Source organism: Dysgonomonas termitidis (assembly GCF_054657735.1).
In genome coordinates, this window is the sequence record NZ_BAAHYD010000002.1 from 1,903,159 (window position 1) to 1,960,829 (window position 57,671).

General features: G+C 40.8%; 51 protein-coding genes (2 of these 51 only partly in view). 29 read left to right on the plus strand and 22 right to left on the minus strand.

The genetic code is table 11. The features are described 5' to 3' along the window. Positions 1–723 carry the 3' portion of an esterase gene (locus tag ACYQ3L_RS12090; protein WP_379999095.1) on the plus strand. 429 nt of this gene lie to the left of the window's left edge, so the window shows 723 of its 1,152 coding nt (coding positions 430–1,152); its start codon lies off the left edge, out of view; it ends in the stop codon at positions 721–723. Positions 724–815: 92 nt separating this feature from the next. Here ACYQ3L_RS12090 and ACYQ3L_RS12095 read toward each other — a convergent pair whose 3' ends face one another. Continuing rightward, positions 816–1,118: a hypothetical protein gene (locus tag ACYQ3L_RS12095; protein WP_379999093.1), complete on the minus strand. Its 303-nt coding sequence runs from the start codon at positions 1,116–1,118 to the stop codon at positions 816–818. Positions 1,119–1,278: 160 nt separating this feature from the next. Beyond that, positions 1,279–1,554 (minus strand): immunity 17 family protein, encoded by a 276-nt coding sequence (locus tag ACYQ3L_RS12100; protein ID WP_379999091.1) that lies wholly within the window; start codon positions 1,552–1,554, stop codon positions 1,279–1,281. Between the two features lie 383 nt (positions 1,555–1,937). Here ACYQ3L_RS12100 and ACYQ3L_RS12105 point away from each other — a divergent pair, with 383 nt between their 5' ends. Beyond that, positions 1,938–2,675 carry a LexA family transcriptional regulator gene (locus ACYQ3L_RS12105; protein WP_379999089.1) on the plus strand — a complete coding sequence of 246 codons (738 nt, stop codon included), beginning with the start codon at positions 1,938–1,940 and terminating at the stop codon, positions 2,673–2,675. Between the two features lie 10 nt (positions 2,676–2,685). Here ACYQ3L_RS12105 and ACYQ3L_RS12110 read toward each other — a convergent pair whose 3' ends face one another. Then, positions 2,686–3,264, minus strand: coding sequence for an acyl carrier protein phosphodiesterase (locus tag ACYQ3L_RS12110; RefSeq protein WP_379999087.1), 579 nt, complete (start codon positions 3,262–3,264; stop codon positions 2,686–2,688). A 90-nt stretch (positions 3,265–3,354) separates the two neighbouring features. Continuing rightward, complete coding sequence (locus ACYQ3L_RS12115; RefSeq protein WP_379999085.1) at positions 3,355–4,620, minus strand: carboxypeptidase-like regulatory domain-containing protein; 1,266 nt, start codon at positions 4,618–4,620, stop codon at positions 3,355–3,357. Positions 4,621–5,073: 453 nt separating this feature from the next. Between ACYQ3L_RS12115 and ACYQ3L_RS12120 the strand changes: the two genes are divergently transcribed. The 5 genes from ACYQ3L_RS12120 to recA all read left to right on the plus strand — a co-directional run bounded on the left by ACYQ3L_RS12120 (position 5,074) and on the right by recA (position 9,174). Beyond that, on the plus strand, positions 5,074–5,931 hold the full coding sequence (locus ACYQ3L_RS12120) for a helix-turn-helix domain-containing protein (RefSeq protein WP_379999083.1): 858 nt from the start codon (positions 5,074–5,076) through the stop codon (positions 5,929–5,931). A 554-nt stretch (positions 5,932–6,485) separates the two neighbouring features. Then, a complete protein-coding gene (locus ACYQ3L_RS12125) occupies positions 6,486–7,061 on the plus strand; it encodes an LOG family protein (RefSeq protein WP_379999081.1) in 576 nt (191 codons plus the stop codon). 54 nt (positions 7,062–7,115) lie between these two features. Continuing rightward, positions 7,116–7,649, plus strand: coding sequence for a hypothetical protein (locus ACYQ3L_RS12130; protein ID WP_379999080.1), 534 nt, complete (start codon positions 7,116–7,118; stop codon positions 7,647–7,649). Between the two features lie 15 nt (positions 7,650–7,664). Continuing rightward, complete coding sequence (gene bcp, locus ACYQ3L_RS12135) at positions 7,665–8,126, plus strand: thioredoxin-dependent thiol peroxidase (protein WP_379999078.1); 462 nt, start codon at positions 7,665–7,667, stop codon at positions 8,124–8,126. 25 nt (positions 8,127–8,151) lie between these two features. After that, complete coding sequence (gene recA / locus ACYQ3L_RS12140; RefSeq protein WP_379999076.1) at positions 8,152–9,174, plus strand: recombinase RecA; 1,023 nt, start codon at positions 8,152–8,154, stop codon at positions 9,172–9,174. Between the two features lie 59 nt (positions 9,175–9,233). Here recA and ACYQ3L_RS12145 read toward each other — a convergent pair whose 3' ends face one another. From ACYQ3L_RS12145 to ACYQ3L_RS12185, 9 genes are all read right to left on the minus strand, one after another. Then, complete coding sequence (locus ACYQ3L_RS12145; protein ID WP_379999074.1) at positions 9,234–9,710, minus strand: DUF4252 domain-containing protein; 477 nt, start codon at positions 9,708–9,710, stop codon at positions 9,234–9,236. After that, positions 9,707–10,273, minus strand: a complete 567-nt coding sequence (locus ACYQ3L_RS12150) for a hypothetical protein (RefSeq protein ID WP_379999072.1) — start codon at positions 10,271–10,273, stop codon at positions 9,707–9,709. Before ACYQ3L_RS12150 ends, ACYQ3L_RS12145 begins: the two co-directional genes overlap by 4 nt. Then, positions 10,273–10,767, minus strand: coding sequence for an RNA polymerase sigma factor (locus ACYQ3L_RS12155; protein WP_379999070.1), 495 nt, complete (start codon positions 10,765–10,767; stop codon positions 10,273–10,275). The genes ACYQ3L_RS12150 and ACYQ3L_RS12155 overlap by 1 nt, the downstream gene beginning before the upstream one ends. After that, on the minus strand, positions 10,768–11,274 hold the full coding sequence (locus tag ACYQ3L_RS12160; RefSeq protein WP_379999068.1) for a DUF4252 domain-containing protein: 507 nt from the start codon (positions 11,272–11,274) through the stop codon (positions 10,768–10,770). It abuts the gene before it with no gap. A gap of 28 nt (positions 11,275–11,302) precedes the next feature. Then, a complete protein-coding gene (locus tag ACYQ3L_RS12165) occupies positions 11,303–11,773 on the minus strand; it encodes a DUF4252 domain-containing protein (protein ID WP_379999066.1) in 471 nt (156 codons plus the stop codon). Positions 11,774–12,524: 751 nt separating this feature from the next. Next, positions 12,525–13,340 carry an META domain-containing protein gene (locus ACYQ3L_RS12170; protein WP_379999064.1) on the minus strand — a complete coding sequence of 272 codons (816 nt, stop codon included), beginning with the start codon at positions 13,338–13,340 and terminating at the stop codon, positions 12,525–12,527. A 22-nt stretch (positions 13,341–13,362) separates the two neighbouring features. Next, complete coding sequence (locus ACYQ3L_RS12175; RefSeq protein ID WP_379999062.1) at positions 13,363–14,151, minus strand: nitrilase family protein; 789 nt, start codon at positions 14,149–14,151, stop codon at positions 13,363–13,365. Between the two features lie 56 nt (positions 14,152–14,207). Then, on the minus strand, positions 14,208–14,750 hold the full coding sequence (locus ACYQ3L_RS12180) for a 1-acyl-sn-glycerol-3-phosphate acyltransferase (RefSeq protein ID WP_379999060.1): 543 nt from the start codon (positions 14,748–14,750) through the stop codon (positions 14,208–14,210). Then, positions 14,750–15,031, minus strand: coding sequence for a hypothetical protein (locus ACYQ3L_RS12185; protein ID WP_379999058.1), 282 nt, complete (start codon positions 15,029–15,031; stop codon positions 14,750–14,752). Before ACYQ3L_RS12185 ends, ACYQ3L_RS12180 begins: the two co-directional genes overlap by 1 nt. Before the next feature lie 248 nt (positions 15,032–15,279). On the opposite strand from ACYQ3L_RS12185, the gene ACYQ3L_RS12190 reads away from it, so the two are divergent. The 4 genes from ACYQ3L_RS12190 to ACYQ3L_RS12205 all read left to right on the plus strand — a co-directional run bounded on the left by ACYQ3L_RS12190 (position 15,280) and on the right by ACYQ3L_RS12205 (position 21,192). Further along, positions 15,280–16,932, plus strand: a complete 1,653-nt coding sequence (locus ACYQ3L_RS12190; protein WP_379999056.1) for a glycogen/starch synthase — start codon at positions 15,280–15,282, stop codon at positions 16,930–16,932. A gap of 177 nt (positions 16,933–17,109) precedes the next feature. Next, positions 17,110–19,695 (plus strand): alpha-glucan family phosphorylase, encoded by a 2,586-nt coding sequence (glgP, locus tag ACYQ3L_RS12195; protein WP_379999054.1) that lies wholly within the window; start codon positions 17,110–17,112, stop codon positions 19,693–19,695. Positions 19,696–19,806: 111 nt separating this feature from the next. After that, the gene (locus ACYQ3L_RS12200; RefSeq protein WP_379999052.1) at positions 19,807–20,535 is read left to right on the plus strand and encodes a 3-keto-disaccharide hydrolase; all 729 of its coding nucleotides are present in this window, start codon (positions 19,807–19,809) and stop codon (positions 20,533–20,535) included. A gap of 300 nt (positions 20,536–20,835) precedes the next feature. Beyond that, entirely contained in the window at positions 20,836–21,192 is a 357-nt protein-coding gene (locus tag ACYQ3L_RS12205; protein ID WP_379999050.1) for a hypothetical protein, read from the plus strand. A gap of 57 nt (positions 21,193–21,249) precedes the next feature. Here the strand turns inward: ACYQ3L_RS12205 and ACYQ3L_RS12210 are convergent, their stop codons facing one another. Continuing rightward, positions 21,250–22,200: an NAD-dependent epimerase/dehydratase family protein gene (locus tag ACYQ3L_RS12210; RefSeq protein ID WP_379999048.1), complete on the minus strand. Its 951-nt coding sequence runs from the start codon at positions 22,198–22,200 to the stop codon at positions 21,250–21,252. 169 nt (positions 22,201–22,369) lie between these two features. On the opposite strand from ACYQ3L_RS12210, the gene aldA reads away from it, so the two are divergent. The 4 genes from aldA to ACYQ3L_RS12230 all read left to right on the plus strand — a co-directional run bounded on the left by aldA (position 22,370) and on the right by ACYQ3L_RS12230 (position 26,592). Then, positions 22,370–23,806: an aldehyde dehydrogenase gene (aldA, locus tag ACYQ3L_RS12215; protein ID WP_379999046.1), complete on the plus strand. Its 1,437-nt coding sequence runs from the start codon at positions 22,370–22,372 to the stop codon at positions 23,804–23,806. 88 nt (positions 23,807–23,894) lie between these two features. Then, positions 23,895–24,635 (plus strand): (Fe-S)-binding protein, encoded by a 741-nt coding sequence (locus tag ACYQ3L_RS12220; protein WP_379999044.1) that lies wholly within the window; start codon positions 23,895–23,897, stop codon positions 24,633–24,635. Then, on the plus strand, positions 24,632–26,011 hold the full coding sequence (locus tag ACYQ3L_RS12225) for a lactate utilization protein B (protein WP_379999042.1): 1,380 nt from the start codon (positions 24,632–24,634) through the stop codon (positions 26,009–26,011). Before ACYQ3L_RS12220 ends, ACYQ3L_RS12225 begins: the two co-directional genes overlap by 4 nt. Before the next feature lie 2 nt (positions 26,012–26,013). After that, entirely contained in the window at positions 26,014–26,592 is a 579-nt protein-coding gene (locus tag ACYQ3L_RS12230; protein WP_379999040.1) for a LutC/YkgG family protein, read from the plus strand. A 148-nt stretch (positions 26,593–26,740) separates the two neighbouring features. Here ACYQ3L_RS12230 and ACYQ3L_RS12235 read toward each other — a convergent pair whose 3' ends face one another. Beyond that, positions 26,741–27,166: an organic hydroperoxide resistance protein gene (locus ACYQ3L_RS12235; RefSeq protein WP_379999038.1), complete on the minus strand. Its 426-nt coding sequence runs from the start codon at positions 27,164–27,166 to the stop codon at positions 26,741–26,743. An 857-nt stretch (positions 27,167–28,023) separates the two neighbouring features. Between ACYQ3L_RS12235 and ACYQ3L_RS12240 the strand changes: the two genes are divergently transcribed. Beyond that, on the plus strand, positions 28,024–28,938 hold the full coding sequence (locus ACYQ3L_RS12240) for a dimethylarginine dimethylaminohydrolase family protein (RefSeq protein WP_379999036.1): 915 nt from the start codon (positions 28,024–28,026) through the stop codon (positions 28,936–28,938). Between the two features lie 12 nt (positions 28,939–28,950). Continuing rightward, positions 28,951–29,430, plus strand: coding sequence for a hypothetical protein (locus tag ACYQ3L_RS12245; protein ID WP_379999034.1), 480 nt, complete (start codon positions 28,951–28,953; stop codon positions 29,428–29,430). An 89-nt stretch (positions 29,431–29,519) separates the two neighbouring features. On the opposite strand, the gene ACYQ3L_RS12250 is transcribed toward ACYQ3L_RS12245, so the two are convergent. Continuing rightward, positions 29,520–32,060, minus strand: a complete 2,541-nt coding sequence (locus tag ACYQ3L_RS12250) for an alpha/beta hydrolase family protein (RefSeq protein ID WP_379999033.1) — start codon at positions 32,058–32,060, stop codon at positions 29,520–29,522. A 191-nt stretch (positions 32,061–32,251) separates the two neighbouring features. Between ACYQ3L_RS12250 and ACYQ3L_RS12255 the strand changes: the two genes are divergently transcribed. After that, entirely contained in the window at positions 32,252–33,205 is a 954-nt protein-coding gene (locus ACYQ3L_RS12255) for a hypothetical protein (RefSeq protein WP_379999031.1), read from the plus strand. A 135-nt stretch (positions 33,206–33,340) separates the two neighbouring features. On the opposite strand, the gene ACYQ3L_RS12260 is transcribed toward ACYQ3L_RS12255, so the two are convergent. Then, positions 33,341–33,685, minus strand: coding sequence for a hypothetical protein (locus tag ACYQ3L_RS12260; RefSeq protein ID WP_379999029.1), 345 nt, complete (start codon positions 33,683–33,685; stop codon positions 33,341–33,343). A 143-nt stretch (positions 33,686–33,828) separates the two neighbouring features. After that, positions 33,829–34,863, minus strand: a complete 1,035-nt coding sequence (locus ACYQ3L_RS12265) for a glycerophosphodiester phosphodiesterase family protein (RefSeq protein ID WP_379999027.1) — start codon at positions 34,861–34,863, stop codon at positions 33,829–33,831. Between the two features lie 464 nt (positions 34,864–35,327). Between ACYQ3L_RS12265 and kbl the strand changes: the two genes are divergently transcribed. Continuing rightward, positions 35,328–36,524 (plus strand): glycine C-acetyltransferase, encoded by a 1,197-nt coding sequence (kbl, locus tag ACYQ3L_RS12270; protein ID WP_379999025.1) that lies wholly within the window; start codon positions 35,328–35,330, stop codon positions 36,522–36,524. A 3-nt stretch (positions 36,525–36,527) separates the two neighbouring features. Further along, positions 36,528–37,487 (plus strand): NAD-dependent epimerase/dehydratase family protein, encoded by a 960-nt coding sequence (locus ACYQ3L_RS12275; RefSeq protein WP_459952413.1) that lies wholly within the window; start codon positions 36,528–36,530, stop codon positions 37,485–37,487. A 58-nt stretch (positions 37,488–37,545) separates the two neighbouring features. On the opposite strand, the gene ACYQ3L_RS12280 is transcribed toward ACYQ3L_RS12275, so the two are convergent. The 3 genes from ACYQ3L_RS12280 to ACYQ3L_RS12290 are packed head-to-tail and all read right to left on the minus strand — an operon-like array spanning position 37,546 to position 41,179. Then, positions 37,546–38,421, minus strand: a complete 876-nt coding sequence (locus ACYQ3L_RS12280; RefSeq protein ID WP_379996988.1) for a TolB family protein — start codon at positions 38,419–38,421, stop codon at positions 37,546–37,548. Positions 38,422–38,454: 33 nt separating this feature from the next. Beyond that, on the minus strand, positions 38,455–38,700 hold the full coding sequence (locus ACYQ3L_RS12285) for a hypothetical protein (protein WP_379996990.1): 246 nt from the start codon (positions 38,698–38,700) through the stop codon (positions 38,455–38,457). Between the two features lie 16 nt (positions 38,701–38,716). Continuing rightward, positions 38,717–41,179: an endonuclease MutS2 gene (locus ACYQ3L_RS12290; RefSeq protein ID WP_379996992.1), complete on the minus strand. Its 2,463-nt coding sequence runs from the start codon at positions 41,177–41,179 to the stop codon at positions 38,717–38,719. 1,147 nt (positions 41,180–42,326) lie between these two features. On the opposite strand from ACYQ3L_RS12290, the gene feoB reads away from it, so the two are divergent. From feoB to serB, 9 genes are all read left to right on the plus strand, one after another. Next, positions 42,327–44,816, plus strand: a complete 2,490-nt coding sequence (gene feoB / locus ACYQ3L_RS12295; RefSeq protein WP_379996994.1) for a ferrous iron transport protein B — start codon at positions 42,327–42,329, stop codon at positions 44,814–44,816. Between the two features lie 489 nt (positions 44,817–45,305). Then, on the plus strand, positions 45,306–48,488 hold the full coding sequence (locus ACYQ3L_RS12300; RefSeq protein WP_379996996.1) for a SusC/RagA family TonB-linked outer membrane protein: 3,183 nt from the start codon (positions 45,306–45,308) through the stop codon (positions 48,486–48,488). Positions 48,489–48,510: 22 nt separating this feature from the next. Beyond that, complete coding sequence (locus ACYQ3L_RS12305) at positions 48,511–50,016, plus strand: SusD/RagB family nutrient-binding outer membrane lipoprotein (RefSeq protein WP_379996998.1); 1,506 nt, start codon at positions 48,511–48,513, stop codon at positions 50,014–50,016. Positions 50,017–50,034: 18 nt separating this feature from the next. After that, complete coding sequence (locus ACYQ3L_RS12310; RefSeq protein ID WP_379997000.1) at positions 50,035–50,748, plus strand: BT_2262 family domain-containing protein; 714 nt, start codon at positions 50,035–50,037, stop codon at positions 50,746–50,748. Between the two features lie 13 nt (positions 50,749–50,761). After that, positions 50,762–51,484 carry a lipid-binding protein gene (locus ACYQ3L_RS12315; RefSeq protein WP_379997002.1) on the plus strand — a complete coding sequence of 241 codons (723 nt, stop codon included), beginning with the start codon at positions 50,762–50,764 and terminating at the stop codon, positions 51,482–51,484. Positions 51,485–52,314: 830 nt separating this feature from the next. Next, the gene (pyrE, locus tag ACYQ3L_RS12320; protein ID WP_379997004.1) at positions 52,315–52,944 is read left to right on the plus strand and encodes an orotate phosphoribosyltransferase; all 630 of its coding nucleotides are present in this window, start codon (positions 52,315–52,317) and stop codon (positions 52,942–52,944) included. Between the two features lie 15 nt (positions 52,945–52,959). Then, positions 52,960–53,400, plus strand: a complete 441-nt coding sequence (locus ACYQ3L_RS12325) for an SRPBCC family protein (protein WP_379997006.1) — start codon at positions 52,960–52,962, stop codon at positions 53,398–53,400. A gap of 3 nt (positions 53,401–53,403) precedes the next feature. Beyond that, on the plus strand, positions 53,404–54,744 hold the full coding sequence (gene argH / locus ACYQ3L_RS12330; protein ID WP_379997008.1) for an argininosuccinate lyase: 1,341 nt from the start codon (positions 53,404–53,406) through the stop codon (positions 54,742–54,744). A 33-nt stretch (positions 54,745–54,777) separates the two neighbouring features. Further along, positions 54,778–55,998, plus strand: a complete 1,221-nt coding sequence (serB, locus tag ACYQ3L_RS12335; protein ID WP_379997010.1) for a phosphoserine phosphatase SerB — start codon at positions 54,778–54,780, stop codon at positions 55,996–55,998. Positions 55,999–56,513: 515 nt separating this feature from the next. Here the strand turns inward: serB and ACYQ3L_RS12340 are convergent. Continuing rightward, positions 56,514–57,671, minus strand: the 3' portion of a protein-coding gene (locus ACYQ3L_RS12340) for an ABC-F family ATP-binding cassette domain-containing protein (RefSeq protein WP_379997012.1). Its footprint extends 456 nt past the window's final position; 1,158 of the gene's 1,614 nt are visible here — the last part of the coding sequence; the start codon falls outside the window, past its right edge; its stop codon occupies positions 56,514–56,516.

Here is a 57,671-nt window from a genome sequence, read left to right on the forward strand (position 1 = left end):
CCCGGAAATGATATGCAGCGCAGAATTACAATCTATACGCCTGCCGGATACGAAACCGGCAAAGAAAAATACCCGGTGCTGTATCTGCTTCATGGCATGGGTGGCGATGAAGAAGCATGGATGGCTCTCGGGCGGACTTCCCAGATACTCGATAATCTGATTGCACAGGGTAAAGCAAAGCCGGTGATAGTGGTAATGACAAATGGTAATGTAGCTCAGGAAGCGGCTCCCGGTGAATCGAGCCTGGGTTTTTACAAACCGTCTTTCATGCTTCCGCACACGATGGATGGAAAGATGGAAGAGACCTTCAAAGATGTGATAAGTTTTGTGGAAGACAGTTACCGGGTTATAAAAGATAAATCGGGCAGGGCAATAGCCGGCCTGTCGATGGGAGGTTTTCATTCTTTGCATATTTCCCGCTATTATCCCGATACTTTCGATTATATCGGCCTTTTTTCTCCGGCGATCATGCCGCGTCAGGATGTTGAGTCGCCTGTATATAAAGATATTGACGCTACATTGGAGGCCCAGAATAAGAACGGGGTAAAGTTATACTGGATTGCTATAGGAAAAACCGATTTCCTGTACAAGGATGTAACCGGCTACCGGGCAAAACTGGATAGTCTCAATTTCAAATATGTCTATCATGAAAGTGAAGGCGGGCATACATGGAGCAACTGGCGAGATTATATGATAGAATTTGTTCCGCAATTGTTTAAATAGGTAACCGGGAGTAAGGATTAACAGGTCGGTGACCTAAAAAATAAGGCTTGGGAATCCCAGGCCCTATTTTTATATCTAAACCGAACACTACATTAAGCCTTAGCCTTGGCTTTAGCTTCAATGCCGGATAGTTCGTTCGCTAATTTCCCTGCTACATCGGCAGTTACCTCATTGATTTTTTTTGCCCCTTTTCTTACTTCTTGTCTGGCGCGTACTCCGGCGCGCAAGGCTTTGCTCTTACCTACGACAAGGGTATGGTCTAATTCAGCTTTAGCTTTACCTGTAGCGTTATTTACTTTGGTGCGCAATTCTTCGCGGGTTTCTTCATCCGATAGCTTAAGTGCTGCATACACTCCCAGTGCACCGACAGCAAGTCCCAATATAAAACCTTTCATAATGTTATCTATTTTGTGGATTAGTAAATTTCTTATTAACAAATATAGGATATTTATTAAAATAACAATCAAATGGAGGCTATTGTTTATCCTTAAATAACTAAATTGTTAAAATATGGTTTAAGGAATAAGACTTTGCCAATAAGGTTTTATTAGGGGATTAATACAGGATCATAATAGCCAGGCCTATGCCGAGTACTATGAGGAAAACGGCGCTTATTGCTGTCAGAAAGCGGGCAGTCTTCCGTCCGAACATATTGACCAATCCATCGATTTTTTTCAGATTGTATGTAGTGGTATTTACATCTCCAAAAATCCAGTTCCAGTCGAAAATGCATGCCAGGAGAAGGAATATGCCTATTGCTATACAAAACAGGGGGAGTATAACCGGGTGTTGATCGTAATAGTCTTGTATTGTGTCTTTAAGGTTATCCATCAGAAGAATTATCTATTATTTTTTTTATTAAAAATACTTCCGAATAAAGGAAAGATAAGTATTACAGGAATGAATTTTACAGGAAAATCAAAAACGAAGTAAGCAATAGCAAATCCTATCATTAATATAATAGTGATAAGAAGTACCCATTGTGTAAATCCCCAATTATGACTTTTTCCCTTTTTATCGTCCATTTGTATTCCGGTTGTATCTTTTATACAAAACTAGCGAATATTTTCCTCAAGTATATATTTTCCTCGATGAAATGCTTATTTTTAATTCAAAAATATATTTATGATTCAATATTTTACTATATTTGTTGCTGTGATTTATTTTTATACCGGATAATATAGTTGCTAAGTTAAAATTTAATAGCGGATAGTATGGAATTTAAAGACAGGTTGAAGCATTTATTGGAGAAAGAGGGCGTCACCGCTTACCGTATATGGAAAGATACAGCGATAACCAAGGGTACAATCGCCAATTATATAGAAGGCAAGACGAATCCTAATAAGTCAAATATTGCCATCTTGGCAGCATATTTTAAAGTGAATGAAGAGTGGCTTGCCAATGGGACAGGATATATGAACCGCCCTGAAAAAGTACGGGGCGAAGAGCCATACCTTACCACCAAGTCGGGACTGAAGTATTATGAAATGTCGAACGGGAAGTATCGTATGCGGGTACCTTTTATCCCTGTAAAAGCGTATGCCAAATATATCGACGATTGCCGCGACGTGGAGTATGTAAGCGATGAATTCGAAGAATTTGACTTTATTGTAGACAAGATAGGGCATGGCCGTTATTTTGCTTTTGAGATAAAGGGCGATAGTATGGACAATGATTCTAAGCGTAGTCTCAGTAATGGTGATATTGTGCTGGCCCGGGAGTTGGGCAAAGAACATTGGCGCAACAAACTGCATACCGAGGATTTTCCAAATTGGGTAATAGTGCTTAATAATACGATACTATGCAAGCAAATAATCAGCCAGGATCTGGAGAAAGGTACCATAATCTGCCATTCCCTGAATCCATCACCGGAATATGCTGATTTCGAGCTTAAACTCGATGATGTCTGCCAGTTGTGCAACATTGTGCAGCGGATGTCCAGCACTTTTTAAAAGGAATGATCTATAAGGATATCTCTTTCGTGTAAGCCTTTAAGTCCGGGAAAAACTCATTATAGCTTTCGGCTATTTCCTTATAATGATTTTCGAAATCGGTGAATATATGCGCATTGTCGGGCAGATAGGCCGCCCGTTGCTGCAGCCGGCCGAAGCTGCGCTCTATCATCCAGTTGTAGCGGTAGTTGAAAAACCAGTCCTCACTTTTCATATACATGAACATACTGCAAAATCTGGATGGCAGAATTTCTGCGTATTGTTCGATCTGTGAATAACATTTAGCCGCGAATCCTTTCCAGCCTTCTTCCGGCTCGTTCAACTTATCTAAAGCCAGAAAATGATCGTACGAGACATCCAGAAAAGGACCTGCATATTTATGAGCCGACGACCGGAATACCTCCATCGCCCGCAAGGTAACCGGATGGCTGTCGGTGTATGCGTCAATGTGCCTGTGTATATGTATTCCATGCTGTATCCGTTCGGGATATTGCTCTATTTGTTTGCCTTTTACCAGATCGGCAATCATATTCCCAATCAGTATATCAGGATCTCCGAACGACAAATATGCATGTGCCAGAAAATTCATGTTTTTGTACTTTACGAATGAGAGGCAAAGATAGCGTTTTTATCGGTATAACGGCTTATAAAAAGAACCCCTCTGTTTAAGAAGGGTTTTTTATTCATGTTTCTTTTTAAGTTTGTTTACAGCCGACTCCAGCGATTCGGTAGGCTCTATAATATTGAAATCTTCCCAGAAGTTTTTATCTGAGAAATCACTGACCTTATCCGACAAGGACTGGTTTTGCTTGAATGCCAGTTTGTTCGGGATGTTGGTTATATCTTCTTCTTTACGGTCGGTTACCACCATCTCGGAAACTACCTCGTAGTTGGTGGAGAAGAAAAAGAAACGTTTCTTCCAGTCACATTTAAAGCGGATATCATTCCGTATATAATTGAGGTAGCTGCGTCCTCCCCGCTCTCTGTATGTGACGATGAATGATACTTCTTCCGGCTTGAAGTGCAGCTTTGCCGGTTTTTTTATCAGGATAGCCTGCGTGGCTTTGTTGCGGTCATCCATATTCAGACTGAATTCAGCCCTCGAAAAAGTGAGAGTCTGCTTGTCTATATAATATTTTCCATGATACAATGCATATGGAAGGATTGGGATAGGTGTAAAACTGATGACATAATGAAGCCGCTCATTTATCATCACACTTTCTTCCATTGTGTAGGCGTAGTGGTCTAAAGTTTCGGCATCCAGCAAAATGTCATCCGTGTTTTTCACTACGTCTAAATAAACAGCAAGGGTAGGGCCTCCCAGAAGCTTAACTACAAGTGTATCGCCAGGCTTGGGGCTAATCAGCTTTCTGCCCTTGAAGATTTGTACCTTATCTCTTCGCGTGTCTGCTTTATAGGAAGACTTATAAATATCGATGACCGCTTCGGAGATATTAATGTAATTCCGCCCTTTTTTTACTGTTTCCCGGTAGAATCCGGTCAATAAGTTTGGATTTAGGCTATAGTTATCTTCGATTTTTTGAATGGCTGCTTTTACCAGTTCACGGGGATTAGTCGGATGTACAACTACTTCCGACAGCTTATTCTCGTTTGCCGTAAGCAGTATTGTTACATTATACATATTTCGTCCCTCGATAGGCAGAATATAGTTTATATAACCTATATGTGATATTTCTACCGCCTTAGCCCGTACGCCGTCTTTTATTTTGATTGTAAATTCCCCGTCGGCGTTGGTGATAGTTCCGATATTTGTACCCGGGACGGATACGCTTACATATTCCATATTTTTTTTAGTACGTCTATCTTTCACCACCCCGCTTATTGAGGTGTAATCCACACCGACCTGTGCCCATAATGGAACTGCAAAAAAGAGAAACAGGAGCAATATGGCTGAATGTGCAGTAGGTTTATAATTTGCTTTCATGTTCTTCAGCTATTTAGTTAAGTACCAGATTCCTGCTTATATAATATAAACATACGGGATTATTATAATGTTTAATGACTAACAAGAGTTGCACAATGCTTATCACGACTAAAAGATAATAATAAAATCTGAATAAATCGCTGTTTACCTTTGGGATTTTCACTGGACAGAAGGTGCCGTCACCAGAGCCTTTATCTGTTCAGAAATAGAGTTGACCGGGAAGTGTTTTTCGAAAAACAGGCTTGGCAATGCAGTTAATGGGTGCGTAAGTATCAATAAATAATGTTGTATTATGCTTTGGGCTATGATAATATTACTTTTTTTGTTTACATTTGCAATCAGCGTCGGTATATTTTCTAATATTCAAACATCATCATATATAAAAATAGATGCGAATCTTTTGGTACATTACGAAACAAGGCTATAACAAAACAATTTTAGAGGAACATCCACATGGAATTATTATATCCACAGGAACATCTCACCTGCTATAATTACGAAAAAGGAGAAAGGCCTACAATAGAGAAAGTCGGTATAAAAAAAGGACAGAAATGGGAATTGTTTTCCATTGACAATAAAGCTTTTTTTGTACTGAATGGCAGTTTGCGTTTTTCTTTTGGGGAATTTTCCGGAAGAAGTATAATTGCAGGCAAGATAATGTTGATTCCATCGGGGAGCCAGATGGTTTTCCGTGCTGAGGAAGATTGTGTTTTTATCATTATCCGTTTACATGATACGAAGCATCTGTGCGATTGCTTTTCTTTAGATGTTTTGCTCCGGGAGAAAACAGATGGTTTTGAACCTGATTTGTATTATCTGGACATAAATGAAAGGGTAGAATCTTTTCTTTCATTTTTGGATATTTGTATGACCGACGGCTTGAAATGTACATATTATTTCGAGTTGAAGGCCAAAGAGTTTTATTTTCTTCTACGGGCTTATTACGAAAAGGCAGATCTTTTAGGCTTTTTCTATCCCTTGCTTAGTAAAGATATTTCCTTCTCCGATCTGGTTATAAAAAATCATTACAAAGCCAAGACTGTTCAGGAACTGGCCGATTTGACCCATTACAGTCTTTCCGGCTTTCAGAAACGATTTAAGAAAGTATTTGGCGTATCGGCATATCATTGGATGAAAGACGTGCGCTCAAAATCCATATATCATCAGATAAACAGTACTGAGAAATCATTCAAAGAAATAAGTGATGAATATGGTTTCTCTTCACCTTCCCACTTTAACGACTTTTGCAAAGTCCATTTTGGTACAACACCGGGCAGGATTCGCCGAAAAAAAACTGCAAATAAAATATAGTATGGCAGAAAGGCACGAATTCTGAAAAAGCGGGTGTTTTTATGTAATGATAGAGGCTCGTAATTCCGTACATTTGTAATGTAAATATATGAGGAAAATATATTTATTTAAATGAAGACCTGAATAGGTTGTAGTTTAACTCTATTATTGTGTAGTTTTGTAAAGTTTGTGTTAAGGTTGGAAAGTCTGCGAAGGGAATTTGCGGACTTTTTACATTATTATTGTATCCGGGATCAGATTACACAGTCCGTGTATTATCTTTTAAACAAGTAGTAGGTTTAGGTTAAACAAATTACCATCTGCTGGTTTTATCGCTTCGCGCTTCTAAAAAGCAAAAAGCAATCAGAGTCAGCTTTTTGTGTCTTTGGAAACGGGTTTTTGGCTACGGAGACAAAAGTTTTCAACAGAGTCTTTTATTCCATCATAATCTATAAGATTATTATTATCTTTGTTTGAATAATGAGTTATAAATTACATATTATTCAGCGTATATCTTCATATGGGGGATTGCAGCCTGTAAGTTCTGGATATTCATTTAAAGTAGATTTTCAGATATGAAATATATATCGGTTTTTTGCGGTTCATCATCAGGAAACGAGAGCGTTTTTGTGGAACAGGCAATATTATTAGGGAAAATTATAGCCCGCAGAGGATATGGCGTTATCTATGGAGGTGCACATGTAGGATTGATGGGTGCTGTAGCCAATGGCGCACTGGAAGAAAATGGTGAGGTAATTGGCGTAATACCCGAATTCCTTAAACAAAAGGAATTGGAGCATAAAAATATAACCAAAATGCATATCGTAGAAACGATGCATGCACGTAAAGCTTTAATGAATGAACTTAGTGATGCAGTGATAGCCCTCCCAGGAGGCTACGGAACTATGGAGGAACTGTTTGAAATGCTTACATGGGCGCAGTTGGCCTTGCATAAGAAACCTGTAGCTTTGCTTAATACGGGAGGATATTACGACCCTTTGGTAGCCATGTCCGAAAAAATGATAGAAAAGGGGTTCCTGAAAGATGAATATAGGGATATCATGATTGTAGAAAGTAATGTAGATACCCTATTAGATAAGATGGAATTGTTCGTACCCCTCAAAAACGATAAATGGTTCGAAGTAAAGTAAGACGGTAGCGACCGTGACACAACCATAATTAACACAACTAACAAAACAAACTAAATGAGAACTATTTTTTTTATTGTACTCTCATTGCCCATTGTTGCAATGGGGTATGCACAAAAACAGGAAGGTAAGGTAAGTAAGTTTCGCTTAGAAAGAAACAAGAATATAAATACCAGAAGCGGTTATAATCACTTTATGCTCGATATAGTAAAAGATATAGATGTAGTTTATACACAGTATGAAGAACTGGTACAGAGGGTTTGGGATAATAAAGTCGATATGGATTTACATAAGACCTCCGGCGCCCCGCTCAAAGAGATGAATAACATCCGTACCGAAATAGTGAACATGCCGATATATCCGGGTGGACTCGAATACCGTAATTCTGTTCTCGATTACCTGGAGGCTGTAAAGCAAAAGATAGTGGTATTGGAAAAATTCGGTATTCTCGGGGCCGACGCCAATTCCGATATACAACTGTATTATGAGACAAGCCGTAAATTTCAGGAGGCGGATAATGTTACTATAGATAAACGAAATAAGGTGAGAAGGCAGAAGACGATTTATGAGCGAACTGCATATGTTGAATAGTTAATAATAAGAATTATGGCATTAAACATAGGGGATAAGATCCCGGATATATTAGGAATAAATCAAGACGGGGAAACCGTTAAATCCAGCGACTATGCGGGACAAAAACTCGTACTCTATTTTTATCCTAAAGACAGTACCCCCGGATGTACCGCAGAGGCATGTAGTTTCAGGGATAATTTTTCGAAGCTGCGTAAAGCCGGATATCAGATACTGGGAGTAAGTGTGGATGATGAGAAAGCCCATAAGAAGTTTATAGAGAAGCAACAATTACCATTCCCTCTAATAGCCGATACTGGCAAGAAACTGGTAGAGGCATTTGGAGTCTGGGGTGAGAAAACATTTATGGGGCGTAAATTCATGGGTACTTTCCGTACAACATTCCTTATCGATGAATCAGGGACTATCGAGCAAATAATAGGCCCTAAAGAGATAAAGACCAAAGAGCATGCGGAGCAAATATTAAAACAATTATAAACAAACCAAAAGAAAGAAACTGATAATGGCAGAAGAGAAAGAAAAGAAAGCTGCGCCGAATACAGAGAAACTTAAAGCTCTGCAGGCTGCAATGGATAAAATAGAGAAAAGCTACGGTAAAGGCTCGATAATGAAAATGGGAGATGATAAGGTGGATGAAATTTCTGTCATTCCTACAGGTTCTATCGCGTTGAATGCCGCTCTTGGAGTGGGAGGATATCCTCGTGGCAGGGTAATCGAAATATACGGCCCCGAATCGTCCGGAAAAACAACATTGGCCATACATGCTATTGCCGAAGCCCAAAAAGCCGGAGGTATCGCAGCGTTTATCGATGCAGAGCATGCTTTCGACCGCTTCTATGCAGAGAAATTGGGAGTGGATATAGAGAACCTTTATATTTCCCAGCCTGATAGCGGAGAGCAGGCATTGGAGATCGCGGAGCAGTTGATTCGTTCGTCGGCTATAGATATCGTAGTGATAGACTCTGTGGCTGCACTGACACCGAAGGCTGAGCTCGAAGGTGAAATGGGAGACTCTAAAATGGGGCTTCAGGCCCGTCTGATGTCTCAGGCTTTACGTAAGTTGACGGCAGCTATCAATAAAACCAGTACCACATGTGTCTTTATCAACCAGTTACGTGACAAAATCGGAGTTATGTTCGGTTCGCCGGAAACAACAACGGGAGGTAATGCCCTCAAGTACTATGCTTCTGTACGTCTCGATATCCGTCGTATCGGCCAGCTAAAAGACGGTGATGAAGTGAAAGGTAGCCAGACCCGTGTGAAGGTAGCCAAGAATAAAGTTGCCCCACCATTCCGTAAAGCTGAATTCGACATCATGTACGGAGAGGGAATTTCCCGTTCCGGTGAGATTATCGACCTCGGTGCCGAACTAGGGATCATCAAGAAGAGCGGCTCATGGTACAGTTACAATGATACAAAGTTGGGGCAAGGACGTGAAGCGGCAAAGGATATGGTGAAAGACAATCCGGAGCTTGCCGAAGAACTTGAAAACCTGATTTTTGCAGCATTGCAGGCAAAGAAATAAGAATACTTCATTAGATAAAGAGGCCTCGGAGAATTACCATCCGAGGCTTTTTTTATTGCTTATTTTTTGTTGCTGCTGTTCATCACTTTTTGTACGTCTTCTGCCGTGAAATTACCCATGATACGGATGACCGTACATTCTTCGGGGGCATTGATGAACATTATCAGGTCTTTGAAGTTATCCTTCTCCTTACGGGCGTAAAAGGTTATATTATCGCCTTTATCTTTAATGGCCATCAGAGTCTCGTATGTTTTGCCCTTCGTAAGTCCTTCAAATTCCATTCTGATGAGTTTTGCCGCGTCCTTACTTTGGCTGCTGTAGATCTCCAGTTGTTCCAGTTTTCCGGCCAGTGATTTTATATCGGCACCGCCGGCTCCGACATCCATCTTCGGCATCATGCTGAGTAATGCCTTGGAGATGTAGACGGTGGAGATGTCCTTGCTATCCGAAAGCCTGTCGAACATATTGTTTTGCGATTGCATAGTAGCAAAACCGGCCAGGAGCAATATAGCTGTAATGAACACTTTTATTTTCATGATTCTTTATCTTTTTTGCGATTAAGCGTTTTGTTTAATATTTCATTTGATTTGTCAAGGCTTGAAGTGACTATGGCCAGCTGGTTCACACCCTTATTAAAGTTAGAAGACAATAGTATAAGTGCGTCTTCTGCTTCTTTTAAGGCTTTCTTATCAGCTTCACTGAGGTTTTCTGCTGTTTGCTGCTTTGGGCTTACTGTTGGTTGGCCTGCATCAGGCTTATTGTTGAAGTAGAATGTAACGGAAATCAATACGGCTATACAGGCTGCTGCGCTTCCTACCCATCTCAGCAGATGCTTTCTGTTAGATCCGGCATTTATCTCTGCTTTCTGTTTTTCTTCCGAAGCAAGATTGTCAATAAGGTTTTCCAGTTTCGTCTCCAAAGCCGGAGGTACATCGATCGGTTCTGCCTGATACATGCTGAGGAAAACTTCTTTCTCATCCAGTAGTTCATCGGCGACATATTCACTGCTAAAATATTCCAGCAATCTCAGTTCTTCTGCGGCAGTTGTTTCTCCGTTGTAGAAAGCATCCAGCATTATTTTTATTTCGTCCGTTTTCATCACTGTTGTATTTTTATGAATTGTTCGCGTATCGTTTTTCTTGCCCTTGAGAGTATTACCCTAATATTTCCCGGGCTGATTCCCGTTATCTGTTCTATTTCTTCATCCGAATACCCGTCCCAATGCTTCATTATCATAACTTGCCGTTGCTGTTCAGGCAACCTGTTTATCAGTTTTTTTACCCGTTCGGCTTCATCCTGTACTTCTATCTGTTTGACCAGGGAATCCGTTTCGGGAATATCTGTGTCATAATTGGTATGGTGATCGTTTTTTGTTTTCCGTAAAAAATCCAGGCATGTGTTTCTGAGTATAATAATGGAGAAAGCTTCGGTATTTTCTATATTCTGCATATCCCCGCGTTTATTCCAGAGCTTTATAAATGTTTCCTGGACTATGTCCTCGGCATTTGCGGCATCCTGTACAATACGATAAGCTATTCGATACAATTTTTGATGATATGGGAGAAATACTTTTTTAAAAGTTTCCGCATCCATCTATTTCTTGTTCTTCGTCTGTTCTTTAACTATATCCTCCAAATCGGATTGCTCCAGTCTGCCACTCATTTTTACCAAAACGATATCGTCTTCATCCACGACAAAGATATATACGTCCGATACTGCTTCCCCGTTCTTCTTAGCTATGATGCGTACATTATCTTCACCGTCCTTGACTCTTACCAGTGTAGAATATATATCATCATCTTTGAATGAGTTCAGGTTCTCCAGTACCGTATTTCTTGTATCGGGAGCACCCTCCTCCAATGTGACCACCTGTATAGAATCTATCTTCTGCATAAACGAAGGCATTTTTGATTTCAATTCCCCTGTCGGGTCCTGAGCCTGAGCCTGCGCCATGGAAGCACCCAGCATGGTCTTGTCTACTACCTGACGTTGCGCCTTTTCATTTTTTGCCACTTCTTCCATCAGACGATCCAGGTCCTGAGCTGTTGCGATATGGGTTCCTGCTAATATTAGGATAAAAAATACTATAAACTTTTTCATAAATCGATTGTGTTTTACTTTGTTATTTTTATTTGTCGTATTTGTTTACCAGTTCGGCAATGTCATTATCTTTTATTTTACCCGAAAACCGGATTATTGCAGGGTCGTGTTCGTCCATGCATAATATTATCATTTCTTTGATGGTATCTTTATCTTTCTTTACCATAATGCGTACACCATCACTTTTATCTTTGGCATAAATCAGGGTTTCATAACCTCCTCCGTCTTTCAGCTTATTGAATTGTTTCGCTAAATCTTTTTTCAGGCCATTGTCACAAGACGATAAATCATATATCTCCATAGAATGTATCCCCCTTGCTACCGGTATGTCGCCTGCACCACCAAATGCTTTACCCAGAGACATCATGAACTTTCCTATTTTTACTTTCTCTATATTTTCAGTTTTAGTCAGCTTCTTCAATAACTGGTCTATATTCTGTGCCGGTGCAGCCAGTATAATGCCAAAAAGAAACACTGAACAAAATAAATATTTTTTCATAACAGTTCCTATATAAAAGTTAGTAAATTAATAATAGATGCGCGCTTTCATCTGCTTTCAAATACTAAGACGGAACAGTCCGGAAATTTGTTACAGCAAAAAGAACTAAAAAAGAAATTAAAATTTATTCACCTGTTATACAGTGTTTTAATATTGTAATTTTTGTCCGGAAGTTGAAAAAGGTAACAAAGGTAACACTTATTTCAGTTAACAGTAAACAGTCAGCAGTTAACAGTAAACAGTATTTCATGCAGAGACGCTAAGACGCAAAAGGTAACAAAGGTAACAGTCTTTTTAGTCTTTGTGCCCTTTGTGATTTCCTTCGTGTACTTAGTGGTTAAATCTCTTTACCACAAGGGGCACAAAGATTTACACAAAGAGCACTATATAAAAAGTAACAAAGGTAACAGATATATCAGTAAACAGTAAACAGTCAACAACTCGTATTTTGTATCTCGTATCTTGTCTACTTGCAACCCATAACTGCCCGAAGGGCGCAGTAACTCGTAACTATATCAAAAAAGTTACAAAAGTTACACTTTTTCCACTATTTTTTATCTGTTACTTTTTTCCCTCTCTGTAAGTCCCCTTAGGAGATTGAGGGGGCTCGTTCATCCTTTCAAAGAGCTATCAGCTAACAGCCAAAGGCTATCAGCTAATATATAGATAAACTTTTATAAAACTAAAACAGAAAAGAAAAAGCCACAGGTTCTGCCTGTAGCTTTTCATATTGGAATGGAGGTTGGGGAAATTATTCCACAGTGCCTTTTGTAAATTCAAGAACAACATTTCCGTCTTTGAAGAAAGTCAGTTTATCTCCGTTCAATCCTGCTTGCAGAGGACTGGCGAGAAGTCCTGTAAATAAATCTTCCCCTTTCAGGCTGGGACAAGCCATTTTTGTAGACATTACCGGACCAAAAGTAACAGTGTTTTCCTGTAATGTATATGCTGTGCGGTATGTGTTACAGCCACCGTTGCCAAATGCTCTTCCGTCTGCCGTAAATTCCATTGTAGGGGTCTTTCCTGTAAACAGTGTGGCCATATCACCACCTGCTATAGATGTAAGAGTCCATACACCTGCCAGATTTTCCGCATTTACGATATTCGTAGCAGCAGTTATCTTGGGCGCTTCACCTTTTTCGAATTGTAGTATTACGGTCTTATCTTCAGACAGCGTCAGTAATCCATCTTTGTCTATCGATAAGATGAGGTCGGGAGTAGAAAGCGCAGTAAAAAACTGGGGTTCTTTATTCGCCTGTACACACATCATCATTGTAGCAGCCAGATTAGGCGCTGAAAATTCATTCTTATCAGTCAGCGTAAAAGCTCCGGTAAATCCGTTACACCCGCCATTACCGGCAATCAGGTTTTTGGAAAAATCGAATTGTAGATAGGGCAATGTTCCTGCAAATGCAGTTTTAGCATCTTCGCCTTTCAGTTTTTTTAGGGTCCAATAACCTTCGAGTTGGGTTTTATCAACTGGCTTTACCGAATTGCAGCTTTGTAAGCCGAATGTAAGTGTTATAATTGCGATAACAAGAATCGCAGGATTTAAAATACGTTTCATAATTGATATTTTAATAATAATTCTATTCCTTTAGCTCAAATCTGTCGGCATCTTTCCATACAGGGAATTTTGCCCTGAATTGTTCCAACTCCGATTTTGATATACAAATAGTTCTTACCTCCCCGAGGTTCAGACCGAGAGAAAGTATTTCATTCCCTTTAGCATCGATAATTTTTGAGCCGCCTTCGTGTGCCAACCCGTTTCCATCTTTTCCTATGCGGTTTACACCACATACATAACTCATGTTTTCCAGTGCACGGGCTGTTAGCAGGGTATTCCATACTTTTGCCCGCGAAGCCGGCCAGTTAGCCGTATATATAAGCAGGTCATACTCATTGTTAATATTTCTGGCCCATACGGGAAACCGTAAGTCGTAACAAATAAGTAAACAGATACTGAAGCCTTTATGTTCAAAAATCAAACGTTCACCTCCTGCCGAAAAAGATTGAGGTTCGGCCCCCATGCGAAAGAGATGGTGTTTATCGTAATAGAATTCCTTATCAGGACTAATGAAAAATCCCCGGTTGTAAAAGTTCCCGTTATCTTTGGCAATATAACTTCCACATACGGCAACATCATATTGCCTGGCCCATTGCTTCAATAAGGTTATAGAGGTGCCGCTAACCGGTTCGGCCAGATTGCGGCTGTTCATGGAAAAGCCTGTAGTACACATTTCGGGCAGGGTTATAACGTCTGTTTTTCCCTCGAGCCCCGATACAACAGTGTGTATGTAATCAAGGTTTTTCTGTTTATTTTCCCATGCAATGTCGTATTGCACAAGACTGATCCTGAGCTTACGGTCTTGTAGCATAGCATTTTTTTTAGTGAAAAGTGAAAAATATTTTTCGTTTTTTCACTCTTTGTTTTTCATTTTAAAGAAAAATACTCCGGATGCTTCGCAGTTACTCCTTTATAACAGTCTTTAATTATATTCAGATCGGCGTCCACGTCTCCTGTGGGCACCAGTATTTTCTTGAAATCAGCTTCTTTTTTTCCGTAATCGAGTGCCGCAACAACGATCGGTACGTTAGCAGCCAGGGCTATAAAATAGAATCCTTTTTTCCATTCCGCATTCAACTTTCGGGTAGCTTCGGGGGTTATAGCCAGTTGGAAGCTATCTTTCTCAGCATATATCTCCGACATCTGTTCTGTCAGAGAAGTTTTCCGGGAACGGTCCACGGGGATACCGCCTAGTCCTTTGAAAATAAGATTCATAGGGAAGAAGAACCATTCTTTTTTTATCAGGAACGATGCTTTTCTTCCTAATGCACTATAAACTGTCAACCCTAAAGGCAAATCCCAGTTGCTGGTATGCGGAGCTACACAAATGACACATTTTTCAGGAAGGTCTGTATGCCCTGTAATTCTCCAGCCGGTAAGGCGGAGAATAAATTTACTAAAACTTTTCATTAACCCAATGACGCTATTTCTTTGGCAATTGAATTTGTTTGTTCCTGAATGTCAACTCTTAATTTTTTGTAATAAGATTTAACCCTGCCTTTTACTTCTTTACCTTCATTTACATTCACCCGTTTCAACAGATCATTCTGTACTTCTACTATACGGGTAATGACTTTATCGGCTGCCTCCTTGTCTGCATCGACTACGAATATCTTATAAAACAGACAGTCTGTATATAATAATTCTATCGTTGCAATTATACTTTTTTTTAGTTTTCGCCTGCTACTCATAAGAAAATATTTTTTATACGTTTATATCTTTATTATCTTTGTGCTCCTTTTTAAAGGAAAGAGAGATTTAATGTCTTGTCTTTAAATCATAACCGGCACCGGCGTTTTATTTAGACATACAATAAATAGATCTGGAACCTTAGGTTGCGGAGCAAAGGTACTAAAAAAGATACTGATAAACTTACGCATTGAAAATTAATAAGTATTAAATTAAAGAAACCACAAAACGATACAGTATATAGCATAATATGGCAAAACAAAATGATAATCCCGACTATATCTTCGAAACAAGTTGGGAGGTTTGCAACAAAGTAGGAGGGATATATACGGTATTATCTACCCGGGCTAAGTCGATGCAGGATATATGCAGGGACAAAGTTATATTTATAGGACCGGATGTATGGACTGAAAAAGAAAGTCCGTGGTTTAAAGAAGATAAAACCCTTTTGCCGGACTGGAAAAAAACTGCGATGAAGCAGGACCGGTTGAACATTCGTGTCGGCCGTTGGGATGTTCCCGGACAACCTATCGTGGTGCTTGTCGACTTTAACCAGTTTTTTCCCGCTAAGGATGCGATTTATGGTGACATGTGGCATAAATTCGGCGTGGATTCCCTGCATGCCTATGGTGACTATGACGAGTCCTGTATGTTTGCATATGCTTCAGGTGCTGTCATCGAAAGTTTTTATAAATATCACAAACTTCAGGATGAAAATGTAGTCGCCCACTTCAACGAATGGATGCTGGGAATGGGTGCACTGTATATAAAAGACCGCCTGCCCAAAGTGGGGACGCTCTTTACTACGCACGCCACGTCTATCGGGCGTTCTATAGCCGGAAACGGCAAACCTCTTTACAATTATCTGTCGGCCTATGATAGCGACCAGATGGCGCGCGAGCTGAACATGGAAGCAAAGCATTCCATAGAAAAGGTTGCCGCGCAGCATGTCGACTGTTTTACGACAGTGAGCGATATTACAGCCCGTGAGTGCCGCCAGTTGCTTCATCGCGATCCTGTAGTGACGCCTAACGGATTCGAAAAAGATTTTATCCCGGTAGGACAGGAGCACGAAGAAAAACGCCTTGCCGCCCGTAAGAAACTTATAAACGTAGCAGAAAAATTATTGGGATATGATATCCAGGAAGACGCTTTACTGGTTGCAACCAGCGGGCGTTATGAATATCGCAACAAAGGTATAGATGTATTCATCGACGCCATGCACCGCTTGGAGCAGATAAAGCAACTCGAAAAAGACGTGATTGCGTTCATAATGGTGCCAGCGTGGATTAGCGGGCCCCGTGCCGATCTGCAGGACAGGTTAAAACTGAAGAAGACTCCGGTTGCTGCTCTCAGCCATCCGCATATAACTCATTGGCTCCGCAATATGAACCACGATTCGGTATTGAACCAGATCAGTTATCTGAAAATGGAAAATAAAGCGGAAGACCGGGTGAAAATTATTTTTGTTCCGTCTTATCTCAACGGCAATGATGGTATATTCAATATGCCGTATTATGATTTGCTTATCGGCTTGGATGTCACTGTATTCCCTTCTTACTATGAGCCCTGGGGCTATACGCCACACGAAAGCATTGCATTCTCCGTACCTACCATTACTACTTCCCTGGCCGGATTCGGACTCTGGATGCGTAAGATGGGCGATGAAAAAGGAATGGATGACGGAGCAGAGGTTATAACCCGTGATGATTACAACTTTATTGAAGTATCGGAAGATATCTGCAACCGCGTATTCGAAATGACGACAAAAAGTAATGAACAGGAGAGGATACTGCGTCAGGCGGCTTTGGACAGGGCTGATATGGCCGATTGGAAACATTTCTTCAAATATTATCAGGATGCTTACCGCCTTGCCCTGGCCGAAGCCGCAAACAGGACCTGATTTTTCCGGCTTATTGCAAACGTTTGCAATAAGCCGGGGAAACTTAAACAAAATATATAGGGAAAAGAAGCATCAGATTTATTATATTTGTAGCTTCGCGAAATTAAACAAACCACAAAACATATCCGTTATAAAAGGAGCGAGGATAGGAATCTATACAGTTTAAATAATATATTTATGAGAATTAAAGCAAGTTATTCTAACACTCCCTCTTGGAGGAGTGCTTATACACAAGTGAATCTGCCGAAAGAATTGCTGCCATTGGAAAAAATGGCACGTAACCTGTGGTGGGTATGGAACAACGACGCAACAGACCTTTTCGCCGAATTTGATCCTGAACTTTGGAGAAAAAGCGAACACAATCCGGTTATCTTACTACAGAAAATTTCTTACGAAAGAATTGATGAAATCCTTAAAGACTCTATCCTGATGGATAAAGTGAAAAAAGTGATTAAGAATTTCGAATCATATATAGCCGAAAAATTTGATAAAGCAAAACCATCCGTTGCATATTTCAGTATGGAATATGGTTTTTCGCATGTATTGAAGATTTATTCAGGAGGTCTTGGGGTATTGGCCGGCGACTATCTGAAAGAAGCCAGTGATAGCCACGTAGACCTCACAGGGGTTGGTTTCCTGTACCGTTATGGATATTTCACTCAGTCTATTTCTCCTGATGGCCAACAGGTGGCTAATTATGAGCCACAGAATTTTGGCGAATTACCGCTCGATCCGGTATTGAACGAAGACGGAAACCAGATGATCCTGGCTGTGCCGTACCCTGATAGGGATATCTATGCAAATGTATGGAGAGTGAACGTAGGCCGTATTAGCCTGTATTTGCTTGATACCGATCTGGATCTGAACAGTGAATATGACCGTCCAATTACTCACCAGCTATATGGCGGAGACTGGGAGAACCGTCTGAAACAGGAATACTTGTTAGGTATCGGTGGTATTTTGCTACTTAACAAACTGGGAATTAAGAAAGAAATATATCATTGTAATGAAGGCCATGCCGCATTGATTAATGTTCAGCGTCTGCTTGATCTTATCGAAGGTGAAGGGCTTACATTCAATCAGGCATTGGAAGTTGTACGTGCTTCGGGTCTGTACACAGTGCATACTCCGGTTCCGGCAGGACACGACTATTTCGATGAAGGTTTGCTCGGTAAATATCTTGGCAGCTATCCGGCCCGCCTGGGTATCTCATGGCAGGATTTTGTAGATATGGGGCGTGAGCATCCGGGAAGCGGGGAAAAATTCAGTATGAGTGTGTTTGCGCTCAATACCTGTCTCGAAGCCAATGGCGTAAGTTACCTGCATGGAATCGTTTCGCGCCATATGTTCCAGCCTGTATGGCCGGGATACTTTCCTGAAGAGCTACATGTAGGACATGTAACCAATGGTGTACACATGCCGACATGGACTGCAAAGGAAATGAAAGAACTATATGAGAGGACATTCGATAAGAATTTCTATAACGACCAGTCTAATCATGAAATATGGGATAATATATACAGCGTACCCGATGCTGAAATATGGAAACTGCGTCTGGCGATGAAGAAGCGTTTGGTTTCTTATGTTCAGGAGCAAATGAAAGAAGGATGGATAAAGAACCAGAAAGCGCCGTCCGCAATATTCAATATTGTGGATAAAATCAATCCGGATGCGCTGTTGGTAGGTTTTGGCCGACGTTTTGCGACATATAAGCGCGCTCATTTGTTGTTTACCGATCTCGACCGTTTGTCGAAACTTGTAAATAACGAAAAATATCCGATACAGTTCCTGTACACAGGAAAAGCCCACCCGGCCGATGGAGCCGGACAAGGTTTGATCAAGCAGATTGTAGAGATCTCGCGCCGTCCTGAATTTTTCGGAAAGATCATTTTCCTTGAAAACTATGATATGCGTCTTGCCAAACGCCTTATTTCGGGTGTTGATATCTGGTTGAATACACCGACACGCCCATTGGAGGCTTCCGGTACATCCGGCGAAAAAGCTGAGATGAACGGAGTGCTCAACTTCTCTGTCCTTGACGGATGGTGGTATGAAGGCTACCGTAAGGATGCCGGCTGGTGCCTGACAGAAAAGCGGACTTATACCAATCAGGCATATCAGGATGAACTGGATGCCTCGGAAATATATGCTATGTTCGAGAACGAGATACTGCCGTTGTATTATGCCCGTAATTCGAAAGGATATTCCCCCGAATGGATTCAATATATCAAGAACTCTATCGCCAATATCGCGCCGGAATATACAACCAAGCGTATGATCGACGATTATATCAAGAACTTCTATAAACCCGAAGAAGGCCGTTCTAAACTGGTTACAGCCAATAACTATTCTAAGGCTAAGGAATTGGCTGCATGGAAAGAAGATACCGCCGCTAATTGGGATAAATTCACCGTAGAGCAATTGACGTTTAACGGACAGGATTTAAGAGACGGGGCCGGGCTTTCTTCTCCTAACCTTACCGAAGGTGAAAAGATGAAAGTGGAAGTAGTCCTTGATAAAAAGGAAATGAAAGGTGATTTGGGTGTAGAATGCGTACTGACTGAATATGACGCGGAGAAGAAGGTTGATAAATTCATATCGGCTCAGGAATTCAGGTTAGTAAAGCAGGAAGGTTCGAAACTGTATTTCGAAATGAATGCTGAAGCTAAAATACCGGGCTTGTGTAATTTCGCATACCGTGTATTCCCTAAACATCCGGACATGGCTCACCGCATGGATTTTGCATATGTGCGTTGGATCTGAAAACTTTAGATATAAGATAGTGGGGGCGGCTTCGTAATGAAGCCGCTTTCTTTTTGTTTATGATATAACTTATTGCTAATTTTGAAACCGTTTTCCACTAAAATTATATCAATGAAAAAAATTATCTTATTTTCTGTCGGATTATTAGCCGCAATTTCATCAAATGCCCAGATGAAGCCCGAAAGTACCGAATGGTATTATCCTCAACCGCCGAAAGTTATTCCGGCAAAAGTTTTAAACCAGCCGCCTTCCGACGCTATTGTTTTGTTTGATGGGAAGGATTTGTCAAAATGGGTTTCTACGGGTGGAGGAGATGCCAAATGGAAAGTGTCGGATGGGGCGATGGTGATCGTTCCGGGTTCGGGAGGTGTTTCTACCAAAGAATATTTTGGAGATTGCCAGTTACATATTGAGTTTAAATCTCCTGCTCCCGAAAAATACAACGGGCAGAACAGAGGCAATAGCGGTATTTTCCTGCAAAGTACCTATGAAGTACAGGTCTTGGACGGAGATAACAATCCCACCTATGTAAACGGAATGGTAGGTAGTATCTACAAACAGGTTGCCCCTGATGTCGACGCTTACACAAAAAATGGAGAATGGCAGGTATATGATATTTACTGGAAAGCTCCAGTATTCGGCACCGGCGGTAAACTGGAGTCTCCGGCTATGATAACTGTTGTGCTTAATGGTGTTTTGATCCAGAATAATTATATACTGAAAGGGGATACTCCATATATTGGTTTTCCAAAGTATGAGGCCCACGGGCGCTTACCTTTGATGCTTCAGGATCATGGTACAGCTGTTGCTTTCCGTAATATATGGATTCGAAATCTATAGAGGACATATTCTGATAAGAATAAAAACTGACAGATTTGGCTACGAGGTCATTATGTAACAGTTTTGAAACAAAAACGTTACATAATGGCCTTATAGATAATATATATATAGTATAAGCGCATTTTTTCGGTCAAAAAGATATTTGTTTCAAAGTTATTCCTTATATTTGTATCGTGAATTAGGTTATTGATAATTTACAAGTATAACGAACAAAGAATACCATGGATAAGATGGGATTTCTTTGTTTTTTTTATGCCTGTAAGTGAATAAAGATTGTTTTTAAATTAAATTTTTTTGGTTATGAAAAGGTTATCAATTTTATTTGTAGCGATACTGGCGTTCAGTATCAGTTCATTTGCGAGCAACGATTATGAGGTTTTATGGGTGTTGAATAACAAAACAACATTCAATACAGTAACCGATTATGTAAAGGCTAGTCCTGAACAGAAGGAGCAGTTGGGAAACATATTCTATGATTCGGCTGAGAGATTAAAAAATGCGTTGCAGGATAACGACAAAGAGGGGGCTTGGAAAGCCTTGGCCTTCAATTTGGCAAACACTAGATCTGTATTATCTGCACAGCAATACCGTAAATATCTGGCAATATTAAATGCTACATATCAGCAGACACAAGGTGTTCTTGTAGCTAATAAATAAAGATGTGATGTTAATTAAACAAATTGGAGGGAAGGATTTATTCTTCCCTTTATTTTTTCAAAACAGTTCAAATCCTTCTTTGTATGTCCTGAATTTCAATTCCGGAAGCAATTCCTTTCTCATACGACTCGTATCTCCATAATAAGACACCATTCCTATTTTTACAAAATCAACGGTCAGCGGGCTTCGGGTACCAAAAAGGGTAGAGAATGCTTCAAAACCCCGGGCTGCCGTCATTATCATCCATACCGGCATACGCCACGGTTTGCGGTTTCCTTTATAGATTGTTATATCGTCAAGGAATTGTTGCAGAGTTTGCACCCCCTCATCCCCAATATGATAAATCCCTTTTATATCGGGGTTTAGAGTGGCCGCAATAGTTGCATCCACAAAATCGGGTTTCGAGATGAGATGTATATAGGTCGGTTTCCTCCACACTCCCAGTAACCAGTGGCGGGCAAACCATTGTGCTGCATCTATCATAAGGATTCCTTTGCCGTAGACCATCCCTACACGTAAAGAGACGGCTTCGAAATCATATTTCTCTCCATACCGGAACAAGAGTTTTTCTTCCTCGAGACGTGTTTTTGCATGCATCGATTCCGGTTTCCCATCCAATACGCCGGTCGCCGGATCTTCCGGGCTGCGTTCACCTTCTACATGGGGGAAACTGATGAGGATAATGCGTTTTACTTTCTGCCCGATAGCGACATCTAATAAATTGTTGAAATATTGCGTATTCGTAGTCGGCAGGAATTTTTCGGGATTCGCTTTGAATAATATTCCCGCAAAATGAACGATTACATCGACATTTTCGAGTGCATCGCGCAATGTCTCCTTGTTTGCTAAATCTACTTTAAAAACGGATATATTCTCTTTCTCTTTCAGATTATCGGCGGCATCTTTTTTATGTATCAGCAAGTTCAGATTTACATTCATATCTTTCATTCCCTGAGCTAATAATCCGCCAAGGTTGCCTGCCGCTCCCGTTATTGCTATTCGTTTCATGTTAAGTTTAGTTTAAACTGTAAAGATAAGTTTAGTTTATTGCTATATGGTCATTTATTGAAACTATAATATCAAATTTTGTAATGCGGTATGCTATTTTTTTTATAATTTTAGTTTCCCGATTTAGGCTTGGAATACCTGTATATTAATAATATAAACATTAAACACCATGAAAGAACTAAAAATGTTTATCGACGGCAAATTTATAGAAAACGCATCCGGAAAATGGATAGACGTACTGAACCCGTCGACAGAAGAAGTAATCTCTCGACAACCTGAAGGAACGGTTGAAGATGCCCGCAAGGCAATCGATGCTGCCGAAAAGGCGCAGGACAAATGGGCCGCCACTCCTGCTGTGGAAAGGGCGGGTTACCTGATAAAAATTGCAGCAGGAATCCGTAAAAGAGAAAAAGAACTGACTGATATAATCGTTCGTGAAGGAGGAAAAACACAGGGGCTGGCAAATGTAGAAGTCCTTTTCACAGCCGATTACCTCGAATATATGGCAGGATGGGCACGCAGATATGAAGGTGAAATTATCCAGAGCGACCGTCCGCACGAAAATATTTTCCTGTTTAAAAAACCGATCGGGGTTACAACCGGTATTCTTCCGTGGAATTTCCCGTTCTTCCTCATAGCCCGTAAAGCAGCTCCGGCATTGGTGACGGGAAACACAATAGTGGTAAAACCGAGCCAGATCACACCCGAAAACGCATATGTATTTGCCCAAATAGTTGAAGAAACAGGCCTCCCTGCCGGAGTATTCAACCTGATAATGGGACGTGGTTCGGTTATCGGGCACGAACTGGCTGCCAATCCGAAAGTAGGTATGGTGAGTCTTACAGGTAGTGTAGGAGCAGGCGTACAAACTATGGCTGCTGCATCGGCAAATGTTACTAAAGTTTCGCTCGAACTGGGAGGTAAAGCTCCGGCTATCGTTATGGACGATGCCGACCTCGATCTCGCGGTGAAATCGATAATCGCATCCCGTGTTATCAATACAGGGCAGGTTTGTAACTGTGCCGAACGGGTATATGTACACAAGAAAGTGAAAGACATATTCCTTGAGAAGTTGGTTGCGGGTATGAAAGCTGTAAAAGCCGGTAATCCTTCCGAAGTAGTGGATTTGGATATGGGGCCGCTTGTAGAAGCTAATGCATTGAAGTCGGTGGAAGAAAAAGTAGCGAAAGCGATAAACCAGGGCTGTAAACTTCTTTGTGGCGGCAAGCGTATCGGAACGAAAGGCTATTTCTTCGAGCCTACTGTTCTTGCGGAAGCTACTCAGAAAATGGATATTATACAGGAAGAAACATTTGGCCCGGTATTGCCTGTCGTTGAATTTTCCGATATAAACGACGTTATTGAATGGGCTAACGATTGTGAATATGGACTGACATCCTCCGTTTATACTCAGAACCTGGATACAGCTTTCAAACTGGTAAGAGCGCTTAAATTCGGTGAAACATACATCAATCGTGAAAACTTCGAGGCTATGCAGGGATTCCATGCCGGATGGCGTAAATCGGGAATCGGCGGCGCCGATGGTAAACACGGACTTGAAGAATATCTTCAGACACATGTAGTGTATCTGGAAACAAAAGGCTGATAAGTCTAATAATAAAAAACTCAAAGTCTGCTGGCTTTGAGTTTTTTATATTATTACCTTTATAGCGATCAACTAATTTAAGATAAAGATGAAAGTAGGATTATTTATCCCCTGCTATGTAAATGCCATATATCCCGAAGTGGGGGTAGCCTCATACAAGCTCCTCGATTATCTGGGTGTGGATGTGGATTATCCCATCGATCAGACTTGTTGCGGGCAACCTATGGCAAATGCAGGTTTTGAAGACAAAGCCATTCCTTTGGCAAAACAGTTCGAAGAACTTTTCGGCAAATACGACTATATTGTCGCTCCGTCGGCCAGTTGCGCCGCTTTTGTAAAAGAAAATTATCCCCGCCTGCTGGAGAAAGAACAGCATTTTTGCCGGACAAGCGGAAAAATATATGACCTGTGCGAGTTCCTTCACGATATATTGAAAGTGGACAAACTTCCGGGTAACTTCCCTCATAAAGTGAGTGTACATAACAGTTGCCACGGCGTACGGGAATTGCATTTATCTTCGGCAAGCGAATTGAATATTCCCCGTTACTCAAAGGTCAGGGATTTACTGTCCTTAATAGAGGGAGTAGAAGTGCTGGAACCTCAGAAAGTCGACGAATGCTGCGGCTTTGGAGGAATGTTCTCTATCGAAGAGCCTTCCGTATCTGTATGTATGGGGCAGGATAAAGTAAGGAACCATATGGCTACCGGGGCAGAATATATAACCGGAGCCGATAGTTCATGCCTGATGCATATGCAGGGAGTGGTTAGCAGAGAGAAACTTCCGGTTAAGTTTATTCATGTTATTCAAATTTTAGCTGCGGGACTATGAGTACAAAACATACGAAGGCGGCAGACCGCTTTATTGCTGATAAAGAGCAGGAAAGATGGCATAACGAAACCCTTTGGATGGTACGGGAGAAACGTGACCGTATGGCAATGGCTATCCCCGAATGGGAGCACTTGCGTGAACTGGCTGCGAAGGTGAAGATGCATACGATTACCCATCTCGACCAATATCTTGGAAAATTTGTCAGTAATGCCGAATCCAACGGTGTAATTATTCATTGGGCAAAAGATGCGACGGAACATAACCAAATTGTTTATGATATCCTGTCGAAACATAATGTAAAGAAGCTGGTAAAAAGTAAATCCATGCTTACGGAAGAATGTCATTTGAATCCGTTCCTCATAGAAAAAGGTATCGATGTGGTCGAGAGTGATTTGGGTGAGCGCATTCTCCAGCTGATGAATGAGCCGCCGAGCCACATTGTAATGCCTGCGATTCACCTGAAGCGGCAGGAAGTCGGCAAACTCTTCGAAGATAAATTGCATACCGAAAAAGATAACAGTGACCCTACATACCTTACCCGCGCAGCCCGTCAGCATTTGCGCAACGAATTCCTGACAGCCGGTGCAAGTATGACAGGAGCTAACTTCGGTGTGGCGGAGACTGGTGACGTAATAGTCTGTACCAACGAAGGGAATGCTGATATGGGTACCTCTCTGCCCAAAGTACACATTGTATCGATGGGAATAGAGAAAATTATACCGGATCTCAAAGCCCTGAGTATATATACCCGTTTACTCGCCCGTTCGGCCACGGGACAGCCTGTAACGACCTATACTTCCCATTTCCGGAAGCCGCGCAAAGGTTGCGGGATGCATATCATACTGGTCGATAACGGACGAAGCGAGATACTCGGAAATAAAGAACATATACAAACGCTGAAATGTATCCGTTGCGGGGCATGCATGAATACGTGTCCGGTGTACCGGAGAAGCGGCGGGTATTCCTATACTTATTTTATACCCGGTCCTATAGGTATTAATCTGGGGATGCTGAAATCGCCGGAGGAATACGCTGATAACGTTTCGGCCTGTTCGCTTTGTTATTCGTGTAACAATGTCTGTCCGGTAAAAATAGATCTGGCAGATCAGATATACCGTTGGCGGCAGAATCTCGATTCGTTTCACAAGGCGGATAAGATGAAGAAGATGATGTCGTGGGGCATGAAATTCCTGTTTATGCACCCGGCTTTATACAAAACAGGGCTGAAATTTGCACCGGTTGTAAATCACCTGCCGCGATTTATGCTGTATAACGGATTGAACGACTGGGGTAAAGGACGGGAACTACCACGCTTTGCCAGCGAATCGTTTACCGATATGTGGAAAAAGGGGAAAGTACAGACTAAAAACAGATAAGGATGAGCAGTAAAAACGATATATTAGAAAATATAAGGCAACATATAACCGACAGGTATAAAATGCCCGATATAGATATAGAAGGGATACAGTATCCCGATAAAATAGCCCAATTTATAGACGTAAGCAAGGTTGTGGGAGGAGATGCCATTATCCTGAATGATGATGAAGATATAAATAAAGTTATCGGCTCTCTGTATGCGGACGCTAAAGTGATAGCCTCCAACTTACCGGATATAACCATTGCAACCGTTAATCCGGATAATGTTGCGGACCCGTACGAATTGAACGGGACCGACCTGGCTATAATAGAGGGAGAGGTGGGCGTTGCCGAAAACGGATGTGTCTGGATTCCGCAAAATGTAAAGGAGAAAGTAGTATATTTTATTTCGGAATATCTTGTTATCGTACTTGATAAGGAGAATGTGGTGAATAATATGCATGAAGCCTATGATAAACTCACATTCAACGATTATGGCTTCGGCGTATTTATCTCCGGTCCGTCCAAAACGGCTGATATAGAGCAGTCGCTGGTTGTAGGCGCACATGGTGCAAAAGGAGTGACCGTGATATTGAAGTAGAGAATGCAGGTGTGAAAGATTTTTCGCCCTTCTCTAATTCAACACAATATTATTATTAAATAAAAAGCGTGAGTTTATGCTCACGCCTCTTATCCAAAAAATCAATCCATATGTAATAATAAATACAGGGCAGTAAAAAACTGCTTGACTATTTATTCTCTGTAGTTACTTTCAAAGTCACTTCTATATTGTTTCGTGTAGCATTGGAGTAAGGGCATACCTGATGTGCCTCTTTAACCAGTTCTTCAGCTTCTTGCTGGCTGATCCCTTTTATATGTACATCCATTTCCACAGCCAGTTGAAAGCCTCCACCTTCTTTAGAGCCGATGCTTACCCTGGCGGTTACTTCCGGTTTTATGTGAATTTTTTTTGCTAATGAAACATGGCTTAATGCGCTGCCGAAGCAGGCGGAATAACCTGCTGCAAAAAGTTGTTCAGGGTTTGTGTAATTACCACCCGGGCCACCCATTTCTTTTGGAGGTCTCACTTCCAGGTTCAGTACTCCGTCCGAAGACTTGACACTACCGCTTCTTCCTCCAACAGAAGTAGCTACTGCTGTGTACATTTTTTCCATACTACTGTTTTTTATAATTTGCCTGATTAATATAATAAAACAATAGTAAGACTTGTATTGTTCAATGATAGCTATAATAAAGGAAAATAAGATTTAACAGGGCAATGGCGCAAAGTTTATATTTTTTGAAAAAGTTTATCTATAGAGTGGAGCTGTTAGCCTTTAGCTTATAGCTTATAGTTCTTTGAAAGAATGATAGTCCCCTCCAACTTCCCCAAGGGGCAGGGCTGTTAAGTTCTCTTCTTTGTTCTGTTATTTTCTGCTGTCATCCTGAGTGGAACGAAGTATCCCGACCCTGAGAAACGAGATGTTTCACTCCGTTCAACATGACACAGAGGGTATAAATAATTAGAACTTAACAGCCCTGCCCCCAAAGGGGACTTACAGAGAGGGAAAAAAGGAACAGATAAAAAATAGTGGAAAAAGTGTAACTTTTGTAACTTTTTTGATATAGTTACGAGTTACTTCGCCCTTCGGGCAGTTACGGGTTGCAAGTAGACAAGATACGAGATACAAGATACGGGTTGTTTACTGTTTACTGTTTACTGTTAACTGATATATCTGTTACCTTTGTTACCTTTTGCGTCTTAGCGTCTCTGCGTGAAATACTGTTGACTGCTGACTGTTAACTGAAATAAATGTTACCTTTTAACTATATATAGTTAAAAAATACAAAAATAACAGAATAAAAATAGTAAAAAAAGTGTCAGATGTGTCAAGTTTTAATACTTTATGGTTAATAAATGTAAATATTTAACAGGTGGTTCAGTTACCAATTTTCGTGCATTTATCCTAAAGGCTTAAAGGGATACCCCTTATTTTTATAAAAGCACTATCTTTGTACAAAATGGAAGATTATGATACTAAATATACAAAATGAAACTGCACCGCTGAAAACCGTTGTGCTGGGACAACCGTATTCATTGGGAAAAGAACCTGCACTGGAGGATACATATGATGCCAAATCGTATGAGTCCGTACTGAATGGGACCTATCCGCAAGAGGAGAGTATCGCTGATGAAATGACCGCATTTGAAAAAGTTTTCTTAAAGTACGATGTGGAAGTTCTTCGTCCTCTTATTTTGCCCAACTGTAACCAGGTCTACGCCCGTGATGTAGCATTTGTAATTGACGATAAGATCATCACATCAAATATTATACCCGACCGGGCAGATGAACAGGAGGCATATGCGCCTATCTATAGCCGGATAGCTTTCAATAAAATATATAACCTGCCGGAGAAAGCGCATGTAGAAGGCGGAGATGTGGTACTATATGGTGATACCGTCTTTGTGGGCACATATATGGAAAGAGATTACCCCGAATACAAAACTGCCAGAACAAACGCGTACGCAATAGCATTCCTTCGGGAATTATATCCTGAGAAGAATTTTGTGGCACTAGAGTTGGAAAAAGATGATACTGATCCTCGTAAAGGCATCCTGCATCTCGATTGTACTTTCATGCCTGTCGGCAATGGCAAGGCTATTATCTATAAAGATGGTTTCAAGCACGAAAAAGACTATCATTATCTGGTTGATTTCTTCGGTAGGAAGAATATTTTCGAGGTTACACAGGAAGAAATGTATTATATGAATACGAATATATTTTCCATATCTCCTACGGTTGTTGTAAGCGAGGAACGTTTTACGCGCCTTAACCGACATCTGGCCGATGAATGGGGGTTGACAGTAGAGGTTGTCCCTTATTTCGAAATATCCAAAATGGGCGGGTTGCTCCGTTGCTCTACATTGCCGTTAGTAAGGGAATAATCCGGTATGAAAATGAATATGCTGAAATCCCTGATTCTCCTATTAGCTTTTGTGCTTGTACCCATTGCTGCATCCGCGCAGATGATCGGCGCAGGCATACAAGCGGCAAAAAGTGAGAAAGTTCAGTTTGCAGCCAATGTACATACCAGATATTATACATATAAAGGAGATGTAAATTTTTTCTTGTTCGGAGGCTTGGATTATACAGGAGGTAGTACTAAACTTTCCGGATTGAATACGAAGGCTATTTCACCCACATTGGATTTTGCAAGTATGGTCTTTGGAGATTATGCCGATAGAAGTATTTTGTGGTTATCGTGCGATGCGGGGTATTTACGAAACTTCCATGAGAAGAAGTCGAGCGGGATTGTGCTTACTCCCAATATTATGTGCGCGTATAGTTTGTTTTATATAAAGACAGGGTACGATATGAATGTATCGCGCGGCAACAATCAATTTTTCGTACGCTTGGGACTCATTCTTTCTTTATGATAATAAAGATGAGTCATAAGTTATGAATTACAAGTTGTACGGATATTAAACATTTATAATTCATAACTTATAACTCATCATTCATAAACTTATTTTGCGTCGGGGTAAAGTCCTTTCCACCAGCTATTATCGTCCTTCAGCCATTTGGCAAACCATGCCATGATGGAATTGTTCCATTCCACACGCCGCTTGTAGTTCATTACTCCGTGGTTTTCGTCTTTCACCTGTATGAATTCTGCCGGGCGTCCCAATATCTTCAAAGCTGTGTACATCTGGATACTTTCGCCTATAGGCACATTGGTGTCGACCGTACCGTGCGTAAACAGAATAGGAGTGTGTACTTTGTCGGCGCTGAACAACGGACTTTGCTTTACATACAGGTCGGGATTATTCCACGGATAGCTGTGCGCGCTTGCACCCGAACTATAAGTGTATCCCCAGTATCCTTCGCCCCAGTAGCTGCTGATGGAACTGATTCCCGCGTGGGATACGGCAGCCGCGAATATATCTGTCCGGGTTTGCAGGTACATGGTCATAAATCCGCCGTATGAGGCGCCTACACAGCCGATCTTCTTATCATTTACATATGGGTGTTCTTTGACAAACTGTTTTACGCCTTCTATGATATCTTCGGCTGTACGTTTACCCCATGCATTGACATGTAAGGCTGCAAACTTCTGTCCGAATCCGGTTGCGCCGCTCGGCTGTATAATATATACCACATAGCCTTGCGATGCAAACACATGAGCAGGATACGGCCCCTCAAATGTACGGGAAGTAGGGCTGGTACCTCCGTAGTAATATACGATCATCGGATATTTCTTGGACGCGTCGAAGTCTGGCGGCAGGTAACAACTGCCTTTTATCTCTGTTCCTGCGGAATTGGTAAAGTTCCAGTCTTCTACTTTTCCAAGGGACATTTCCGATAACCTGTCGTTGTATGGGTCGGCTATCATTGTCGACTTTTGGTTTTTTACATCATACAGATAAGCACGGGTAGAGTTTGACCGGCTCACACCGAAATAGATTGCGGACAGAGCATTGTCAGCCGTAGAGAATGAACGGATGACTTCTTCATTCAATGGTAATTTAGTGAAAGTCTTGCCGGAAGGATTGTATGCATACATATTCACGTAGTCCTTGTCGGTAGTACGGAAATAGATCAGATTGTCTTTCTTGTTCCAGAAACTATTATCGATGCTCGGATCGAAGTTCTTTGTGATCGGGTCAATCTGTTTTGTGCTCAAATCCATGATAAATGCGAGACCATTATAGCTATTGGCAATTTGTCCGGCATCTATATTTTGTCCTATACCGCCGAAGGCTTCGCCTGAACCCGAAATGAGGACCTTTTTCCCGTCAGGAGAGAAAGACGCGCCATGTGCAAAGCCTTCGTTTGTCCATAAAGTATCTACAGTCATAGTGGGCAAATCCAACTTGAGCATTGTGTATTTACGGAACGGACGTTCGGTCACTGTTTCATCGGTAAAAGAAACCAGAAGCTGTTTTGAGTCGGCACTGATATCGTTGAGCCATGTGGTATGCGAGCCATATGTAAGTTGCTGGCTTAGACCCGATCTGATGTCGTATTTATAGATGAACGAACGGTTGGTGTATCCCGGCTGACGGTTTTCCGGTGATAATAAAAGTTTCAAATCCCCTTTGGTCTCTTCGCCCTTTTCCTGTTTGGTATAGAAAAGGGTTCTTTCATCCGGGGAGAAAGTCATATACTCGTCCGGAATGTTCTTTGCAAAGACCGTTTCCTGTAATGTCGCCGGATCAATGGTAATCAGATTTGTACCATCTTCGGTTTTTAGTGTGTAGAACATTTTTTCGCTTACAGGCATCCAGCTTAACTGTTTTTTACTGCCATCGGTATCCAGAAGGATTTGTTTGCCTGTAGTGACATTATGTAATTCGGTTGTGGATACGCCTTTCTCTCCGAATGTATTTCTGTACGAAATCAAAGCGTATTGTCCGTTTGGCGACATGCTGGTATTGGTTACCCTTTTACCTAAGAGCATATCAGTAAAGTTTACAAACCTTTTGCTTGTATTTTGGGCCGAAAAAGAAGTTTTGTCGTCATCCTTCTCATTTTCCAATACAATTTTGAAGATGGGGGAGGATTTATCTTCCGCCGAAGCCAGTAGCTTGATTACAACACGGCTGGATAGGGGATACGGATTGAAAGTAGCCGTAACTTCTTTTTCATTCCTGAAGTTTTCTTCTCTGGTGGTTTTCGATGTGCTGAGCTTACCATCCACATATAGCTCAAACATATTCGCAGAGGTTATCTTTAAGGATAATTTCGCATAGCGGTTGGCTTGTACGTAGAATGAGAATAGCTGGAAAGTATAACCTTCCCTTGGCTTCTCCGCATAAAAATATCCGGCAGTGTCGGATCTGAGAGGTCTTACAAAAGCGGTTTGCTCAGGAATGGTCAGACTCATTTTCAATAAATCCTTTTCCGAATACTTATCTCCTTTCAGATTGGTAGAGTCTACAATTAACGGATTGATAACAGCAACGGGCGGAGCTGCATATATCTGAGGCAATTTTTGTTTGGTCTGAGAAAACATTCCTATAGCCGATATAAGGCATAGGGCAATAATCGACAATCGTAATTTCATATATTTTATAATATTTTATAGTTTAGACGATAAAGATATGAATTATACGATAGACAACCGGAATAATGGTGGTGAAAAGCATCTCTTTAACAAGATGTTTTATAGCAGGGGCGTCTTTATTTAAGGATAATGTATTATCTTTGAACGTATAATACGTACACATATAGTAAACACTATCATTGATATAAAAAATGAAGATCTTAGCACGCTATATTATTTTTTCTTTATCAGCTATTATATTCTTTTCTTGTACAGGCGGCGACTTGATGCTTTATCGTGAAAAAGAGCCGGAACCCGAACCCGAGCCCGAACCGGAATATTACTGGTTGCTGGAAAGTGTAGACTACCCGGAATATAATATTCAGTCGATGCAGTTCCGTAACGACTTTATCCTGACTTATAATGATGCGGACTCTATAATCGTAATAGATAATGATGGGGGAGACTACATTCAGGTTGATTATAAAGACAAATTTTTCTCATTTTCCCGCGTAAGGAATTCTTCCGCAACAAGCCGGACCTCTGATAGCCTGCTGATTTATCTGAATGAAAACAAGCAGATAGATTATGCCTTGCATGTGACCAATATAGAGACATTTAAGGATGGCGAACTAATATCGAACAGAAGAACACAGAACGATTCCACGGTCTGTAAATATAATGCAGAAGGATATATGACCAATATGGATCATTATGATTATAGTGGAAATAATAACTCCCTGTCATATGCTGAAGAATATGTGATTACAGATGGTAATATAACCGAAGTAACTTCATCGGCCGGTTATCATCATATATATACATATGACAAGACTGCATATATTCAGTCGGCAAGCTATGTATATGAAATGCCTCTGAATACAATAAGTATAAAGAGCAGGGGAGGGTGTTGGTTTATGTCCAGTTTGCCTTTTCTGTCGGCTAAATATCTTGGAAAGGCTAGCGTGAATAATGTATCGCGAACGGTAATAAAGAAAATAGACCGGAACGGGGCGGAGTCCGACTATGCTGACATCGTGTATAAATATGTTCTCGATGAGAATAATATGTTAAGTACAGCTACACTTTCGGGAGTAGTTAACGGTCAAAATATTCCCGATAACTATGTATCTAAATTCTCTCATTTCGGAAAAGATAAGAAATAAGATGAAAAGTCCGGTTCTATGCCGGACTTTCTTGTTTAATCCCGGCTTAGCTACAAGTAATGAATGAGAAATTGAGAGATGTTCATTACCTAACCAAGCCGGGAGGCTAAGGGGGCAGCCTTATATTTTCAGATATTATTTTCTTTCGGGTGTATCCAATACTTCTCCTGTCTCTTTACTGACTTTTACTATATCGCCTTTTGTTCCGCTGATATACCATATTCCGTTATCCAGGCTTACCGAAAACGGTTCCTGTCCGGTTAGCAATGGTCTGGCTATCGCCATAACCGACAGTATGGTTGGTACGGCATCATTATAGGCTGTCAATGTAGAAGACTGGTGTTCCGGCCACTCTATGGATTGAGCCAATACTTCAATGTTATTTTTGTATTTATCTCTGGGATTACCTTTGAACTGATAGAATATAGCAGAGGCTATCATCGATATCAGACAGATGGGGTATATTGCAGTCTTACTCATAATAATGTAAGTTTTATCGGTTGCATCATATAGAGGAATGTATAGCATATATTCCACAACAAGACTATTATTTTTTTTGATGGAAAATAAAAAAAGCGCTGAGATTCAAATATTTCAGCGCTTACAGTATTGAAGTATAACTTTTATTTTTTAGCGTCCAGTATTTCAAGAAGTATTTCCGGTTCGTCTGTGGTAATGTAATCGATTTCCTGATTGAGCATTGTTTGCATATCTTCTACTTTATTCACAGTCCAAGCATTGGTCAGTAATCCCATGGATTTTGCTTTTTTTGCTAGATCCGTATCTTTAAGAAAATGGCTATAGTGATAATCTATACCAGACATTCTTTCCGCTTCCAGTTCTTCCAGCGTTTTATCGGCTTCCAGATAAAGGATTTTTGCCGTTGGGTCCAGTTCCCTGATGCGTTTTGCCGCATCGAAGCTGAATGTTATATAGTCGGTCCATGCCTGCGCATTCATACGGTGTACTATATGGACAGCCGAATCGGCAACGGCTTCGCAACGTTCTTTTCCTTTTTGCGAAGCTTTAACTTCCAGTATCAGGCGGGTCTTATTCTGTTCTTTGATACATTTGATATATTCTTCAAGGCTTGGCAGTCTATCACCGTCTTTCAATGCTATTTTGTGTAGTTCTCCGGCAGTAGTTTCTTCTACTTTTTTACCTCCTATCTCGGGGTCGTGTGAGAGAATAACTTTATTGTCGGAAGACAGCCATACATCAAATTCGGAGCCTTCGCAGCCTATTTCTATCGCTTTTTTCAATGATTTTAATGAGTTCTGGCTGGCATCATGGTTTTTCCATGCCCCACGGTGTGCGATTACCTTGTTTCGGATAAAGTCGTCTCTGACCAGTTCGAAGGTTTTCTCTCCGTCTTTGGTCTTTACAGTAACTTCGAAACGCCAGGGAGAGGATTCTGTCAGAGCGGCATTTTTTTTCAGGGAGATGTATCCGTCCTTGCTTATTGTGAATAAACTGGAATTGTCTTTTGTCAACGAGATTTTTTCTCCTGCGGGAATGTTGAATTTTCCAATAGATATTCCCTTCTTATTTTTTGGAATCAGATAATTATCCAGTGTCAATAATTCTTTTCCTGATTGTGAATGCATACCGGCATGACTTGATAATAAAATAAAAAATAAAAATAATAACTTTTTCATGATTACATTTTTAGACATTAATCGTATATAAACTATATTGTGGATATATGCGGTAATAAAATATTACAGATGAAAAACAGGCAAACATATATATATACTATAAAAATTTATCTATATCTAAGAATAGATAGTGATATTGGATAATCAAAGATAAAAAGTAAGAAATGAAAAAGCGTGTAGAATCTGTTACTTTTGTTACTTTTTTTATTAATAAATTAAAAATGGTTTATTTACCAGCTGATTATGGGTTATAGAAAGAAAAGTGACAGGTGTGTATTATTTGTAAAAAGTGTTACTTTTGTTACCTTTTTTGATTATTACGATACTATATTTTAAATTTAGTTGGGATACTTTTGTCATTTCATTTTTGAAAGATTTATTTCTCTGATCTTGAAAAAATATTTCCAATTAATATTTATTCTATCAGATGACATTTTATTACCTTTACGTTAAAAATTAAGACTATGAATACCTACTCTAACTTTCAAAAGTATCTGCAAAACGAACTTGCTGATATACAATCGGCAGGACTGTACAAGAATGAACGTATAATCGTGTCTCCACAGGGAGCATCTATCCGTGTAAGTACCGGACAGGAAGTGCTGAACTTCTGCGCAAATAATTATCTGGGGTTATCAGATAATAAGGAATTGATCGAAGCCGCCAAAGAGGCGATGGATTCCCGGGGCTTCGGGATGTCTTCGGTCCGGTTTATATGCGGTACCCAGGATTTGCATAAGCAACTCGAAGCAGCCATCGCAAAGTTTTTCGGCATGGAAGATTCCATCTTGTATGCGGCCTGCTTTGATGCCAATGGCGGGGTATTCGAGCCATTGTTGAGCGATCAGGACGCCATTATATCCGATTCATTGAATCATGCCTCCATAATAGATGGCGTACGTCTGTGTAAAGCTGTTCGCTACCGTTATGCAAATGCGGATATGGAAGACCTCGAGAAACAGTTGAAACTGGCACAATCGCAACGTTTCCGGCTGATAGTTACAGACGGTGTGTTCTCTATGGACGGTAATGTAGCCCCGATGGATAAAATATACGAACTGGCACAGAAATACAATGCCATGATAATGATAGACGAATCTCATTCAGCGGGTGTTGTGGGCAGGACCGGACGAGGCACTACCGAGTTATTCAATCTGCGTGGTAAGGTTGAAATTATCACGGGTACTTTAGGTAAATCGTTTGGGGGAGCTATCGGCGGATTTACAACAGGTAAAAAGGAGATAATAGATATGCTTCGCCAGCGTTCACGTCCTTATTTATTCTCAAATTCGCTACCTCCTGCAATCACAGCGGCGGGGATTAAGATGTTCGAGATGATGGAACGCACGAATGAACTACAAGATAAACTGCATGCTAATACAGACTATTTCGTAGAAAAGATGAAAGCGGCAGGCTTTGATATCAAACCAACACAATCATCCATCTGCGCGGTGATGCTGTATGATGCGAAGTTATCCCAGGATATGGCAGCCCGGTTATTGGATGAAGGTATTTATGTTACAGGATTCTATTATCCGGTAGTGCCTAAAGACTTGGCGCGTATCCGTGTGCAGATATCTGCCGGTCATGAAAAAGAACATCTTGATAAATGTATAACGGCATTCACAAAAATAGGAAGAGAATTAGGTGTAATAAAATAAACGATGAATAACATTCTTATAGTAGGCAGTACGGGTCAGATCGGCTCGGAACTAAGTATCAGATTGCGCTCGATTTACGGCGACAGTAATGTAATCTGCGGATATTATAAGCCGCCTTATCCCGATGGTTTTTTCGATTGGGGCCCCACCGTAGAGATAGATGCCACCGACATAAAACAGATCGCCGATGCAGTGAAGAAATACAAGATAGATACCATCTACAATCTGGCTGCTATATTGTCAGCAACGGCCGAAAAAAATCCTAAGCTGGGATGGGATGTGGGCGTGGGCAGCCTGATGAATTGCCTCGATGTAGCTAAGGAGTTTAATTGTGCTGTGTTCACTCCGAGTTCTATCGGCGCCTTCGGGCCTGATACACCAAAGGACAGGACGCCTCAGGATACAGTTCAGCGCCCGAAAACCGTGTATGGTATAACCAAAGTGATGGGCGAATTGCTTAGCGATTATTACCATGACCGCTGGGGGGTGGATACCCGTTCGGTACGTTTTCCGGGTATTATATCCAACCTTACCCATCCGGGAGGTGGAACTACCGACTATGCCGTAGAGATATATTACAATGCGGTGAAAGAGGAGAAGTTTATCTGTCCGTTGAAGGCCGGAACTTTTATGGATATGATGTATATGCCGGATGCCCTGAATGCCGCCATCAACATAATGGAAGCTAATCCAGACAGGCTGATCCATCGCAATTCGTTCAATATCGCGGCAATGAGCTTCGATCCGGAAATGTTATATTCGGCCATAAGGAAGCATTATCCGGATTTTGAGATGGAATACGATGTCGACCCTTTGAAGCAGGCGATTGCCGATTCATGGCCCAACTCCCTGGATGATACCTGCGCCCGCCAGGAGTGGGATTGGAGACCTGAATATGATCTGGAGAAGATGACCGCTGATATGATAAATGTACTCAGAGAAAGGGAAGTGCATTTGATCTGAAAATAAGATAGACAGGAAGTATGTATTCTATTTGCATGCTTCCTGTTCTCTATAAATCTTATTCTTCTATACTGAAACTGACAAAGGCAAAGCGTTTGCTGTCCGGCGCCCATGAGTTTACATTAAAAGTACCCTGTCCGCCGAATAATTTGATTAAGGTCTGCGGTTCACCCCCCGTTGCAGGGACCATCCGTATTTCTACATGTTTGTAGCGGAGATGTTCGTGTGGTTCGAGATCCCCTTTCCGGTATGCGATGTACACGATATTCTTACCATCCGGAGACAAGTGTGGGAACCAGGAGTTGCGATCTTCATCGAACGTTGTCTGCGTTTGCTCGTTACCATTGGTTTTCATCCGCCATATCTGCATCAACCCGGTACGCATGGAGTTGAACCAGATATATTCGCCATCGGGAGAATATTCGGGTCCGTCATTTAGTCCTTCCGAAGCTGTAAGGCGGGTTTCATTGGTTCCGTCAATGGAAATTGTATATACATCCATTTCTCCGTTGCGGTTGGCACAATAGGTAAGCATCTTTCCATCCGGACTCCATCCGTGCATATAGCTTGGCAGGGAAGGTGTGACCTGTTTCGGCTCTCCACCGTCGCCCGGTAATACGAATATTGTGGGGCGTCCGTCCGGTAATGAGCGGTGGCTAATTGCCATTAATTTCCCATCCGGTGATATCAGATGGTCGTTGTTGCATTTTGTGGCGAAGCCTGTATCAATTAATTCCGGCTCTCCGGAAGAATCTGCCGGTAGTTTATATATCAGGCCTTCACTGTTATATATCAGGTATTTGCCATCAGGAGTCCAGTCGGGAGCTTCTATGAGGTAAGGAAACTCTTTCACGATGGTTCGTTCCCCTGTAGTGATGTCATATATCTCAAGGATACTGGTTACTTTGGACGGTTCGGTTTGTTGTGGCTGCATAATGTTATAGTTAGGTATTTTTCCGATAGATGATTATTCCAGATACAATAGCTTTATTGCAAGATAGCAAAGGACAATTAGCATGGCGTATATTATCGGCGTGGTAATAACCGTGGCTATCGCTATATGAAGCTTTTTAGGCTTCTCAGGTCTTGCTCTTCCTTTAAATATGCGCCAGCAGATACACCATACGGGCATGGCAATCACAAGTAAGGCTATTATGGCGCCAGAGCCAAAGCCTAAAGAAAATCCGCCGTAAGGGTCGATATTTATATCCATAGTTCAGATGTTTGTTTTAGTTCAGGTCTACAACAGTAATACCTGTACCTCCGAATTGTACATGCTCATCCTGATAGTTGTGAACTCCCGGTACTGTACGCAGGTAGTCCCGTATGATTTGACGCAGTGCTCCCGTGCCCGTACCGTGCAGAATACGTACGCGGGATACGCCTACAAGTATGGCGTCATCAATGAAATACATAACGGCCTGCAAGGCTTCATCGCCACGCATGCCACGCACGTCTATATCCTGTTTGAAGTTGAGTTTCTTCTCGCGCATATCATCGCTTACGGCAGCGCTGACAAGTGTACTCTTCGAATCGCGTTTGACCTGATTCTTACTTATATATTCCAATGTATCCAGTTTGGCTGTCGATTTTATCATCCCGAAAGCTACCGTTGCATTTCCTCTTTGTATATCGAGTACCTGTCCTATGGATGTTTGCCCTTTTATACGGACATTGTCGCCAATCGCAATTGTTTGTAGCTTAGGTTTTTCCGTGACTTTCTCTTTCTGCTTCTTGTTTTTCTCCTTGTCTTTTAGTTTCTGTATTTTACGGATAATCTTGTCGTCGGAGAAGTTGTCTTCATCGTCCAGCGTCGATTTGAATTCACTCAAAGCCTGCCGCGCCTGTTTCGTTTTCTCCTTATCGGCCTGTGATTCGCGGATGGTGCGTATAGTATTCTCAATTCTGGCATTTGCCTCCGACATTATACGTTCAACGTCGGTTTTTGCCTGGCGGATGATTTCTTTCCGCTGTTTTTCTACTGCCAGCAGGTCGGTTTCGTAGGTCTCGGTAACTTCTTCGAGCCGTTTCTCTTTTTGACGGATGCTTTGCCGTTTGGTTTCCCAATAACGCTTGTCACGAACGATGTCTTGCAGGTATTTATCCATGTTGATATAATCACTGCCTACGATTTCCGAGGCATCGGCAATTACATCTTCCGGCAATCCTATCTTGCGTGCTATCTCTATGGCAAACGAACTGCCCGGATTCCCGATAGACAGGGTAAACAGAGGCTGCATCAGATGACGGTCGTATAACATAGCCCCGTTTATGACCCCTTTGTTCTCATTGGCAAAGTGTTTCAGATTCTGATAATGGGTGGTGATTACCCCGAAAGCTCCCCTCTCATTGAAACGTTTCAGGAGGGACTCGGCAATCGCCCCGCCTATCTGGGGTTCGGTACCTCCGCCAAATTCGTCAATGAGCAGGATGGTCTTTTTATCACAGTTCCTGACAAAGAATTTCATATTGGTCAGATGCGAACTGTATGTACTCAGATCGTTTTCGATCGATTGTTCGTCTCCTATGTCTATGAATATACGGTCGAATATCCCGACTTTGGAGTTTTCATCCAGAGGAATCGGTAAACCGCATTGTACCATATACTGGAGCAATCCGACTGTTTTCAGGCAAACGGACTTTCCTCCGGCATTCGGCCCTGAAATTATCAGCAGGCGGTTGTCTTCTTCCAGTTCTATATCGAGCGGTACTATTTGTTTATTCTGCTTACGGTGCGAGAGAAACAATAGCGGATGTTTTGCCCTGTACCAGCGTATCAATTGTTTATCTTCGATAGGAGGCTTGATGGCATTCAACTCGATGGAGAATGTAGCTTTAGCCCGGATGAAATCTATCATAGCCAGAAATTCATACGATTGCAGTATTTCAGGAACCAATGGGCGTAAAACATCAGTAAAAGCAATGAGTATTTTAATTATCTCGCGCCTTTCTTCGCTTTCCAACTCACGTATCCGGTTGTTTGCTTCCACTACCTCTGCCGGTTCTATAAAGACCGTTTTGCCCGAAGCGGATTCGTCATGCACTATGCCTTTGATTTTGCGTTTAAAGGCTGGGGCGACAGGGATAACCAGCCGTCCGTCGCGCATGGTAGGTGTTACATCCTTTTCTACCAGGCCTTCGCTTTGTGCCAGGCGTAATATCGCGTTGAGACTTTTGGATATGCCACCCGATATATGGGCTATGTCTTTCCGTATGCGGCTCAGTTCGGGTGACGCGTTATCTTTTATGCGTCCGAACTTATCCAGGATGTTGTCTATCTTGCTTATCAGTTGTGGAAATACGACTACCTCTCCAGCTAATGTATGTAGATAAGGGTAGGGTGTATTTTCTTCATCTTCTTTTTTCAGAAAGCTTACAATGTCCCTGATTGTCTGCAAGGAACGCCTTAAATCGAATAATGCATTTTCGTCTATCCACGTACCTTCTACTTTGACGTTTCGCAGCGATGGGCGCACGTCAAGGAAATAATTAGTTGGAAAATCATCTTCTTCCTGTGTGATTCGGATAAATTCTTCTGTCTGGGAAAGGCCTTCAGTAATAAATGTATAGCCGGAAGAAAAAGCCATGTTTCCTACTTTTTCCTCTCCCAGTGGACTCAGGCATCTAGCCGTGAGTAATTGGCGTATTTTGTCAAATCCTATTTTCGATTCGAAATTTTCTGGATATATCACGTTGTGTTCATTTTAGGTTGCAAAGATAGGAATTTTAGTTATAAGTTATAAGTTTAGGCATGGGACAAAGGTGCGAAAATCGGCAGTTATCATTGTTGATTGAATATTTACATTAATTAACCATATAATGTTAAAATCTGACATATCTGACACTTTTTTCACTATTTATATGGTATCTAATTTGTATATATTAACTAAATACAGTTAAAAGGTAACACTTATTTCAGTAAACAGTAAACAGTAAACAGTCAGCAGTTAACAACCCGTATCTTGTATCTCGTATCTTGTCTACTTGCAACCCGTAACTGCCCGAAGGGCGAAGTAACTCGTAACTATATCAAAAAAGTTACAAAAGTTACACTTTTTCCACTATTTTTTATCTGTTACTTTTTTCCCTCTCTGTAAGTCCCCCTTGGGGGATCTAGGGGGCCACTTCATTCTTTCAAAGAACTAACAGCTCCTCTCTATAGATAAACTTTTTCAAAAAGATTAAATTCCGTGTGTTTACCCTAAATTATGTCTTGCAAAATTTGCGGAATTAAAACAAAATTGTAATTTTACCGTTGTAAGAAGGGTGAATGAGATATTGAATTGTTATATATCTCATCCTTACGGCTTTATTTTTATGAGATTTGTTTATTGAATTTACAGACAGCCTTAGCTATTGAATTTGCCCTGATAAAATAGAAATATTTTTTTGCAAAATTACAGAAGATTACTACAGTATTTATCTACGTAAGTAAGCGGTGATTATGATTATTAAATTTGAATTAAGTTGTTTGTATCATTAAAATGATTATTGATATAATTCATATATGTATATATAAAACCAATGCGACAGAGACACAATCGGATATATTGGGCATTTATTACTCCGACGATGGTTTTTATTCTAAAAGATATGGTTTCATTTTCTGCTTGTGAAAGTGGATTTATGGGATTCGACCATTGAAGTATAACCTCTAAAGCATTGGTTTTTTTATGCATTTTAAATATTTCGGATGAAGCCTCTTCTTCTGGATATATTCCCGGATAAATAAAGAGCTCTTTTTTATATTCATTCTAAATAATACCTTAAAAAAGTTCTTTGTATCTGACAAAAAATACCCATCTTTGTAGCTCTATTATTAAATGAAAGATTGTTGGTATGCTTTTATCAGACCTGAGGACAGGGGAGAAAGGTGTTATTATACGCGTTAACGGTAGCGGGGCCTTTCGTAAGCGCATCATGGAGATGGGCTTTATTAAAGGGAAAACCATTAAAGTCATATTGAATGCTCCCTTAAAAGATCCGATCAAATATAAAATTATGGATTATGAAGTTTCCCTTCGCCGGAGCGAAGCGGGGCTTATTGAAGTAGTTTATCCTGAAATAAATAAAAAACAGGGGATTCTGACTCCCGAATCTTCTTGCAATGCAGGTTTGTCTGACGAAAATACGCCGGTAGAAGAACATTCTTCCAAAAATAAAAATAATCAGGTTAATAAGAAGGTTATAACCGTAGCTTTGGTCGGTAACCCGAATGCGGGGAAAACATCCTTGTTTAATATTGCGTCAGGGGCACATGAGCATGTCGGTAATTATGGGGGTGTGACGGTAGATTCGAAGGAGGGCCGCTTTAAACATGGCGGCTATACATTTAAGATAGTCGATTTGCCCGGTACATATTCTCTGTCGGCTTACACGCCGGAAGAACTTTATGTAAGGCGTCATATAGTGGAAGATAAGCCTGATGTTATAGTCAATATTGTGGCAGCTTCCAATCTGGAAAGGAATTTGTATCTGACAACCGAGCTGATAGATATGGAAGCCCCGGTGGTTGTCGCCTTGAATATGTATGATGAGTTGAAAGAAAGCGGAAGTGAATTCAACTATCAGAAGCTGTCGAAGATGATCGGTATTCCTATGGTGCCTACTGTGGCCAAGACCGGAGCAGGTATAGGCGAACTGTTCGATACGGTTATACGGATGCATGAAGATAAGGAGCCGACAGTCCGCCGCGTACATATATCATATGGCAATGTAATCGAGAATTCAATAAGCAGGCTTAATATAAAGCTTGAAAAAGATAAATCTTCCCGGCTTATTTTTCCACGCCGTTATATTTCAATAAAGTTATTGGAAAAGGATAAAGATATTGAGTCTTATGTATCTGCTGTTTCGGACAACGGGGATTTGTTCGCATCCAGAAACGCGGAAGTGAAGTATATTGAAGAAACCCTGAAGGAAGATGCGGAGTCGGCACTGACGAATGCCCGTTATGGGTTTATTGCCGGAGGATTGAAGGAAACCCTGAAGGAAAAAACGAACGAGTCGGACCGTACACGTATTATCGATTCTGTAGTTACACATAAATATCTGGGATTCCCTATATTTTTCTTTTTCATGTGGGTTATGTTCGAGTGTACATTCCGGTTAGGCGGATACCCGATGGAGTGGATCGAGAACGGAGTTGCCATATTGGGCGATTTTATACGCGGAACCATGCCTGAGGGTATGCTCAAAGATTTGGTTGTAGATGGCATTATCGGAGGAGTAGGAGGGGTAATTGTCTTCCTGCCTAATATTTTAATATTGTATGCTTTCATCTCATTCATGGAGGATTCGGGCTATATGGCCCGGGCAGCCTTTATTATGGACAAGGTGATGCATAAAATGGGATTGCACGGGAAATCGTTTATCCCTCTGGTCATGGGTTTCGGGTGTAATGTGCCTGCTATTCTGGCTACACGTACTATCGAGAGTCGCAACAGCCGTATGATAACGATGCTTATCAATCCGTTCATGTCATGTAGTGCACGCTTACCGGTTTACTTGCTTTTCGTGGGCGTATTTTTCAAGCCATATGCGAGTTTTGTCCTTTTCGGACTTTATTTTACCGGTATATTGCTTGCTGTGGTATCGGCCCGGTTGTTTAAGAAATTCCTGTTTCCGAAAGAAGATACTCCATTTGTGATGGAGTTGCCCCCGTATCGTATGCCTACGTTGCGAGCCGTATCTATTCATATGTGGGATAAATCGCGGCAATATCTGAGGAAGATGGGAGGAGTTATCCTGATAGCATCTATTATTATCTGGTTTTTAGGATATTTCCCCCGGGATAAAGAACGTGAAATGTTGTTTGATAATCAGATATCCAAAGTGGAGGCTCGATTCGGTGAAAATGAGATAAATGAAGAACAGAAGGCCGGATTGATAGAAGAAGTGGAAGACCAGCGTAATATTGCACATCAGGAAGAATCGTATATAGGGCGTGTAGGAAAAACGATAGAGCCGGTGATGCGGCCTTTAGGTTTCGATTGGAAAATAAGTGTGAGCCTGCTTTCCGGTATGGCGGCCAAAGAGGTGGTTGTGAGTACTCTGGGGGTTTTATATACAGGGGACTCTGAGAACCAGGAATCCCTGGAGGCTCGTCTTGTCAATGATACCCAGGCCGATGGTGCACCCACTTTTACGCCATTGGTAATTGTCAGTTTGTTACTTTTTGTGTTGATTTACTTTCCATGTGTCGCAACTATTGCTGCAATAAAGGAAGAATCCGGATCATGGAAATGGGGCATTTTCAGTATCATTTATACCACTTTACTGGCGTGGATAATCTCATTTTTAGTTTATCAGATTGGAAGTATGTTGTAGATTGTGCTCTTTTTATTTTGATTTGACAGTAAATCTGTATATTTTGTAATTATAGTGTCAAAAAGAATGAATGTTGGTTTCTCTTTAGTATTTATGGAAAAATGAGCAGGAAAAGTGTTAAAATGAACTTTTAATCAACTTTTTATAAACATATTTTTAGGGCATACTTGCCATTACTCCTGTCGCATCCTTTCAAAATAACATATATTTAACTAAAATGTAATAATTGTTATCTGCTTTTTTATTTGTTTGACTTTGAATGCTTTCATATTGTTATATTTTATATAAATTATTTCAAAATTTTTTTTTTCGTGAAAATTGTCTAAATTTGCATATCAAAAAGCAAACTGATGCTAAAAAGCCCAATATGGTATTAAATTGTTAATTTGATGTAAGACAAGAATAATTGCTTTTATTATTTTAATTAAAAAGTGTTTGTAGAAAGTTGGGTTTGTATGTTGTTTTAATTTTTAATAAAGTAGTGTTTGTATGAAGAAAAGAGTGATGTTAATTCTATCCTGCTTATTTCTAAGTTTAGGATTTATCGTTGCGCAAACAACTAGGATAGCCGGTACTGTGGTTGACAGTAACGGTGAACCTGTTATTAGCGCTTCTGTAGTAGTGAAAGGGACTACCGTCGGTACAGTAACTGACCTGGATGGTAAATTCTCTATTAATGTGCCTGAAGGAAGAAATACCCTGGTGTTTACATTAGTGGGGATGAAGACCCTGGAGCTGAAAATGTCTCAGGATATGAGAGTTGTAATGGAGAATGACGAGCATGTGTTGCAGGATGTTGTTATTACTGCTCTAGGTGTTGCTAGAGATAAAAAAACACTTGGATACTCAGTCTCCTCTATTAAGGGTGATGATATCGCCAATTCGAAAGTTCTTAATCCGATGTCTGCGCTTCAGGGTAAGGTCTCCGGGGTAGAGGTTTCTTCATCCGGAACTCCGGGCGGAACACAGAATGTAACTATCCGTGGATTCAACTCTTTTGAGAATAACCAGCCTTTGTATGTGGTAGACGGTATTCCCCTTACCAATAAACAGAATCAGTCGGGAAGTATTTCCGGAGGAGTGAATACGCTGAATAGCCAGGCCGATTTCGGTTCGGGTATTAATGCATTGAATCCAAATGATATTGAGAGTATAACCGTGTTGAAAGGTTCTGCTGCGTCAGCTTTGTATGGTTCGCGTGCAGCCCAGGGAGTTATCATGATTACGACTAAGTCGGGTAAAGATACCAACGGGAAACTGAGAATAGAATATAACGGTGGTATAACTCTTCAGCAAATCGGACGTCTGCCGGACGAACAAACAATGTTTGGACAAGGTTGGAGCGCAGACCGTGCGTTGGACGAAAACGGGAACTGGGGCGCTCGCTTCGATGGTAAAGACAGAGTTTGGGGTAATGTAGTGGATAATAGCCAGAAACTAAAACCTTATGTGTATCTGAAAGATCGTATCCGTGATTTCTACGATATGGGCTTCGGTTATGAAAATTCACTTTCATTGAGTGGTGGTACAGCACAGACCCTATATCATCTTTCGGTATCCCAGAATTACCTGGACGGTCCTATACCAACTAATACAGATTCCTACAATCGCTTTACTGTAGCATCGAATGCATCGCACAAAGCAGGCAAATTGCTGATTAGTTCATCGTTTAATGCCAGCGTAGAAAAAAACCGGGTGTCGCCTACAGGACAGGACAATTCGATATATCGTTCATTGAGTGAAATCGCTACTGATATTTCTATTGTCGATTTGAAAGATTACAACGATAAATTCAATAATCTGGATAATTATTTTACTCCATACGGTCTAAATCCGTATTTTATTTTAGATGCTAAAGAAGCGATTCAGCGAAAATATAAGTTTTTCGGAAAAGTACAACTTGATTACGATTTGCTAAGTAACCTCAAACTGACCTACAGATTTGGTGGCGACTATGAAACAGCTACTGCCGATATGCATTTTGATGCAGTTTCTTTTAGTGACGGTTCTATTAATGCCGCAAGGAAAGGACCTGCAAGTCCGGGTAGCTATTCACAGGACAAAAGGGATTACCTTCAGGTGAATCATGACTATTTTGCTACATTTAATGACCGGTTCGACGATTTTTCAATGAATGTAATTGCCGGAGGAAATGCGAACGAACAAAAGGAGACTCGCCTTTATGGGTCAATTTCTTCAATTGACGTCCCTGGTTTTTATCATTTATCGAACACGCTTACTCCGGCCGTTGCAGAGCAAAACAGTGAGCGTTACCGTATTTTAGGCGCTTACGTTAATGCGGACTTCGGATATCAGGATTACCTTTACCTGACGCTTACAGCCCGTAACGACTGGTCATCGGCTTTGCCTAAAGAGAATAATTCCTTCTTTTACCCGGCAGCTATGTTGAGTTTTATCGTTACCGATTTCATGAAACAGAAAAATATTAATACAGGTCCGCTTGACTTTGTGAAGACCAGGTTGTCTTACGGACGGACAGGTAAAGATACAAGGCCTTATAGGGTATTTAATAGGTTTTTGGCAGCAACAGCGACTAACCCGGGTTTTCCGGAAATTGACGATTTGAAATTTCCATTGGGGGGTGTCAATGCTTATACGATTTCCAATAGAGCCGGGAATCCGAATTTAAAACCTGAGTTGACGGACGAGTTTGAGATTGGTTTTGAAAGTTCTTTCTTCAACCAACGGGTAGGTGTCGACTTTTCGTATTATAATAAATTAACAAAAGGTCTGATTGCAAGAATGCTTATTGATCCGTTGACCGGTTATACTGAACAATATGCTAATATAGGTGATGTCCGTAACAGCGGGATCGAACTTTCCCTCTCATTGGTTCCTGTAAAAACCAAAGATTTCCAATGGAATATCATGTATAACTTTACTAAAAACAATAATAAAGTAGAAAAACTGATTGTGCCGGAGGTTTCTTTGTCGGGATTGGGCGGAATGGGTATCTACGCTATCGAAGGCAAGCCGCTTGGACAGTTCAAAAGCCAAAAGGCGATGACTGTAGACTATAATGGAGTGGAAAGCATTGTAGTAGATGGAGTCGGAAATCCTCAGCCAACTCCTGATGATGTTTATTTGAATAAGGATATTAATGAAAAATTCCGTATGGGATTGACAAATACCTTTACATGGAAAGACTTTTCCCTGTCGGCGACATTGGATTTCCGTTACGGAGGGTATATTTATTCTTATACCAAGGATTATATGCATTGGATAGGTAGTGGCCCTGAAACGGCTTACAACGATCGTAATCCTTTTATTATACCTAACTCGGTGGTATCTAATGGTGACGGGACTTATAGTGAAAATACGACACCAGTCGATCCGACAGGCCTGCATACATTCTATAGTAACGGTGGATTCCAATATACCGATTTTGCAGTTATCGACCGCTCATACCTGAAACTTCGTAATGTAAGCCTGGCTTATCAATTGCCGAAAAAAGTCTGTGAAATGCTTAGGGTTTCTTCTCTGCGGCTTTCAGCGACAGCATCTAATATCCTGTTATGGACTCCGAAAGAAAATATGTATATTGATCCGGAAATAACTACCTGGGGTAGCGATATCAGTTCTAAAGTCGGAGAATTCGCATCTACGCCTCCGTATCAATCGTATGTATTCGGACTACAACTTTCATTTTAAAAGCGATTAAACAGTAAAGAATATGAAAAGAAAATTATTAATTATATTATCAGCTATCTTCTTGTTATTCACAAACGGATGTAGCGATTATCTGGATATCAATCACGACCCGAACGCGTTAGCGGAAGTGCCGTCGGCAAAAGCATTGCTCCCCGCTACACAAATGGGTATCGCCAATAATCTGATGGGATGGGATTTCGGTTTTGGAGGAGGTTTCTGGGTAGAATACTGGACACAGGCCTACACGGCTTCCCAATTTAAATCATTGTGCGAATATCTGCCTCAGGAATTCAATACATCTTATCAGTCCTTGGCTAGCCAGCCGTTGCCCGATCTGGAGTATATTAAGGCAGATACAAGAGTGGGTAGCAACAAAGGATATTATTTCGTTGCAGAAGTTTTATCGATCTTTACCTGGCAAGTCATTACCGATGTATGGGGTGATATGCCATATTCCGAAACTTTAAAAGGGGCTGAGGGCGTTTTACATCCAAAGCAGGACAAGCAAGAGGATATATATGCTGACTTATTAAAGAGGATAGATAATCTGCTGGCGGTTGATTTAAGCGAATCTTCTATTGACGGAACTTATGATTATATATATAAAGGAGATTTGGATAAATGGTATCAATTTGCCAGTGCGTTGAAGTTGAAGTTAATGATACGCCTGTCTGAAACCTCACTGTATGATAATACAAAGACTTTGAGCTTTATTCAAAATGCAAGTTTACTGACATCGAGTGCTAAAATACCCGGAACCATCTGGGAAGACGATAAGGAAGGCAAACGTCATCCGATGCGCGAATTTCAGCAAGGTGGCGCCAGCTATTTTTCGACAAATGTAATTGCATGTAAAACATTTTTTGATTATTTGAGTACAAATGAAGATCCTCGTTTGAGTAAATTGTTTTCAGGGTCGAAAGCTGCATTCTTCGGCGATTTCGACTCGAAGCAAGATTCTGACGGAAACGGTACTACAGATGATAAGGAAACATATGCGACCGTTGTTTTTGGAGCAAATATGGATTTGATGTTGATGTCGGATTGGGAAGTGTATTTTTACATGGCAGAAGTGTATGCACGTGCCGGATCTGCTCAAGCTAAGGATTTTTATGAAGCCGGAGTAAAGGCTTCGCTGACTCAACATGGTATTACCGATTTCAAAATACTGGAAACAGGCTATGCCAAATGGACCGGAGGTAATACAGAAGCCCAGATAAAACAAATTGCCATGCAGAAATGGGTCGCCAATTGTAATTATCAGCATCTGGAATCGTTTTTGGAACGTAACCGGACTAAATATCCTTCAGTAAGCGAAATTGATATCGTTGCTGACCGTGCTGGCGCATGGATTAATTTTCCTGTGGGTAATCTGACAATCTCAGTCAGAGGAAGAGCTTTATTGGGTGGTAATTTACCTGCCTCTCCTTTGTATCCTTCATCTTATAGAGACAGGAATAATAATGCCCCTTCACAGAAACCAAATGTAGGAGTAAAAGTGTGGTGGAATCAAAAACAAGGTAAGTAATTGTAAAAAATGAAGAGTATGAAATTATTATATAAATATAGTCTGATAATCGCTTCTGCATTTCTCCTTTTCTCCTGCGATAAAGAGACAGAAGATATTTCAAAAATCACCTATTACTGTGAGTTGGATCTCAAAGGCGATGCTGTTGAATTTGTATCGTTAGGGGGAGCTTATACCGAATCGGGATGGGTTGCAACGGAAAATGGAGAGGATATTACAGATAAAGTAGCTGTCTCAGGTGCTGTAAATCCGCAAACACCCGGTGTTTATAATTTAGTTTATTCGGTAAATAACTCGGATGGATATCCAACGTCGGCTGTGCGTAAGGTAATTGTTTATGATACAACACCTTCGGTTATAGCAACAGGTCTCTATCATGTAGATGCTTCAAGTAGTCGTAGTGCATTGGGTGGCGCGGCAGGATCACCTGCTACGGAATTTAAAACAGAGCCGCCTATAACAATTTATCAGACAGCGCCCGGGAAATTTTATATATCCGATTTGTTTGGCGGGTACTATAGTATTGGACGCGGTTATGGTGCGGCATATGATATATCTGGTATTGTTGCATTTGATGGCACCGATTTTTCTTTAGTAAGCAGTAATGTGACACCTTGGAAGGATAAGCATACAGCCGTAAGAGGAACTTACAATGAAGAAACAAAAACATTAGTACTTCAGGTTGACTATTCATCCTTTACGTTTCACCTGAACATTGTCGAAAATCAATAACAACGTATAAAATATGAGAAATTTAGGATATATAATAAGTGCTTTCATTTGCATGGCTTTAACATCGTGCTTGGAAGAAAAAGATAACTGGTATACAGAAACTGCAGCGTTGGATGGCCGCTATGTTGTAGCAACAAAATGTGCAGAATATTCTTCTGATGATACTCCTATCGAAGATGGAATTGAAGCTATGATTTATAATTCCGCAGCTAATGTGAAAGATGAAATCTGGATTGAATCGCATGTTGCAGGTGAAGCAGTGAAAGGTAAATTTAAAATAACAGGCGATGCATCCGATTTTAAAGGAGTGGCTGCAGAAGTTGTGAATGTAAATACCGGATCGCTTTTGATTGATACGGATAAGGGTTTATTTCCATTTACCGATGCTTATGCAGACGAATTCAGGGTACCTACAGCAGCAGGACAATTGAATGACGGTGTTCAATTATATACTCGTGTAACATTGGTTGAGGGAAAAGTTATACCAAAAGGTGCTACTACTATTGGCGGAAATGTATCGGACAGCGTTTATATAAAAATGGTAATGCATCATGATTATATTCAATTCATCAGTTATCTGCTGCCTGATGAAGAATGGGAAGATCCTGATGTGCCTGAATATGGCTGGCAAAAGAAAGAGGGAAGCAATACACCAGCCGATATTGATGGTTGGGATGAAACGTGGACACTATCCGGTTATCGTTACACAGGATATCCGGAAGATGCTACCCATTAATTTCGTTGGTCTTAAGGAATTATTGTAATTTATTACAGAATCATAAATATCTAAACAGCAGCAAGGTTGGCCTTGCTGCTGTTTTGTATTTAGATGTTTTTATTTCTTTTAACCCACAATTTACCTCTTATTCCGCTTTTCTTATATAACTTTGTATTCAGAAACGGAGGAAAATAAGATATGTTTCAAGAAATAATAGTTGGTATAATCGGACTTTGTGTAGCCGTAATGGTTACCTATAAAGTATATGGCTTTTTCTTTTCAAAGAATGAACAAAAAGGAAGTTGCGGATGTTCAAATTGTGGATGCAGCACAAAACAGAAGTCAGTGAAATATTGATTTATTATTTGCATATTTAGATTATTCTACCTATATTTGATATAGAAAATGAAACGAAGCTTAGTCTAAGTCGTGTTGGTCGATTGGGAAGCTCATCAATTAATAAAATACCCGAGACAAGCTTTTGATTCTAATGGCGGGCCACACCTCCGGGTTGCTTAGCACGGTGGATTACAAAGGGATCGAAGCGCTCAAATCCTGTTTTACGGAGTTTCGGCTATATCCACCAATACGACTTTTATATACAAAGGGAATTATCCGGTAAGGGTGATTCCCTTTGATTTTTCATTGACTTCCCTTTTTTTATGACAGAAAGTATTCATCTATATTTCGAATTGTAACAGGCATTGGTAGTTATATTTAGCCAAAGCAACGAAATAGCCTGGGGCTTTATTCACATTTTCTTTATGTTATATTTTCTTTTATTCTACCTATTAATTGTATATTTGTAGCCGAATAATGTTGATTGTTGTTATTTAGAAAAGATAAATATGAACACTTTAGAAAAACTGACCGCTGAGAAGCTTCTCAGCATCAGAGCCATCAAACTACAGCCTTCCAATCCATTTACATGGGCTTCGGGCTGGAAATCACCTATCTATTGTGATAATCGAAAGCTGATATCGTATCCCAGGATACGCACATTTATAAAAATCGAACTTAGCCGTTTGATTATAGAGAACTTTCCGGAAGTAGATGCAATCGCGGGAGTTGCTACAGGTGCTATTGCTCCGGGAGCATTGGTAGCCGATGCTTTAGGCTTGCCATTTGTATATATTCGTTCAACACCGAAAGATCATGGATTGGAAAATCTGATTGAAGGCGAATTGAAACCCGGAAGTAAAGTAGTTGTAGTCGAAGATCTTGTATCTACCGGTTCCAGTAGCTTGAAAGCTGTAGAAGCTATTCGTCGTGATAGTTCCGATGTTATCGGCATGGTCGCCAATTTCACTTATGGTTTCCCTATTGCTGCGGAGAAGTTTAATGCTGCAGGAGTTCAGTTATTGACATTGACCAACTATGATGCAGTTTTAACCGAAGCTCTGAGGATAGACTATATTGCCGAATCCGATCTTGAAACTCTGCAGGAATGGAGAAAAGCTCCTGCCGATTGGAAATAAACTGATGAAAATTGCATGACAGAATTTGTTAGTGAGATAAAGACGATCCCACATTCTGATGCGGATGTCTATACTGTGCTTTCCGATCTGAACAATCTGGAATTAGCCAAAAATATAATACCTCAGGATAAAGTCAAAGATTTTACTTTCGATACCGATTCATGTACTGTATCTGTCGATCCTGTAGGTAAGATCAGATTTGTAGTGGTAGAACGCGAACCTAATAAGACAATTAAGTTTCAGGCAGAGCAATTACCTTTCGGAGTGACCATGTGGATACAATTAGTTCCAATCAATGGTGCTGAAACTAAAATGAAACTAACCATAAAAGCGGACCTGAATCCATTTCTGAAACCAATGGTTAGTAAACCGTTACAAGCCGGATTGGATAAAGTGGCGGAAGGTTTGGCCGGATTGCCTTATAATGATATTTTGAATAAAGGAACAATAGTATAACGGATGAAACTTTGGGAAAAAAGTGTTCAGGTAAATAAAGATGTAGAGTCTTATACGGTAGGGCATGATCGTGAATTAGATATATATCTGGCTCCATATGATGTACTCGGTTCTATGGCTCATATTACAATGCTTGAGTCTATCGGATTGCTTACCAAAGATGAATTATCGGTTCTTCTTAAAGAATTAAGAGAGATTTATGAAATTGCAATTGCCGGCAACTTTGAGATAGAGGACGGTATTGAAGACGTACACTCGCAAGTAGAACTGATGCTTACCCGTAAATTAGGGGATATCGGAAAAAAGATACATAGCGGGCGTTCCCGCAACGATCAGGTGCTGGTTGATTTGAAACTCTTCACAAGGGATCAGATCCATATGCTTGTTGATTCGGTAACCGCTTTAATAGATGTTCTCCTTACCCAAAGTGAAAAATATAAAGATGTCCTGATGCCGGGATATACTCATTTGCAAATTGCGATGCCGTCGTCATTCGGATTATGGTTCGGTGCCTATGCCGAAAGTCTGGTAGATGATCTGCAATTGCTTCTGGCGGCATATAAAATATGTAACCGGAATCCTTTGGGTTCAGCCGCCGGATATGGTTCGTCATTCCCTCTGAACAGGCAAATGACGACAGACCTGCTGGGTTTTGATTCTATGGACTATAATGTGATATACGCTCAAATGGGACGAGGAAAGATGGAACGTATAGTGTCATTTGCCATAGCAAGTATAGCAGGCACATTATCAAAACTTTCATATGATGCCTGTTTGTATAACAGCCAGAATTTCGGATTTATCAAGCTGGCAGATGAATATACTACAGGATCGAGTATTATGCCTCATAAGAAGAATCCTGATGTATTTGAACTTACACGTGCTAAATGCAATAAGTTGCAGGCATTACCTAATGATATAACACTGATTATAAACAATCTTCCTTCAGGATATTTCCGTGATTTGCAGATCATCAAAGAATTGTTTATCCCTTCGTTCGGGGAGATGAATGATTGTTTGCACATGGTAGCGCGTATGATGAATGAAGTAAAGATAAATGAGGATATCCTCAATGATCCCAAATATCTGCTCATATTCAGTGTAGAAGAGGTGAACAGGCTTGTGCTGAAAGGTGTGCCTTTCCGCGATGCTTATAAACAGGTCGGCTTAGATATTGAGGAGGGAAACTTCGCTCATGATAAGAAAGTGAACCATACACATGAAGGTAGCATAGGTAATTTATACAACGATCATATAGATTTGTTGAAACAACAGATTATCAATCAGTTCGATTTTAGTAAAGTAATGTCGGCAGAACAGGCATTGCTGGATTTCATCAATTAAACCCCAATATTATAAGAAAGAAGTTCTCTTGATATGGAAGATTCAGAAATAATACTAGCTAGTCTGTCCGGAGAGGATAAACCCGGTGTAACAGCGGCTCTAACTGCCGTATTGGCAAAACATAACGCTAATATTCTTGATATAGGCCAGGCCAACATACACCATTCGCTGTCATTGGCAATCATGTTTGAAGCCAGGAATGCAGGTGAGGTAATCAAAGATCTCCTTTTTAAAGCGACAGAAGTGGGTGTTATCATCCGCTTTTCTCCAATCAGCAAAGAAGAATATATGCGTTGGGTATGCCTCCAAGGCACAAAGAACCGCTATATTGTAACCATGTTAGGGCGTACATTAAATCCCAGCCAGATTTCTGCTGTAGCACAGATAAGCCAGAAATATAAGCTCAATATTGAAAAGATAATAAGGTTAACAGGCCGTGTTCCGCTGGAAACGGAAGAACGTCCCAGCCGTTCATGTATAGAACTGGCAATACGGGGTTCGGTAGACGATGTGCAGCAATTGAAGCACGACTTTATGAAACTGGCCGATGAGCAAGGCATTGATATAGCATTCCAGGTAGAAAGTATGTATCGCCGCATGCGCCGTCTGGTTTGTTTCGATATGGATTCCACCCTTATTCAGACAGAAGTTATAGATGAGCTGGCAGAGCGTGCAGGTGTAGGCGAGGAGGTGAAAGCTATTACAGAATCGGCTATGCGCGGTGAGATCGACTTTTCCGAAAGTTTCAGGAAAAGAGTGAGCCTTCTGAAAGGGCTGGATGAATCCGTGATGAAAGATATTGCCGAGAATCTTCCTATAACAGAAGGGATGACCCGCCTTATCCGTATATTGAAAAAGAGTGGCTGTAAACTGGCTATCCTTTCAGGAGGATTTACCTATTTTGGTAATTATCTGAAAGAGAAGTATGGTTTCGATTATGTATATGCCAATGAGCTTGAAATAGAAGATGGTAAACTTACCGGAAACTATGTGGGCGATATTGTTGATGGTAAGCGCAAGGCTGAGTTGTTACGTTTACTGGCTCAGGTTGAGAAAGTAGATATGCGTCAGACTGTAGCAATCGGAGACGGAGCCAATGACTTGCCTATGCTGGGTATTGCCGGACTGGGCATTGCTTTTCATGCGAAGCCCAAAGTGAAGGCAAATGCGAAACAATCGTTGTCTACGGTGGGATTGGATGGTATCCTTTACTTCCTGGGATACAGAGATTCTATGCTTGTGGGTGAAGAGTAATTTATAATAAGGAATTCTATATGTAACCGTCTATTATATAATGTAATAGACGGTTATTCATTTATATCTGTATAAATGCCGGGGAATCCTATTATTGTGTATTCGATGTTAATATTTAATATCTCAGAGGAGCTATCTTCCAATAACCATTTGGTTCAATATCAACTTTCACAAGCAAATGTTTGAGCTGTAAGGTCGGTAAAAGTAAGGAGCCTTACGTGGTTATTGGCGGTTATAAATGCCCAGAACACCCTATAAATAACTCCTCCTTGATATTTGTCTTAATTGTATTTTATTCTGTGATATGAGTTTTGTGTGCCTTGTAAAAAAAGAACTAAAATTCTAGATAATCACATGTTTTATTGTGTAAATGTAACGCAATTTGTTTTGTTATAGAAAATATATAAACAGATTCTTTAAATATTTAATAATATCCGGTTAAATGATACATGTATTTGTACTTTAAAAGAACGGGCTTTTTAGGTATACCCGTTCTCATCCTTTTATAATTGGATTTATTTATACATCTTCTCTCTCAGAGCTTTTATGTCATCAGAGGTAATATAATCGTCATAATCCATAATCTTGTCGATAGTGCCGTTCGGAGTAAGTTCTATCACCCTGTTACAAACCGTTTGTATGAATTCATGGTCATGCGAAGACATCAGTACATTACCTTTGAATTGTATAAGTGTATTATTAAATGCTTGTATCGATTCCAGATCCAGATGGTTCGTCGGAGAATCCAGCACAAGGCAGTTTGCACTCTTCATCATCATGCGGGCAATCATACACCGCATTTTCTCTCCTCCCGACAGCACTTTTGTATTTTTGAGTACCTCTTCTCCGGAGAATAACATCCTGCCTAAGAATCCTTTTATGTAGATTTCACTGGTGTCGTCCGAAAATTGGGCAAGCCAGTCGATCAGGTTCAGGTCATTTTTGAAATAATCGCTGTTGTCCAAAGGCAGGTAAGCAGGTGTAATAGTCTGTCCCCAGCTGAAAGTTCCGGTATCGGGTTGTACATAATCGTTTATGATTTCGAAAAAGGCAGTCATTGCACGCGGATCTTTCGACAGGAAAATGACCTTATCCTCTTTCTCTATATTGAAGCTTACATTGTCGAATAGTTTTTTACCCTCGATAGATTTACTAAGCCCGTTTACTTCAAGTATCTTATTTCCCGGCTCTCGGTCGGGGCTAAAGATGATACCCGGATATTTACGGGACGATGGTTTTATTTCCTCGATGTTCAGTTTTTCAATCATTTTTTTGCGGCTTGTAGTCTGTTTCGATTTTGCTACATTGGCACTGAAACGACGGATGAACTCTTCCAGTTCTTTTTTCTTTTCTTCAGCCTTTTTGTTCTGCTGTTGTTGCTGGCGCAGTGCCAGCTGGCTCGATTCGTACCAGAAACTATAATTGCCGGCAAACATGGTTACTTTACCGAAGTCAATATCCACTGTATGGGTACATACCGAGTCGAGGAAGTGACGGTCGTGCGATACGATGAGAATCGTATTTTCTGCATTTGCAAGATAATTTTCCAGCCACATCACAGTTTCTATATCGAGGTCGTTGGTAGGCTCGTCGAGCAACAGGTTGTCAGGGTTACCGAAAAGTGCGCGGGCAAGAAGTATCCTCACTTTTTGCTTAGCGCTTATATCACCCAT

Bases quoted from the DNA above. Each gene is read 5' to 3' on its own strand.
- ACYQ3L_RS12095 (WP_379999093.1), bottom strand. From the start codon at position 1,118: ATGAAAGGTTTTATATTGGGACTTGCTGTCGGTGCACTGGGAGTGTAT.
- ACYQ3L_RS12100 (WP_379999091.1), bottom strand. From the start codon at position 1,554: ATGGATAACCTTAAAGACACAATACAAGACTATTACGATCAACACCCG.
- ACYQ3L_RS12105 (WP_379999089.1), top strand. From the start codon at position 1,938: ATGGAATTTAAAGACAGGTTGAAGCATTTATTGGAGAAAGAGGGCGTC.
- ACYQ3L_RS12110 (WP_379999087.1), bottom strand. From the start codon at position 3,264: ATGAATTTTCTGGCACATGCATATTTGTCGTTCGGAGATCCTGATATA.
- ACYQ3L_RS12115 (WP_379999085.1), bottom strand. From the start codon at position 4,620: ATGAAAGCAAATTATAAACCTACTGCACATTCAGCCATATTGCTCCTG.
- ACYQ3L_RS12120 (WP_379999083.1), top strand. From the start codon at position 5,074: ATGGAATTATTATATCCACAGGAACATCTCACCTGCTATAATTACGAA.
- ACYQ3L_RS12125 (WP_379999081.1), top strand. From the start codon at position 6,486: ATGAAATATATATCGGTTTTTTGCGGTTCATCATCAGGAAACGAGAGC.
- ACYQ3L_RS12130 (WP_379999080.1), top strand. From the start codon at position 7,116: ATGAGAACTATTTTTTTTATTGTACTCTCATTGCCCATTGTTGCAATG.
- bcp (WP_379999078.1), top strand. From the start codon at position 7,665: ATGGCATTAAACATAGGGGATAAGATCCCGGATATATTAGGAATAAAT.
- recA (WP_379999076.1), top strand. From the start codon at position 8,152: ATGGCAGAAGAGAAAGAAAAGAAAGCTGCGCCGAATACAGAGAAACTT.
- ACYQ3L_RS12145 (WP_379999074.1), bottom strand. From the start codon at position 9,710: ATGAAAATAAAAGTGTTCATTACAGCTATATTGCTCCTGGCCGGTTTT.
- ACYQ3L_RS12150 (WP_379999072.1), bottom strand. From the start codon at position 10,273: ATGAAAACGGACGAAATAAAAATAATGCTGGATGCTTTCTACAACGGA.
- ACYQ3L_RS12155 (WP_379999070.1), bottom strand. From the start codon at position 10,767: ATGGATGCGGAAACTTTTAAAAAAGTATTTCTCCCATATCATCAAAAA.
- ACYQ3L_RS12160 (WP_379999068.1), bottom strand. From the start codon at position 11,274: ATGAAAAAGTTTATAGTATTTTTTATCCTAATATTAGCAGGAACCCAT.
- ACYQ3L_RS12165 (WP_379999066.1), bottom strand. From the start codon at position 11,773: ATGAAAAAATATTTATTTTGTTCAGTGTTTCTTTTTGGCATTATACTG.
- ACYQ3L_RS12170 (WP_379999064.1), bottom strand. From the start codon at position 13,340: ATGAAACGTATTTTAAATCCTGCGATTCTTGTTATCGCAATTATAACA.
- ACYQ3L_RS12175 (WP_379999062.1), bottom strand. From the start codon at position 14,151: ATGCTACAAGACCGTAAGCTCAGGATCAGTCTTGTGCAATACGACATT.
- ACYQ3L_RS12180 (WP_379999060.1), bottom strand. From the start codon at position 14,750: ATGAAAAGTTTTAGTAAATTTATTCTCCGCCTTACCGGCTGGAGAATT.
- ACYQ3L_RS12185 (WP_379999058.1), bottom strand. From the start codon at position 15,031: ATGAGTAGCAGGCGAAAACTAAAAAAAAGTATAATTGCAACGATAGAA.
- ACYQ3L_RS12190 (WP_379999056.1), top strand. From the start codon at position 15,280: ATGGCAAAACAAAATGATAATCCCGACTATATCTTCGAAACAAGTTGG.
- glgP (WP_379999054.1), top strand. From the start codon at position 17,110: ATGAGAATTAAAGCAAGTTATTCTAACACTCCCTCTTGGAGGAGTGCT.
- ACYQ3L_RS12200 (WP_379999052.1), top strand. From the start codon at position 19,807: ATGAAAAAAATTATCTTATTTTCTGTCGGATTATTAGCCGCAATTTCA.
- ACYQ3L_RS12205 (WP_379999050.1), top strand. From the start codon at position 20,836: ATGAAAAGGTTATCAATTTTATTTGTAGCGATACTGGCGTTCAGTATC.
- ACYQ3L_RS12210 (WP_379999048.1), bottom strand. From the start codon at position 22,200: ATGAAACGAATAGCAATAACGGGAGCGGCAGGCAACCTTGGCGGATTA.
- aldA (WP_379999046.1), top strand. From the start codon at position 22,370: ATGAAAGAACTAAAAATGTTTATCGACGGCAAATTTATAGAAAACGCA.
- ACYQ3L_RS12220 (WP_379999044.1), top strand. From the start codon at position 23,895: ATGAAAGTAGGATTATTTATCCCCTGCTATGTAAATGCCATATATCCC.
- ACYQ3L_RS12225 (WP_379999042.1), top strand. From the start codon at position 24,632: ATGAGTACAAAACATACGAAGGCGGCAGACCGCTTTATTGCTGATAAA.
- ACYQ3L_RS12230 (WP_379999040.1), top strand. From the start codon at position 26,014: ATGAGCAGTAAAAACGATATATTAGAAAATATAAGGCAACATATAACC.
- ACYQ3L_RS12235 (WP_379999038.1), bottom strand. From the start codon at position 27,166: ATGGAAAAAATGTACACAGCAGTAGCTACTTCTGTTGGAGGAAGAAGC.
- ACYQ3L_RS12240 (WP_379999036.1), top strand. From the start codon at position 28,024: ATGATACTAAATATACAAAATGAAACTGCACCGCTGAAAACCGTTGTG.
- ACYQ3L_RS12245 (WP_379999034.1), top strand. From the start codon at position 28,951: ATGAATATGCTGAAATCCCTGATTCTCCTATTAGCTTTTGTGCTTGTA.
- ACYQ3L_RS12250 (WP_379999033.1), bottom strand. From the start codon at position 32,060: ATGAAATTACGATTGTCGATTATTGCCCTATGCCTTATATCGGCTATA.
- ACYQ3L_RS12255 (WP_379999031.1), top strand. From the start codon at position 32,252: ATGAAGATCTTAGCACGCTATATTATTTTTTCTTTATCAGCTATTATA.
- ACYQ3L_RS12260 (WP_379999029.1), bottom strand. From the start codon at position 33,685: ATGAGTAAGACTGCAATATACCCCATCTGTCTGATATCGATGATAGCC.
- ACYQ3L_RS12265 (WP_379999027.1), bottom strand. From the start codon at position 34,863: ATGAAAAAGTTATTATTTTTATTTTTTATTTTATTATCAAGTCATGCC.
- kbl (WP_379999025.1), top strand. From the start codon at position 35,328: ATGAATACCTACTCTAACTTTCAAAAGTATCTGCAAAACGAACTTGCT.
- ACYQ3L_RS12275 (WP_459952413.1), top strand. From the start codon at position 36,528: ATGAATAACATTCTTATAGTAGGCAGTACGGGTCAGATCGGCTCGGAA.
- ACYQ3L_RS12280 (WP_379996988.1), bottom strand. From the start codon at position 38,421: ATGCAGCCACAACAAACCGAACCGTCCAAAGTAACCAGTATCCTTGAG.
- ACYQ3L_RS12285 (WP_379996990.1), bottom strand. From the start codon at position 38,700: ATGGATATAAATATCGACCCTTACGGCGGATTTTCTTTAGGCTTTGGC.
- feoB (WP_379996994.1), top strand. From the start codon at position 42,327: ATGCTTTTATCAGACCTGAGGACAGGGGAGAAAGGTGTTATTATACGC.
- ACYQ3L_RS12300 (WP_379996996.1), top strand. From the start codon at position 45,306: ATGAAGAAAAGAGTGATGTTAATTCTATCCTGCTTATTTCTAAGTTTA.
- ACYQ3L_RS12305 (WP_379996998.1), top strand. From the start codon at position 48,511: ATGAAAAGAAAATTATTAATTATATTATCAGCTATCTTCTTGTTATTC.
- ACYQ3L_RS12310 (WP_379997000.1), top strand. From the start codon at position 50,035: ATGAAATTATTATATAAATATAGTCTGATAATCGCTTCTGCATTTCTC.
- ACYQ3L_RS12315 (WP_379997002.1), top strand. From the start codon at position 50,762: ATGAGAAATTTAGGATATATAATAAGTGCTTTCATTTGCATGGCTTTA.
- pyrE (WP_379997004.1), top strand. From the start codon at position 52,315: ATGAACACTTTAGAAAAACTGACCGCTGAGAAGCTTCTCAGCATCAGA.
- ACYQ3L_RS12325 (WP_379997006.1), top strand. From the start codon at position 52,960: ATGACAGAATTTGTTAGTGAGATAAAGACGATCCCACATTCTGATGCG.
- argH (WP_379997008.1), top strand. From the start codon at position 53,404: ATGAAACTTTGGGAAAAAAGTGTTCAGGTAAATAAAGATGTAGAGTCT.
- serB (WP_379997010.1), top strand. From the start codon at position 54,778: ATGGAAGATTCAGAAATAATACTAGCTAGTCTGTCCGGAGAGGATAAA.